This window comes from Pseudomonas taiwanensis, from assembly GCF_013393345.1.
GTDB lineage: Bacteria > Pseudomonadota > Gammaproteobacteria > Pseudomonadales > Pseudomonadaceae > Metapseudomonas > Metapseudomonas resinovorans_C.
In genome coordinates this window covers 316,643-374,313 of the sequence record NZ_QJRF01000077.1, presented here as the reverse complement: position 1 = coordinate 374,313, position 57,671 = coordinate 316,643, and the positions used below count along the sequence as shown (strand labels likewise).

Here is a 57,671-nt window from a genome sequence, read left to right as displayed (position 1 = left end):
CTCGCAGATTCCTGAGCCGGTGTCCTTCTCCACGATCCTCGACGACCGCACCGCAAACCTGGTGCCGGTGGACGAACTCAGCGAGATGCTCGATGCGGTGGACGCCTATACCCAGACGGTCGGCATCTACCCCGAGAGCATCAAGGACCAGTTGAAGGATGTGCTGCCTCTCTACGGTGCGCAGCGCATTGTCTCCCTGGGCTACGCGGCGGCGATGAAGTTCGCTGCCCCGCAGGACTCCATTGAGCCGATGCGGCGCATGGGCAAGTGGATTTCCAATCAGATCGCCTCGCCGGAAACCAGCCCGGCGCCCTGGCTGCGTCCTTCAATCTGACACCACGCGCCCTGCTTCGGCAGGGCGCCTCCCGACATTCGAGGAATCACCCATGACTTGCTGTATCGGCTACGGGGCCCAAGAGGCCCATGCGCAACTGAAGCCTCTGAATATCGAGCGCCGTGCCTTGCGCGACGACGACGTCGCCATCGATATCGCCTACTGCGGCGTCTGCCACTCGGACATGCACTACGTGCACAACGACTGGAACACCACCCGCTTCCCCTGCGTGCCTGGCCACGAGATCGTTGGCCAGGTCACGGCAGTCGGCCCGGCGGTGACCCGCTACAAGATCGGCGACCGGGTGGCGGTCGGCTGCCTGGTGGACAGTTGCCAGCACTGCGCGGCCTGCGAGTCCGACGAGGAGCCCCATTGCACCCACGGCATGACGACCACTTACAACGGGCTGGATCGCATCAGCGGCGAGGTCACCCTTGGCGGCTATTCCCAGAACATTGTGGTGCGTGAGCAATTCGTGCTGCGCATGCCCGAGGCACTGGACCCGCGCTTCGCCGGGCCGCTGCTGTGCGCCGGTATCACCGTCTGGACACCCCTGCGCGAGTTTGGCGCTGCGGCCGGCACCCGTCTGGCGGTGGTCGGCCTGGGCGGGTTGGGCCACATGGCCGTCAAGCTGGGCGTCGCGCTGGGCGCCGAGGTCACCGTCATCACCACGTCGCCGGGCAAGGCGGACGATGCCCGCGCACTGGGTGCGCACCATGTGCTGCTTTCCAGCGATGCGCAGGCGATGAAGGGCGCGGCGAGCCGCTTCGACCTCATCCTCGACACCATCCCGCGCACGCACAACGTCAACCCTTACCTGATGCTCTTGGGTCGCCACGGCAAGCTGGTGCTGGTGGGCGCCCTGGAGCCACTGGAACCGATCCACGGCGCGCTGCTGGCCATCAACAACCGCTCCATTTCTGGTTCGCTGATCGGTGGCCTGGCCCAGACCCAGGAGTTGCTGGATTTCTGCGCCGAGCACCAGGTGCTGCCGCAGTGCGAAATGATCGACATCCAGGACATCAACACCGCCTTCGAGCGCATGGAACGCAATGATGTGAAGTACCGCTTCGTGATCGACATGGCGTCGTTGAAGAGCGCCTGACAGTCAGAAGTGGCAAGGCCCCTGACAGGGTTTGTCGGGGCTCTCCGCGTGAAGCCGGGCTTGCGCCCCACCCCAAAGGGGAGGGGCCAGTCGCGCCGGGACAGGGCATAACTTGCCCTTGATCGCTCATGACGGAGAAAAACAACAATGCGTTCATTACGTCTGGCGCTGGCCTGCGGCGCCTTCGCTACTTCCTGCCTGATGGCTGCGGTCGCGCCATCGGCTTCCCATGCCGCTACCCCGCAGCAACCGGCAATTTCCGATCAGCAGGTGGGCGACGCCTACATCTACCTGCTCGGACGTCTGCTGGTGCTGCGCCAGCAGCAACTGGACTTCCAGCAAGGCATGCGCTGGAACCAGCTGGTACATCGCAAGCCGGGTGCGGTGGATTGGCCCAATCCCAATCTGGACGTGGCCTATTCCGAGGCCTGGGTAGCGGTGGATGAAGGCAGTTGCACCCTGGTCAGCGTGCCGAAGATTTCCGATCGCTATTACACGGTGCAGTTCCTCAATGGCTGGGGCGAGACCCTGGCCAACATCAATGAGCGCACCTTCGCGCAGCATCCGAGTGGCGACTTCGCGGTCTGCCTGAAGGGCGCGAGCGTCGCGCTGCCGGCGGGTGTCCAGCGCGTGGACCTGCCGGTCCGCACCGCACGGGTGCTGTCGCGTGTGGAACTCGGCGCCGACCCGCAGCAGGCAGAGCGCCTGCAGCAGCAATTCAGTATGCGCGCCAGCGGTTCGCCGCAGCTTCCCGAGGTGCCCCAGGTACCGCTGTTCGCGCCGCCGCAGCTGCCCGGCGTCGAGGCGTTCGACAGCGCTGAGGTGGCGCTGCAGGAGCCCGACCTGAATCCCGGTATGGAGGCGCTGCAGGCTCGCGTGCATGCGCTGGCCGCACTGACCAGTGATCCGGCGCAGCGGACACGCCTCGACGCGGTCATCAGGAAACAGGCTTTCGCCGCCCTGGCCAAGGCGGCACCCACCCTCGGCCCCGGTACGGTTCTCAACGGCTGGGTACGGCCGGCGGTATCGGGCAACTACGGCAGCGACTACCTGACCCGCACCTTGGTGAACATGGGCGGTATCTGGGCCAACAACCAGCAGGAGGTCAACTATTTCCGTGGGGGCCTGGACAGTAACGGCGAAGTCCTCGAGGGCAGCCGCAGCTATTCCCTGACCTTCCCCCGCGAGCAGTTGCCCTCTGGCTTCGCCCGCTATTTCTGGTCGATCACGGCCACCGATGCGAAGACCTTCAAGGTGCTGCCCAACGTCCAAGCGCGCTTCCTGCTCAACAACCAGTCGGCCCTGCGTCACAACCAGGACGGCTCGCTGACGCTCTACTTCGGTCCGCAGCCGCCCGAAGGCGCAGCCGACGCAAACTGGCTGCCGACCCTTGCAGGGCAGAACTACCGCCTGGTGTTCCGCTACTACGGCGCCAAGGGCGCGGTGGCCGGCGGTGGCTACTTCCCGCCAGCGCTGGTGAGACTCTGATGATGAGGACAGGAGCCATGTACGAATTGAAGGTAATACTGGCGGCCATCGCCCTGCTCGTGGCCTGCCTGCCGGATGCCCATAGCGAAGCGCTGCCGGGCGAGCCGGTACAGGTAACCGTGGACAACTTCATCCGTGCGGAGACGGACCGCTACTTCGGCCTCACCGTAGCGCGTGGTGGATTGGGCAAGTTCTCGCATTGGCGCAACCTGATCCCGGTGGATCGTCCCACCGTGATCCGGCCGAACCGCGACACGCTCTATTCCACCGCCGTGTTCGACCTGGACGCGGGCCCCGTCAACGTGACCATGCCGGATGCCGGCGACCGCTTCATGTCACTGGCGATGATCGACGAGAACCACCAGGTCATCGGCGTCCATTACGGTGCCGGAAAGTACAGCCTCGACAAGGCGAAGGTGGGCACCCGCTACGTCCTGGTCGGCGTGCGCACGCTGTTCGATCCGACCGATCCACAAGACCTGACGAAGGTGGCTGCACTGCAGGACGCCATCGGTGTATCGCAGCTCAGGGGACCGGGCCGTTTCGAAGTGCCCAACTGGGATGAAGCGAGTCGCGAGCGGGTGCGCAAGGCGTTGCTGGCGCTGGGCGCGACCATTCCGAATTCCCATGGCATGTTCGGCAAAGACGGTGAGGTTGACCCGGTTCGCCACTTGATCGGGAGTGCCATGGCCTGGGGCGGCAACCCGGAGAAGGACGCCTATTACCAGGTGGTTACGCCCGCGCAGAATGACGGCCAGACGAACTACCGGCTGGAGGTGGGCAAGGTTCCGGTGGGGGCCTTCTGGTCCATCAGCGTCTACAACGAGGCGGGGCACTTCCAGAAAAACGACCTGGAGGCGTACAGCCTGAGCAACCTGACAGCGAAGAAAGGCGAGGGCGGTGCCATTTCCGTGCGCTTCGGCGGTTGCACGCCGCAGGTGGAGAACTGCCTGCCGATCATGCCCGGCTGGAACTACATGGTGCGTTTCTACCTGCCCGGCAAGGCCATCCTGGATGGCAGTTGGAAGCTGCCTGAGGCGCAGCCTGCGTCCTGAAAGCGGGAAACAGGAAACGGCGGCCAATGGGCCGCCGTTTTTCTTTCTGGCCCTGTGCCCAGACTGAACATCGGCACGGACAGCCCCCTCTCCCTTTGGGGTGAAGAGGCACGCTTTTGGAAGCACCGCTTCCAGTGCCGATGAACGCCTGAGCGCGAAGCGATCAGGCCGGGGCGCAGAGCGGGGTTGGGGTGAGGGCTGCCATCGGCTGGCACGGTGCCCCTTCCATTTCGCGAATAAATTCGCTCCTACAAAGGCGGGCAGGACTGCGTCCTGCTTGGCGAATGAATTCGCCCCCACAGGACCGTGCCGAAGGTGAGCCCGAGCGTCACCCTCGCCACTTCGCGAATGAGCTTCTGCACGCCCACTCCTAAGTGGGGGGGACCGTCTGCAGTGATGCATCTAAGGTGCCTTGGCATTTCCCACCTTCCCGGACAATTCGCGAGGCGTCCCATGCGCACCCTGGCGTTCAATACGACCAAATCCATTCTCATCGAGTGCGGTGCTTCGCGCCGCCTTGCAGCCTCTGTACGTGGCATGGGCTGCCAATCGGTACTTATCGTCACCGACCCTGGTGTCCTGAAAGCGGGTCTGCTGGACTCGGTGCTGCCCGAACTGGAGCGCGACGGGCTTCGTGTGGCGGTGTTTTCCGATGTCCAGGCCGACCCGCCCGAATCGGTGATCCTCGCAGCGGTGGAGGCTGCCAAGGCCAGCTCAGCGGACTGTGTGATCGGCTTCGGCGGTGGCAGCTCGCTGGATGCCGCCAAGCTGACTGCTTTGCTTGCCCGCAGCGGTGAATCCCTGGCCGGGTCCTATGGCATCAACGTGGCCAAGGGGCCGCGCCTGCCGCTGATCCTGGTGCCGACCACGGCGGGCACGGGCTCCGAGGTTACAGCGGTGTCGGTGGTGACCACCGGCGCCGGCGAAAAGAACGTGGTGATTTCGCCGCTGCTCCTGCCGGACCTGGCCGTGCTGGATGCCGAGCTGACCCTCGGGCTGCCGGCCGCCGTCACCGCCGCCACCGGTATCGATGCGATGGTGCATGCCATCGAGTCCTACACCAGCCGGCATCTGAAGAACCCGATTTCCGATTGCCTGGCCCGCGAGGCCCTGCGCCTGCTTGCGACCAACGTGCATGAGGCCTGCCGCAACGGTGCCAATCTGGAGGCGCGGGAAAACATGTTGCTGGGCGCCTGCCTCGCCGGCATGGCATTCGCCAATGCACCGGTGGCGGCGGTCCATGCGCTGGCCTACCCGCTGGGCGCGCGCTTCCACATTCCCCACGGGCTGTCGAACTCGCTGGTGCTGGAGCCGGTGATCCGCTTCAACCTGGGAGCGGCCGCGCCGCTGTATGCGGAGCTGGCGGATATCGTCCTGCCCGGTCTCGGCGGCGATACGTCGGCGAAGGCCAATGCCCTGGCCGACTACCTGGGTGGCCTGGCGGGTGAGCTGAGCTTGCCCACACGCCTGCGGGAACTGGGCATCGGCCAAGCCGATATCGATGACCTGACCCGCGATGCCACCCGGCAGACTCGCCTGCTCGGCAACAACCCCAGGGAGCTGGGCATCGATGACATCCGCGCCATTTACGAGAAGGTTTTATGAGTCACGCACGTCCTACCCGCAGCCAGTTTTCCCACTTCACCAGCATGCCCAGCCGTTGGGGCGACCATGACTCCTATGGTCACGTGAACAATGTGGTCTACCACTCCTATTACGAGTCGGCCGTCAGCCTTTTCCTGGTGGAGCAGGGGACGCTGGACATCGCCAGCAGCCCGGTCATCGGGCTGATTGTGGAGAACTGCTGCACCTACTTCTCGTCGATCAGCTTCCCGGACCGCATCACCATCGGCATGCGCATCGCGAAACTGGGCAACAGCAGCGCCCGCTACGAGCTGGCGCTGTTCCGTAACGATGAGGAGGAAGCCTCTGCGGCGGGGTACATCGTGTATGTCTATGTCGATCGGTCCAGCAACCAGTCGACCGCCATTCCTGAGCATGTGCGAGCGGCGTTGATGAAGTTGGTGGATTAGTTCGGAACGGTCCCGTGGCGTCATGCCATACGCGCCTCCGTGCCTGCTGATACAACCCTCTCCCCCGGCCCCTCTCCCGCAGGCGGGAGAGGGGTGACTCTCGGCTGGCCCTCGACACAATCCTGTGGGGGCGATTTCAATCGCCAAGCAGGACGCAGTCCTGCCCGTTTTTTTGTAGGAGCGAATTTATTCGCGAAAAGGATTGGCACCGTGCCAGCCGGACGCTGCCCTCACCCCCGGCCCCTCTCCCGCAGGCGGGAGAGGGGTGACTCTCGGCTGGCCCTCGACGCAATCCTGTGGGGGCGATTTCAATCGCCAAGCAGGACGCAGTCCTGCCCGCTTCTGTAGGAGCGAATTCATTCGCGAAATGGCTTGGCACGGAGCCAGCCGGACGCTGCCCTCTCCCCCGGCCCCTCTCCCGCATGCGGGAGAGGGGTGACTCGCGCCGGCGAGGTCATAACAGACCTGATGCCACCAGCGGCCTGAAATTTGGAACGGAGGCGCGTATCAGGGCGACTTCTTCTGCCCCTGCAGGAAATCCTGCACCAGGTTCGAGCGATCAAACGACTTGGCGGCCTGCACCGGCGGATATTCGGCCAGGGTCTTCAGGTGCGCGCCGATCAGCTCGCCCATCGGCCCGGAAATCCACGAAGACTTCTGGATAAGGTGGCCGTAGGAATCCTTGCTGTCGTAGCTCTCGAACGGGTCGCTGCGCAGGTTGAACATCAGCGGCGCGAAGCGTGGCACTACTTGCGCGTAGTAATCCTCCTTGGTGGAGAAGTGCATTTTCCACGGCCCCATGCGCACGGCAGTCAGCTTGCTTTCGATGTAGTACAGCAGGCTGCTGCGCTTGCTCTCCGGCGACTTACCCGTCCAGTAGTCGCGGTTGTCGATGCCGTCGATGTACTGCTTCTTCTCCTGCTTCATCCGCTCGACGACATCCGGCACGCCGGCGGCGGCCGCGAAGCTGGTGAACATGTCCTGGTGCGCCTGAATACCGTTGAGGGTCTGCCCCGGCTTTACCACACCCGGCCAGCGCAGCATCGACGGTACGCGCACGCCGCCCTCGTAGGTGGTCATCTTCTCGCCACGGAAAGGCGTCGTCGCGCCGTGGGGCCACGAGGAGTGCTCCGGACCGTTGTCGGTGGAGTACCAGACGATGGTGTTGTCCTCCAGGCCGTTCTCCTTGAGGAAGGCGAGCACCTGACCAATGTCGTGGTCGTGCTGGAGCATGCCGCTGCCCTGGGTGTCGTCCTCGTGGGTGTACTTCGCGGCTGCGTGGCGCCATTGCTCATTGAGGTGCGTGTACAGGTGCATGCGGCTGGTGTTGAGCCAGACGAAGAAGGGTTTGTCTTCCTTCTGCGCCTTGCGCATGAAATCCAGCGCCATGGGAATCACTTCGGCGCCGTCGAAGTCCTCCATGCGCTGGGTCGTCAGCGGCCCGGTGTCTTCGATGGTCTGCTTGCCGACCGGCCCGAAGCGCGGGTCCACGGTCGGGTCGTCCTTGTCGCTGGCGAAGGTATGCAGCACGCCACGGGTCTGGAATTTCTTCGCAAACGCTTCCGGGCCGCCGGGGTAGGCGTTCGCGAAGTTCTGGTAGTCGGTGTACTCCCGCTGTTCCTCGGTGTTGAGGTGGTAGAGGTTGCCGAAGAACTCGTCGAAACCGTGCACCGTCGGCAGGTTGGGATTGTTGTCGCCCAGGTGGTTCTTGCCGAATTGGCCGGTGCGGTATCCGACGGATTTCAGCACTTCGGCCAGGCTCGGTGAAGCGGCCTGCAGGCCGAGCTTGTCGCCCGGCAGACCCACCGTGGTCAGGCCCGAACGGATCGGGTACTGGCCGGTGATGAAGGCCGCGCGTCCGGCGGTGCAGGAGGGCTGGCCGTAGTGATCGGTGAAGCGGACGCCCTGCATGCCGATACTGTCGATGCTGGGCGTGGTGTAGCCCATGGTGCCCATGCCGTAGGCGCTGACGTTCTGCCAGCCGATGTCGTCGCCCCAGATCACCAGGATGTTGGGTTTTTCCGGCTTGGCCTGCGCGAGGGGTGCGGCGAGCAGGGCGCAGGCCAGGCCCGCCAGGGCCAGCATTCGACCGATGCGTTCGTTCATGGAGGGTCTCCTTGTCGTTGTACGTTGCGGAACCCTGGCACCCTAGGTGCGCAGGGTCTGGAGCCGGTTTCAGGACGCGACGTGGATGCTCTCCAGTGCGTGACGCAATTCCGCTGGCAGGGGCACCGGACGGCGCGTCACCCGGTCGACGTAGACGTGCAGGAAGTGGCCCTGGGCGGATGCCACCTCGTTGTCATTGGCGAACAGGCCGACCTCATAGCGCACGCTGGAATTGCCCAGGTGCGCCACACGCAAGCCGGCGCGCACGATGTCGGGGAAAGCGATGGACGAGAAGTAGCTGCAGCCGGTTTCCACCACCAGGCCGACGGTGGGGCTCTCGACGAAGTCCAGCACTTTCTGCTCCAGCAGCCAGGCGTTCACCACGGTGTCGAACCAGCTGTAGTAGACGACGTTATTGACGTGGGCGTAGACGTCGTTGTCCATCCAGCGCGTGGTGATGTCGCGGAAGTAGCGATAGGCGTTGCGGTTCTCGGGAATGGGTTTGCCCATGACTCAGGCCTCCTGCTTCATGCGGCGCACGCGGATGTCCGCCTGCTCCTTGTGTCCGGACATGTGCTCGTAGCCGCACAGGCGCGAGCAGTATTCGCCCACCAGCACGCTCGCTTCATCGGTCAGCACGCGTTGGTAGGTGTGGGTCTTGATGAACTTGCCGACCCACAGCCCGCCCGTGTAACGACCCGCGCCCATGGTGGGCAGGGTGTGGTTGGTGCCGATCACCTTGTCGCCGTAGCTGACGTTGGTGCGGTGGCCGAGGAACAGCGCGCCGTAGCAAGTCATGCGGTCGTGGTACCAGGCCGGGTCCTTCGTCATCACCTGCACATGCTCGGAGCACAGGCGCTCGGCCACTTCCAGGGCTTCTTCGTCGGTGTCGCACAGGTAGATCTCACCGTAGTCGCGCCAGGCCGCGCTGGCGACCGGCGCGGTGTCCAGGCGGGCAAGCACTCGCTCGATGGCGGCCGGCAGTTCTTCGGCAATCGTTCTGCTGGTGGTCACGCAGTAGGCGGGGGAGGTGGGGCCGTGCTCGGCCTGACCCAGCAGGTCGACGGCCACCAGTTCGGCATCCACCGTGTCGTCGCAGATCACCATCGTCTCGGTGGGGCCGGCGAACAGGTCTATGCCAACGCGTCCGAAGAGCTGCCGCTTGGCCTCGGCCACGTAGGCATTGCCGGGGCCGACGATCATGTCGACGCCCTTGATGCTTTCGGTGCCGATGGCCATGGCCGCTACCGCCTGCACGCCGCCGAGGCAGTAGATTTCATCGGCACCGGCCAGGTGCATGGCCGCCACGATCTCGGGGCAGGGCTGGCCTTCGAAGGGGGGCGCGCTGGCGATCACGCGCTTGACGCCGGCCACCTTGGCGGTGAGCACGCTCATGTGCGCGCTGGCGATCAGCGGGTACTTGCCGCCGGGGATGTAGCAGCCCACCGAGTTGACCGGAATATTGCGATGGCCGAGCACCACGCCCGGCAACGTCTCCACCTCGACGTCGTGCATCGAGTCCTTCTGCACCTGGGCGAAGTTGCGGATTTGCGCCTGGGCGAAGCGGATGTCGTCGAGGGTCTGCTGCGGCAGGCTGGCGATGCAGGCGTCGATCTGCTCCTGGCTGAGCCTGAAGCTTTCCGGCGCCCACTGGTCGAATTTCGCCGAGTACTCGCGCACAGCGGTGTCGCCGCGTTGCTCGATGTCGGCGAGGATGCCTTCTACGGTGCTACGCACCTGCGCCTGGTTGCTGGCCTTGGCCTGGGCCGACTGGCCTTTCTTGAGTTGTTGGATCATGGGACTACCTGTTGTTGTGGATAGCCGCCCGCGCGGCAGGCGGGTGATTGGGGGCTTTCTAGGTGGTGGAGCGCAGCACCAGTCGCCCCGGAATTTCGCGCAGCGACTCGGCGACGCTGCCGCCCGGGCGGCCTTCGTCGAGCAGCCGGATGGCGCAATCGATCATGTCGCGCAGCGGCTGGTGCACGGTGGTCAGGGCGTTCTCCGGGTAGGCGGCAGCGCGGATATCGTCGAAGCCGACCACGGCCACATCCTCGGGAACGCGTAGGGTGGTGTTCATGCGGAGGTGGCTGAGCACGCCAAGGGCCATCAGGTCGTTGGCGCAGAACACCGCATCGATGGCGGGCTGGCCGGCTGCGAACAGCCGGGCCACCGCGTCGCGCGCACCTTCGTAGCTGTATCCGCCCTGCACGCAGGCGACCAGGCGCTGGCCTTGTGCGGCCAGGCCGCGTTCAAAGCCGAGCAGGCGGTCGGTGGTGGTGGAGATGCTCGGGTCGCCAGAGACGAAGGCACAGGCGCGGCGCCCGCTATTCACCAGGTACTCGGCGACCGCCGCCCCCATGCGCTGGTTGTCGCAGCACACCGACCAGACCGTCGGGTCGTCGACGCGGCGATTCATGAACACCAGCGGCACGCCCTGGCGTCCGCACAGCTCTGACATGTGCGAAGACAGGCGCGCGGCGGTCACCACGATGGCGTCGACCTGATACTGCAGCAGCTGTGGCATCAGCTCGTCCGCGTCGCCGCCCGGCGGTACCACGAAGAGCAGGAGTTGCCGGCCGCTTTGCCGCAGTTGCAGGGAGAACTCTTCCAGTGCAGCGGGGTAGAAGGGGTTGGCCATGTCGCCTATCACCAGCGCGACGATGCCGGTACGCCGTCGGTTCAGCGAACGTGCGATGGCATTGGGTCGATAGCCCGCTTCGTCGGCCATGGCGAGGATGCGCTGGCGAACGTCAGCTGAGATGCGTGACTGCGGGTCGAAGGAGCGGGTCACCGTGGACGTGGCCACCCCGATGCGTTTCGCCAGGTCCCTGGCCGTGATTCGCCCTCCTGCTGGAGCGGAGCGCTGGACGGGGGATTCCGGAGGGGAGGTATTGCGCGCCATCGGCTTGCCTCAGCTGTAGTGCAATCGTTTGCACAGGTGAGTTGAATGCTACCGGCGCGGTGTGAGGGTGAACCCGCCCCAATGGAGGGGGGCGTTCGAGAATGGGCCAAGGGATTCGGTCGTAGGGTGGGGCACGCTTCATTGACCCACCAGCGGAGGTGGGTGGTGCAGCAGATGGTGGAGGTAGGAGCCAGCTTGCTGGCGAAGCTCTTGAGCGGACCCTTCGCGAGCAAGAACTGGGCGTCCCCCTCGCTCCTACACGATCGCCGTGCGTTGGGTGGTTCCTCCGGGGCGAGGCCGCTACTCGCCGGACAACGGAATGGCGAGGGTCAGCCAGAGGTTCCAACCCTCCGCGCGATTGCGCGCGTCGAACTCGTGGTAGCCCTTGAGATTGGTGTACCAGAGGTCCTTGCCCACCTTGAAGAAGTGGCCGACCTGCGGGCCAACGGCGCTGACCTGGGACTTGAAGTCGCCCAGCACCGCGCCGCTGCCGGAGTCGCCGGTGATCTGGTGATAGACGTAGCCGACGAGGCCCAGATGGGTGCTGTCGGTGACGAAGTGCGATGCGCTCCAGTCCAGGTGGGCGTCGATGCCGTTCTGGTAGTCGAGATCACTGTTCTCCCAGTTGTAGGTGAGGCCGGTCACCACGGAGAACTCGTTGCGCTTGTCGAAGTAGGTGTAGCCGCCGCCAGCATCCAGCGCGGCATGGCCAAGGCCGATGTTGACCAGACGATCAGGGTCGTAGGCGCCAACCGGCAGGTTGCCCATCCCGTACACCATGAAATTGTGCACGCCATGGTTCCACTTCAACGTTCCCAGGCCGTAGAGGTCGCTGGCACCCTTCAGGCTGTCGCTCACCTGGGTGGAGAGTGTGCGGCCGCGCGGGCCGGTAAGGGTGGATTCGACATCGACTTCCGAACGCGCCACGGCTGCCAGCACGGTGATGGCAGCCTGGCCGCCCAGGACCGGGTCGGCGAAGGTGTAGGTCGGCCCGCCGAACAGCAGGTCGGCCTTGGCATCCACGCCGGCGGCGATCCGGCCGCGTCCACCCCGAGGCAGGGGCTCGCTTGCGCCGATGTCCGCATCGACGTGCAAATAGATCAGCGGGAAGCTCCAGCCCGGCGCGGTGGGTACTGCTGCCAGGGCGCCGAACTGGCCGGGAAGCCAGAAACTGATCCCGCCTTCATCTGCCAATGCCAAGGCGGATGGAAGCCCTGCGAGCAAGGCCAAGAGTATTGCGGCCGATGGCTTGTGCAATTTGCTTTTCCTCGCTCGCTTTCCTGGTTGTGCCAACAATGGTAGGCGCTCTGGTCAGTGAGGCCAGTAAAGCGAATCCTGCACGGCGGCTCGTCCCCTCCTATTGGGTGGGGAGGATCGATTTCGGCCGACCAGAGGATAGCCTCTTCCCGACCAAGGTCCGGCCAAAAGAAAGCCCCCGGCCATTACTGGCCGGAGGCGGGGCAGGGCGTCAGCGAACGCCGGCGTTGCGCAGGGCGGCCGGGGTGAAGTCGTTCATGCGGGTCTGCTTGCCGTACATTGGCGCATGGCTGGCTTCGTTGGTCATCGCCAGGACGTTGTAGCGGCCGGCGATCAGGTCGTAGATGCCCATCATGGCGTAGCCCGTGGCACCGCGCTCGTAGTCCTGGACCGTGTAGCCTTCGCCGACGCGCCAGAGCTGGCCGCGACCGTCGTAGTGGTCCACCTCGGCGAGCTGCCAGGTGTCCTCGTCGAAGTACATATCACGGGTGGCATAGATGTGGCGCTCGCCCGGTTTCAGCGTGGCCTTCACGTGCCAGACACGGTGCAACTCGTAGCGGGTCAGGTCCTGGTTGATGTGGCCGGGCTTGATGATGTCGGTGTACTTCACCTCGGGCGACCAGAGCTTGTAGTTGTTGTAGGGGATGTAGATCTCCTTCTTGCCGATCAGCTTCCAGTCATAGCGGTCCGGCGCGCCGTTCATCAGGTCGGTGTTGTCGGCGGTGCGCATGCCGTCGGCACCCGAGCCGGGACCGTCGTAGGCGATCTGCGGTGCACGGCGCACACGGCGCTGGCCGGCGTTGTAGACCCAGGCCAGGCGCGGTTCCTTCACCTGGTCGATGGTTTCATGGATCAGCACCACGTTGCCCGCCAGGCGGGAAGGCGCGGTGATCTGCTGTTTGTAGAAATAGAGGAGGTTGGCGGCCTGTTGCGGGTCGATGCCCTCCATGTTCTGCGGGTAACTCAGCTCGTCATCGTATTCGACGATGGAGTAGCTGCCGTTGACCTGAGGGGCGGCCTGGGCGGCCTGGCGCAGCATGTTGCCGCCGCGATAGCGGTTGGTGTGGTTCCAGTACACCTCCACGCCGCTCTTCGGAATCGGGAAGGGGTAGTAACGGATTTCGGCAAAGTTGCGCAGGCCGTTGCCGCCATCGGTCAGCTCGGTGGTGACTGCACTTTTCTTGGCGACCGCGTAGATGTCGTCCGGTGCAGCCGCCGTACGCTCGCTCTTGTAAACCGGGATGCGGTAGCTGTCGGCGTAGCGCTTGAACATCGCCATCTGGCCGGGGGTGAGCTTGTCCTTGTACTGCTCGGCGTTGGCTGCGGTGATGGTGAACAGCGGCTTCTCGTCCTTGAACGGATTGCCGAGGAAGCCCTTGGCGTCGACGGGCGCGGCGCCGGGTTTGAGACCGCCGGTCCAGGCCGGAATGCTGCCGTCGGCATTGCCTTCCTTCTGGGCGCCCAGCGGCGTCAGTGTGCTGCCGAGTTGATCCGCTTCCTGGGGCGAGACCGCAGCGATCACGCTGGTGGCCAGCAGCGACAGGGTCAGTGCGCCGGTGCGCAACATAGAAATGGTGTTCATGCTTTTGTTCCTCTGCCAGTCTTGCGTCAGAAGTTCAGGCCAAAGCTGAGCGCGACGTAGTCGCGGTCGACGTTGGTGTTGAAGTCGCCACCGAAGAAGTCGGTGTAACTCAGGCTCGCGGTGTAGGTGTTCAGGTAGTCGGCGTCGAGGCCGACGCTGATGGCCTTGGAACCTTCCTCGAAGTTCGGCCCGAAGCCGTCCACGTCATGGGACCAGGCCAGGTTGGGGGAGAGGTTGATACCGGCGATCACGTTCGGGTAATCGAGCTTGGCGCGCACGCGGTAGCCCCAGGAGCTGCTGGTGTAGAAGCCGTGGCTGTTGCATTCCTGAGCGGGGTTGCTGGCCGCCGGCGTGCCTATGCCGGTACCTCGGCAGGCGGCCAGCCCGGCTGCGCCCGGCAGGATGCCGGAGCCGTAGGCGGGGCTGCGACCGAAGCGCAGGTCGGTGCCGTCGCTGTCTCCCAGGCCGTTGATGTGGTTGTAACCGACCTCGCCCACCAGGGTCAGGCGGCTGGCGCCCATGACCTGATCGAAGAACTGGGTGGCGGTCAGCTGCGCCTGGACCACCGGCATGCGCTTGTAGCCATTGATGTCGGTGCCGGCGACCGCCGCCGAAGCGGGCGGAATGAAACCGGTGGTGATCAGCGGCGAGGTGGCGGTATTGAGGGTGCCGTTGAGCAGGTCGGCGGTATTGAGCTGCAGCGGCATGTTCGGCCGGTAGCTGACTTCGCCGCCGAGGGACACGCCTTCCAGGTTGGTCTGGAAGCTCAGGCCATAAAGGCGAATGTCTTCCGGGTAATCGACGAAATAGCGCGCATTGCGCGGTACGTTCAGGGCGCTCGGCGGGTTACCCGCACCGGTGGTGCGCACGGTGCTGAGGTAGGGGCTGCGGCTGTGGTAGTTCATGGCGTAGGCGCCGAACTCGGTGTCGTTCAGCTCCGGCACGAACCAGCGCAGGGCGAGACCGTACTGGCCGCTATCACCCGGCTCGTTGTCGGGTACGCGCGGGATGAAGATGTTGGTATTGGCATCCGGGGCGCCCAGGTTGTCAGAGACACCGGGAGCCAGGTCGAGGCCGGATACCACCAGGCGGTCGTTGCAGCCCTTGGGTACGCCGTCGTTGCCGAAGAAGGTGCCGCAGTTGTCGAGCACCGAGTTGTCCCATTCCAGCTGGTAGAAAGCCTCGGCGGTGATGTTCTCGGTCAGGCCCTGGGAGACGTACAGCATGTTCACCGGGATCAGGCCTTCCTTGATCTCGGCGCCCGGACGACGCAGCGCAGCGACGTCGATGGGGTTGATGCTGTTGATGGAGTTGCCGATGAAGGTACTTTCGCCCCAGCTCACCACCTGCTTGCCGAAGCGCACGTTGCCGGCCAGGTCGCCCAGGTTGTAGTTGTGGTAGACGAAGGCATCGAGGAACTCGGCGCCGGAAGACTTGGCGAAATCGTCGCGGCCGCTGTCGTCGATGTCGTAGAACAGGCGGTGCTCGTCTTTCAGCTCGAAGTCGTACCAGTACTTGCCACGTACGAACACACCGCTGTCGCCGTATTTCAGCTCCAGGTCATGCACACCCTTGAAGATCTTCGAGAAGGTCTCGCCCTTCTTGAAGTTCAGGCGGTTGTCGTCGACGGTGCGCGAGGAAGACTCGCCGCGCTTGCCCATGGAGTTGAAGTTGGAAATCAGCGATGGGTCGGCGCCGCGAACGGCCCAGCTGGCGCCGATCGACAGGGACGAGTCGAACTGGCCCTTGATCTCCCCGATATTGAAATCAATGGCGCAAGCCTGGGTGCTTGCTCCTATGGCGACGGCTGCAGCCAGCAGACTTGGCTGAAAAACTCCGCGCTTTGTTTTTCTTGTCATGCGGTTCACCAGATTCGGATGAAGTGGAGGCGTCATCCTAGGGGGCGGAACCGGGGTGATGAATTGCCTGATCAGGTAGTTTCGCGCATTACCCGAAAGCGTAATCCGGCCGCTTTCGACCTGCTGTTCAACGGGCGGCAGGGGGGATTCCGGTGATTGTCGGACAAGGCATGTTGCAGAAGGTAACAATCGGCCTGCGCACCACGTGCCACGCGGTCTCCAGGGGAGGGAGCCAGGTGGGGTAGGGCGAAAATACCTCGAATGACGGATGGGTGAGACGTGCTCCGCGCGCGAATATGCGAGCCCTGATCTACCAGTTCGTCCGGTTTCGTTTTTTCCGGCGTGGATTGATCCATCACTCAACTTCGGGAGGTTCCGTGACCCAGCCCCTTTCCATGATGGTTCAGGACGAAAGCATGGCTCCGGATGGCTCCGAAAACAGTTCCAAGGGTCTGCCCAGGCCGCCTTCGGCGCATCTGCCGCGGGAGCGCTTGCAGGCGGTGTTGTTGGCCCGCCCCCAGCGTCTGCGTCTGCTCTGTGCGCCGGCGGGATATGGCAAGACGGTGCTGCTGAACGAGTGCCTGCGCCTGCGGCCAGCGGGAGTCCGTTGCTTGTGGCTGGACTTTGCCGGACAGCCCCTGACCCTGGCGGACTTCTGCCAGCGCCTGGCTGCGGGTCTCGGCCTCGACCCCTTGGTCAATCGCGATGCCGACGCATTGCTGGCGATGCTGGAGCACGGCGAGGAAACCTGGTGGTTAGCGTTCGATGACTTCCCGGCTGACGCCTGTGCGCAGGTGAATGCCTGGATAGACCGGCTGCTGCGCTCGCAAGCGCCGGTACAGCTCTGGGTCGGTTGCCGGCAGAGGCCGCAATGGAAACTGGCGCGCTTGCTCCTGGACGGCGAATTGCTCGAGCTGGGCGCCGGGCAGCTGGCGTTCTGCCGCGAGGAACTCGACGAGGTGGTGGAACGCATCGATCCACTGGCGACCGAAAGCACCCTGGTCGAACTGTGGCGCCAGACCCAGGGCTGGTGCGCCGGGGTCCGCCTGCTGCTGAACATCCCCGGACGAAACGATCGGCCCGGCGGCCTGTGGATGCGCGAGTACCTGGGAGGCGAGCTGCTGGCGCGCCTGTCCGATGATGAGCGCACGCTGTTGCTGGGCGCTGCCCATCTGCCGCGCGTGTCGGTGGAGTTGTGCAGCCACCTCTGGCCGGAGCTGGATGCTGGATTCGTCCTGCGGCGCCTGCTGCAATCCGAATCCTTCTTCCTGCCGGTGGGCAAGGATGCGCAGTGGTACCGGTTGTTGCCGGCGGTGGCGGTGGCCCTGCAGGGCGAACTCGGCGCAAGCGAGCTCAATCGGCTGCGCCTGGATGCCTGCCGTCTGTTGTGCGCAGAAGGCTTCACCGACGAAGCCATCGAACTGGCGCTCAGCGCCAACCAGGCGGAAGTCGCGGCCTGCCTGATGGAGCGGCTGACGCTGGACTGGATGATCAGCGAAAGGCATCTGCACACCTGGCTCGACTGGCGTGCGCGCCTGCCGTCGCGACTGCTGGAGAGCACGCCGAACCTGATCTACCTGAATGCGCGTGCGCTGCTCAGTAGCTGGCGGCTGGACGAGGCGCAGGCCTGCATCGCACATCTGGCCTCGATCTCGCCGCAGCCAAAAGCACGCGTCAACGTGCGCATTCTCGCCAACTGGCAAGCTCTGCAGGGCACCCTCCACGGCCTCACCGGCAATGCGACGCAGGCCCGCGAGCATTGCGAGTCGGCGCTGCAACACCTGGAGCTGCGCGACTGGCAGTCGTCCTTCCTCTGCTACTCGACCCTGGCGCGGGTCTCCATGGCCGATGGCGAGCCGGAACAGGCGCGCAAGCTGCTGGAAAGCTCCCTGGAGTTGGCGCGGCGCCAGGGCTGCCTGGCCAGCGAGGTGCTGATCAATGCCGATCGCATTCGCCAGTTGATCCTTGGTGGCGAGCTGGAGCTGGCCGAATCCCTGCTCCAGGAGTGCTTCGCCCTGGTGGTGGCCGACGGTGGCACTCACGACCTGCTGTTGGGCCGCCTGTTGTTGCTGCGCGGTGAGCTGTACCTGCTGCGGGGGGATCTGGACATCAGTGAAAGTGCACTGCTTTCTGGCCTGGAGCGGGGACGGGAAAGTGCCGATCCCTATCTGCTGCACGCCCTCATCGGATTGTCGGAAGTGGCGGCCTGTCGAGGCGATCTCGATCAGGCACGACTGCATCTGCGTGGCGCAGAACGGCACATGCAGCGTGCCCGCGTCAGTGACTCCTGCTACCGGGGGGTGATCGAGTACCAGCACCTTCGGCTGCTGGCGCGGGAAGGCGCGTGGGAAGCCATGCTGCCGCGCGCCCAGCTGGCATGCACCGATACCCGTGGGCTACCTCCGCTGCACGCGCCGTCCTTGCCGCAGCGGATGCAGATGATGCTGGCGCTCGCGGAGCTGGGCTGCGGCAGACTGGATGACGCCACAGAACGGCTGCAGTCGCTCCTGATCACCTGCGAGCGCTTGTGCTTCCGAGGCCTGATGCCTGAGCTGCGGGTGGCACTTGCACGCCTAGAGCGAAAGCAGGGTGTCGCCAATCCGGGACAGCTACCGGCGCTGGCGTCTACCAGCCTGCTGGTGGCGTGGAAGCACCAGGACGCCTCGCCGACGCGGCTCAAGACTGGCAATCGCGACGAACTGACGTTGCGGGAGTTCTCGGTATTGCAACTGGTGGCCCAGGGGCTCTCCAACCAGGAAATCAGCGAGCGGCTGTTCATCTCGCTGAACACCGTCAAGGCTCATACCGTGAACATCAATCACAAGCTCGGGGTCAAGCGCCGCACCCAGGCGGTGATGCGGGCCAAGTCCATGGGCATGCTGGCCTGAGCCGCTAGTCCAGCAGGCCGCGCGCGCGGGCGATGGCGATCGCCTCGGTGCGGCCCTGGGCGCCGAGCTTGGCGCTGATATTGCGCAGGTGGGTCTTCACCGTGTGCTCCGACAGATGCATCTGGTCGGCGATGGCCCGATTGCGATTGCCGGCTGCCAGCAGGCGGATCACCTGCAGCTCGCGGGTGGTCAGCTGCTGCTCGGGATCACCTGGCTCGTTGTGCTCGCTCGCGGCTCCCTGCGCGCCGATGCGTTGCAGCAGGTCGGCAAGGAACTCCGGCTTGATATCCAGGCTGCTGCACAAGGCCTGGAACGCCACGGCCCAGCGCTCCAGCAGTTTCACCAGCATCGGCCCTTCTTCGAGGAAGGTGCGCAGGAAACCTTCGTGACTGGCCAGGCGCAGGGCCGGGGTCAAGGTGTCCAACGCCTGTTTCTGCCGGCCCAGGCCGGCCAGCGCCATGGCGTGCAGCAGTCGCAACTTGAGGGCCCGGCGGCGTTGCTGGCGGCTGTCTGCTACCTCAATGGCACTGCGCAGTTCGGCAGCGGCCCGCTGATGCTCGCCACGGGCAATGGCCAGGCGCTGCCGAGCGATGAACGGTGTGTCCGAATCACAGGCGAAGGTGAGGTGTTCGGGACGTTCCCATTTGCCGGACAGTGCGACGGACGTCATCGCCTGGGCGGCGATATCCAGGCGACCTTCCAGGGTGGCGACACGCGCCCGCTCCAGCCAGGCACTGCAAAGAATCCGCATGGACCCGCTGCGGCGCCCCAATTGCTCCAGATCTGCCAGATGGCGCAGCCAGGCTTCCCGATTGCCGTTGTGCAGGGAGATACGCGCGAGCAATACACGGTGTGCGATCAGGGCGTCAGGACCGCCGAGATCGAGGACGTTCTGCGGAATCTCGCTGACGATGTTCCAGGCTTCTGTCAGCGCGTCCTCCTCATAGAGCATCAGGGCGTGGAGAACATTCAGCGTCGCTTTCCCGCCTACCCATTTCCCCTTCAGCCCAGGGGGCTGGCTGGCACTTGAGGCTCTCAGGCGGGCCAACGCGCTGGTGCGGTGGCCGAGCGTGAGTTCGAGTGAACAGTCGATGTACACCGCGATGCCATCCACCAGCGCCGAACGTTCCTGGGGCGCCTGTTGGGTAATTCGATTCAGAACTTCCTGGGCTTCGTCATAGCGGCCCGTGGTAATCAAGCTGAACGCCAGGGGAGTGGCCACGATGCCGTATTGCAGCATGTCGTCGGGCGAAACGTGTTCGAGTTGGGCCTGGGCAGCCATGATCGTGGCATCGACCTGGTCGGTGAAGGACAGCAGCAGACAGCGGATCGTTTCGCTCTCCCTGCTGGAGGGGGTGCGCTCTACCACTTGCATGGCGTCCCGGTAACGATGATCCAGCGCCAGGAGCCAGGCGTGGGCCAGGATCAATCGTGGCCGGTCATCCAGCGACTCGACGGGAATCTGTTCGAACCAGCGCAATAGCAGGCGTAGCCGACCTGCATCCACCAGATCGTCAAGGTGCTTTTCCAGTTGCACCACCGCTTCGTGAATAGCGCCTGCGCACAGCAGATGTTCGATGGCAGACTCCGGACGCAGCTGCGCCAGAAACCAGTGGGCCGCCGCCCGGTGCAATGCTTCTGCCTGGCCGGGGAGCTGGCGTGCCAGGGCGCCCCGCAGGAACCCGGAAAAAAGGCGGTGATAACGGAACCACTGGTGCTGCTCGTCCGTGGGCTGGATGAACAGGTTGGCGCGGAGCAGTTGTTCGATTAGCTGACGGCTGTCCTGCCGGCCGGTGATGGAGTCGCAAAGGGGCGCAGAGAACCGATCGAGGATACTGGTCTGAAGCAGGAACAAGCGAACCTCATCGCTTTGACTCGCGAGTATGTCTTCGGCCAGGTACTCGGCCAGCTCCTGGCTGCTGCCCGAGAAGGCACCGACGACCTCGCCAGTGCTGCGGCCACGCAAGGAGAGGGTGGCCAGGAACAGGCCGGTGACCCATCCCTCCGTGCTCTCCTGGAGCCTGGCGATGTCGGCGTCGCCAAGTGACAGCTCGCAGCGCCCGCGAATGAAGGCGACCGTTTCCTCCCGGCTGAAGCGAAGCGCGTCGGTGTCGATTTCCAGGACCTGGCCCTGGATACGCATCCGGCCGAGTCCGAGCTCGGGATTGATCCGCGACGCAATGGCCAGGCGACCGTGGGAGGGCAGGGCTGACAGCAGCTGCTGGATGAAGGCGAGCGCCTGGGGCGAATCGAGGGACTCGAAGTCGTCCAGCAGGATGGCGAATGGGCGCTTGAATCCGCCCACCTGCCGCAGCAGGGCCTGGCTGTCGCCCAGCTCCTGCTGGTCTCCTGGCTGGTTATCGAGCGCCTCGAATGCGGTCTGGAGGTGGGCGGCCAGGCGCCTGGGATCGTTGTCGGCGCGGTCGAGGTTGATCCAGATCACGTGCCGCCCGCTCTCGATGCATCGCTCACGGTATTGCCGCAACAAGGTGGTCTTGCCAAAACCCGCGGCTGCTCTAACCAGGATCAGGCGCGTGTCGTCGTTCCGCTCCATTCGTTGCAGCAAGGCGTCGCGGGTCAGCAGGCCCGAGGACGTTCCCTGGGGCACGAACTTTTCCGCACGAATATCGAGGCGCGCGGCCTCCATCTCCTTGACGCTCTCCGACAGCTTGGTGCCAGTCGGTACGAGGCTGAGACGGGTAATCAGGTCCGGGCGATTGGGCATGCTGCTCTCTGCTCTTGGGGCCGCCTGTTCCGGGCGGCCGCGCGTTGTTCTTGTCTCGCGCATATTGCCACGGCCACCGCCGGTGAAAAGTCCTGGCGTGCCCCGATTAACAGAAAGCGGGGGGCGAACTTCACTCGTTCGAGCGATAGGTGGGGGTGACCCCGCTGGCTAGCCTGTTGCCGATCGCGCGCCGTGACGGCGCGCCGACGACAAAGCCAATAACAATCAGAGAGACGAGACATGGCGGGACCACTGGCTGGGGTGAAGGTAGTCGAAATGAACGCGATCGGGCCTGCGCCCTTCGCCACCATGTTGCTGGCGGATATGGGGGCGGAAGTGATCCGCATCGACCGTCAGCAGGCGGGCTTCCTCAACGGCGATGACAGTGTGATCAGCCGGGGTCGCCGCAGCCTGGTAATCGACCCGCGCAAGCCAGGCGCCACCGAGGTGCTGCTGCAACTGATCGAGGGCGCCGACATTCTCGTCGAGGGCTTCCGTCCCGGCGTCATGGAGCGCCTGGGCCTCGGGCCCGATGTGTGCCTGGCGCGCAATCCGAAGCTGGTCTACGGCCGCATGACCGGCTGGGGGCAGACCGGCCCGTTGGCGCCGAGTGCCGGCCACGACCTCAACTACCTCGCCATCACCGGTGCGCTGCATGCCATGGGGCATGCGGACCGCGAGCCGACGCCGCCTTTGCACCTGGCCGGTGATATGGGCGGTGGCGCGATGTTCCTCGCCTTCGGCGTGGTCTGCGCGCTGCTGGAAGCGCGTCGCTCGGGGCAGGGCCAGGTGGTGGACGCCGCCATCAGCGACGGCGCAGCCCTGCTCAGCACCATGTACTACGAGTTCAAGCAGAGCGGCGAATGGCGCGGGCGCGGTGAAAACATCTTCGATGGCGGTGCACCTTTCTACGGCTGCTACACCTGCGCCGACGGTCGCTTCATTTCCATCGGTTCCATCGAGCCGCAGTTCTACAAGCAACTGATGGAGCTCTGCCAGATCGACGATCCGCTGTTCAAGGCGCAGTGGGACCGGGAGCAGTGGCCCAAGCAGCGCGAAAAACTGGAAGCGCTGTTCCTCACCCGTAGCCGCGATGAGTGGTGCCAACTGCTCGAAGGCACCGATGTCTGTTTCGCCCCCGTGCTCGACTTCAGCGAGGCGCCTGCCCACCCCCACCACCAGGCGCGCGGCACCTTCACGGAGAGCGGCGGGGTGGTTCACCCGGCACCGGCGCCCCGTCTGAGCCGCACCCCCGCCGAGATTGGCCGGGTGGTCCGCAATGGTGAACACAGCGTGGAAATCCTCCGCGAACTCGGCCTGGACGAGGCACGTATCGCCGCACTGCGCGAGTCGGGCGCTATCGCCTGAGGAAAAGGGGTGGGGCATCCCCACTCCAAACCCACCCCTTTCCACCCCCGGTGAGCGGGGTACAGCAGGAAAGCGTTGCGCAACCATGACTCCAAGGCACCCCCGGACAGACCGGCAAGCCCAGTCCAGTTAACCGATCGTGGAGAAAGAAATGTCCCAGAAAACCTTCGTTGCCGGCGTCGGCATGATCCAGTTCGCCAAGCCCGGTGCCAGCGGCAGCTATATCGAGATGGGCGCCCAGGCCGTGCGCCAGGCGCTGCAGGATGCTGGCATCGGCTACGAGCTGGTACAGCAGGCCTACGCGGGCTACGTCTACGGCGACTCCACCTGCGGCCAGTCGGCCCTGTACGAAGTCGGCATGACCGGCATCCCGGTGATCAACGTCAACAACAACTGCGCCAGCGGTTCCACTGCGCTGTACCTGGCTCGCCAGGCCGTGGAAAGCGGCGCAGTCGATTGCGCCCTGGCTTTCGGCTTCGAGCAAATGCAGCCGGGCGCGCTGAAGAACTTCTGGACCGACCGTCCGCTGACCATGGGCAAGGGTTTCGATGCCTCCGCCGTGGCCTTCCCGGAAGGCGTCGGCATGCCGGGCGCACTGATGTTCTTCGGCGGCGCCGGTCGTGAGCACATGCAGAAGTACGGCACCAAGATGGAAACCTTCGCCGCCATCCGCGCCAAGGCCAGCCGTCATGCCGCCAACAACCCGCTCGCCGTCTTCAAGAAAGTCGTCACCACCGAAGAAGTGATGGCTGACCAGGTGGTCTGGGAAGGCGTCATGACCCGCCTGATGGCGTGCCCGCCGACCTGCGGTGGTGCTGCTGCGATCATCGTTTCCGAGCGCTTCGCCAAGAAGCACGGCCTGCGTACCGACGTGAGCATCCTGGCCCAGGCCATGACCACCGATACCCCGGATGCCTTCGATCCGCCGTCGATGATCGACATCGTCGGTACCGGCATGACCCGTTCGGCTGCCTGGCAGGTCTACGAGAAAGCCGGCGTCGGTCCGGAAGACATCCGTGTCTGCGAGCTGCACGACTGCTTCGCCCACAACGAACTGCTGACCTACGAAGGCCTGGGTTTCTGCCCGGTCGGCGGTGGCGAGAAGTTCGTGATGGACGGCGACAACACCTACGGCGGCCAGGTCGTGGTCAACCCGTCTGGTGGCCTGCTCTCCAAGGGTCACCCGCTGGGTGCCACCGGTCTGGCCCAGTGCTACGAGCTGACCCACCAGCTGCGCGGTACCGCCGAAGCCCGCCAGGTGGAAGGCCTGCAGCATGCCCTGCAGCACAACCTGGGCCTGGGTGGCGCAGGCGTCGTGACCCTCTACGGTCGCGGCTGATCGATCTGCGGCGCGCGCCTTCGGGCGCGCCCCTTGTCAACGAACAGGAATCTATAGAAATGGCAGACAAGAGTCTGATCGGTCGTTCCCTCGGCATCACCACCTCCGAGGTGGAAAAGGGCCGCCTGCGTTTCTTCGCCAAGGCCATTGGCGAGACCGATCCCATCTACACCGAGGAAGCAGCGGCGAAGGCTGCGGGCTACAAGGCCCTGCCGGTACCGCCCACCTTCCTCCTGTGCCTGGAAAGCGAAGGCCGCAATCCGCAGGCCATCGTCGAAGACATCATGGGCTTCGACCTCGGCCGCATCCTCCACGCCGAGCAGGAATTCGTGTACCACCGCATGGCCTTCGCCGGCGATGTGCTGACCTTCGACACGCGGATTGCCGATGTCTACGAGAAGAAGGGCGGTGCCCTGCAGTTCGTGGTCCAGGAAACCCGCATCACCAACCAGGACGGCGAACACATCGCCGATCTGCGTTCGTCGCTCGTGCAGCGCTGAGGAACAGGCCATGAACACTTCGAAATTCAGCGATGCCCAGGTCGGCGACGTGCTGCCGCTGCTCAAGCTGCGTCCGGTCGATCGCACCATGCTGGCCCTGTACGCCGGCGCGTCCGGTGACCACAACCAGATCCACATCGACATCGACTTCGCCCGCAAGGCGCGCATGCCCGATGTATTCGCCCACGGGATGCTGTCCGCCGCCTATCTCGGCCGTCTGCTGACCGGCTGGGTGCCGCAGCAGCAGATCCGCAAGTTCTCGATGCGCTTTGTCGGCATTACCCAGATTGGCCACATCCCGCACCTGACCGGCCGCATCGCCGAGAAGTTCGAGGCCGATGGCGAAAAGCGCGTCCGCCTGGAGATCCAGTGCGCCAACCAGTACGGCGAACCCAAGCTGGTTGGCGAAGCCGTCGTGGCCCTGGCCTGACGACCATTCACCACAGATAAAGCAACAAGAATCAAAGGTACGAACAATGAAAAAGCTCGAAGGTAAAGTCGCCCTGGTCACCGGTTCCGGCCGTGGCATCGGCCGCAGCGTCGCCCTGAAACTGGCCGCCGATGGCGCCCGCGTGGTGGTCAACGACCTGGACGCCGGCCCGGCCGAAGAAGTGGTCGCGGAAATCCGCGCCGCCGGTGGCGACGCCGTCGCCTGCGTCGGCAGCGTGACCGCCGTCGATTTCGCCGACCGCTTCGTCAAGACCGCGGTGGACAGCTACGGCGGCATCGACATCATCGTCAACAACGCTGGCTACACCTGGGACAACGTGATCCAGAAGATGAGCGACGAGCAGTGGTACGCCATCATCGACTGCCACCTGACCGCGCCGTTCCGCATCCTCCGCGCCGCCCAGCCGATCATCAGCGCCCTGGCCAAGCAAGAGCTGGCCGAAGGCCGTGTGGTCAACCGCAAGGTGGTCAACATTTCCTCCATCGCCGCTGGCGGCAACGCGGGCCAGGCCAACTACTCGGCCGCCAAGGCCGGCATCCTCGGCATGACCAAGTCCCTGTCCAAGGAGTGGGGCCGCTACAACGTCAACGTCAACGCCGTCGCCTTCGGCCACATCGACACCCGCATGACCCAGGCCCTGGCCGGTGATGCCAGCAAGACCGTCAATATCGAAGGTCGCGAGATCAAGGTGGGCATCCAGCCGGCCGCCATCGCCGCCAGCAACCAGCTGTGCCCGCTCGGTCGCCCGGGCACCCCGGACGAAGCCGCCGGCTCGGTCTATCTGTTCTGCATCCCCGAATCCAACTTCGTCTCCGGTCAGGTCCTGATCTGCGGCGGCGGTTTCGGCAACGTCTGAGCCAGGAATCCATCATGCGTGTAGAGAACTACGTTTCCCCCTGGGAAGACGCCGACCTGGTCGCCTTCCGTGACAGCATCCGTCGTTTCGTTCGCGAGCAACTGCTGCCCCATGAAGACAAATGGCGCGAGCAGAAACGTTCGGACCGCAGCGCCTGGCTGGCCTGCGGCGAGATGGGCATGATCCTGCCGGACATGCCCTCCGAGTACGGCGGCGCCGATGGCACCCCGGCGCATTACGCCGTGGCCATGGAAGAGCTGACCTATGCCGGCTCCATGAGCATCGCCCTCAGCATCAACCACATCGTCGGCCACTACATCCTGGCCAGCGGTACCGAAGCGCAGAAGCGCCAGTGGCTGCCGAAGATCGCGTCCGGCGAGTGCATCACGTCCATCGCCATGACCGAGCCGGGCACCGGTTCCGACCTGCAGGGCGTGCGCACCCGCGCCGTGAAGCAGGGCGACAACTACGTCATCAACGGCTCGAAGACCTTCATCAGCAACGGCCAGAACAGCGACATGGTCGTGGTGATTGCCAAGACCGACATCGAGGCCAAGGGATCGCGCGGCATCTCGCTGTTCATCGTCGACACCGCCACGCCCGGCTTCCAGCGCGGCAAGTGCCTGGACAAGGTCGGCCTGCCCGGCCAGGACACCTCCGAGATGTTCTTCCAGGATTGCGTCGTTCCGGCGGACTGCCTGCTCGGCGGCGTCGAGGGCCAGGGCTTCATCCAGCTGATGCAACAGCTGCCCTACGAGCGTGCGGAAATCGGTATCCAGGCTGCTGCCGCCCTGGAGCGCGCATTGGCGCTGACAGTGGAATACACCAAGGAGCGCAAGGCGTTCGGCAAGTCGATCCTCGAATTCCAGAACACCCGCTTCACCCTGGCCGAGGTGAAAGCCACCGTGCTGGCTGCGCGCCTGTTCGCCGACCTCATCGTGCAGCGCTGGGTGGACGGCACCCTGGACACCACCCTGGCGTCCATGGGCAAGTTCTGGCTGACCGACCGTCAGTGCGAAGTGGTCGATACCTGCCTGCAGTTCTTCGGCGGCTTCGGCTACATGAACGAGTACCCCATCGCGCGCATGTTCTCCGACTCCCGCGTGGCACGTATCTACGGCGGCGCCAACGAGATCCAGCGCGAGCTGGTGGGACGTTCTCTCTAAGGGGGGAGGGTGGTGCGGCGCTCATCCGCGAGAGCGACGCACTGCCGCCAGGGATGGCCCTGATTCCAGAATGCCGTGCCGCTTTTGCGGCGCGGTTTCGTCGATAAGCCAAGTGAGGCAGCGGAAATGCTCGAAACAACGCCGGAGAGACCCGGACGCCGCCTGTTGCATACCCGCCGGGTCGACTGCACGGGCTACCTGCGCGAAGACGGCCTGTTCGAATTCGAGGGCTGGTTGCTGGACACCAAGACCCACGATATCCAGCTGTCCGCCAAGGCCGTTGCGGCCGGCGAGCCGGTGCATGATCTGGGTTTGCGCCTGACCCTCGACCGGAGCCTGCAGATCTGCGCCGTCGAGGTGCTCAGCCGCACTGTGCCAAACCCGGCCTGCACCCAGGTCAACGCTGCCTATGCTGGATTGGTAGGACTGAAGATCGGACCCGGATTCAAGCGCAAGGTTATCGAGCGGGTAGGCGGTGTCAGGGGGTGCACCCATCTCACCGAGCTGCTCGGTCCGCTGGCAACCACCGTGCTGCAAACCCTCTCGCTGATCCCTGCAGAAAACGACGCCTCGCCGGAGGAGCAGGTAAGGACTCGCGCCGAAGCCCAGCGCTGGGTGATCGGCACCTGCCACGTCTATCGCCCGGACGGCGAACTGGTCCGCAAGCTCTGGCCGGAAATCGCCAGTGCACCCGCCCCGGATGCCGGGGCTGACTGATTTTCACGATAACAACAAGATTGGAGGCCCCGATGTACATCACCCAAGGCTTGCATCGCCATGTCCAGCAACGCCCCGACGCGGTCGCGATCCGCGAACTGGGCCGTAGCCTGACCTTTTCCCAGCTCGCCGACCGGGTCGCCCGCCTGGCGGGTGCCCTGAAGCAGCTGGGCCTGGCCAGCGGCGACTGCATCGCCATGCTCTCGCGCAACTCGCAGCGCTACATCGAATACAGCCTGGGCGTGCCCTGGGCGGACGGTGTGCTCAATCCGGTGAACACCCGCTGGAGCGTGGCGGAGATCGTCTATTCCCTGGACGACTCCGGCTCGACCATGCTCATCGTCGACGACACCTTCAAGGACGTCGGCGCGGTCATTGCCGATCAGGCCAGGACCATCCGTCATCTCATCTATGCCGGCGACGGCGAGACCCCGGCGGGCATGCTGTCCTACGAAGCCCTGCTGGCGGAGGCGGAGGCGGTAGAGGACGTGCGTCGCGGCGGCGATGCACTGCTGGGCATTTTCTACACCGGCGGCACCACCGGTTTCCCCAAGGGCGTGATGATCAGCCACAGCAATCTGGCGTTCGCTGCGCTTTGTGCCCAGGTGAAGGGTTTCTTCGGCCGCAACGCGGTGTTCATGCACGCGATGCCGATGTTCCACCTCGCCGACTTCTCGGCCATGTACGGACTGATGGTCTCCGGCGGCACCCACGTCATCCTGCCGGCCTTTACCGGTGAGGCGGCGCTGGACACCATTCTCACCGAGCGGGTCACCGACCTGATGCTGGCGCCGACCATGATCCAGATGATGCTGGATGCCCGCCAGGCGAACCCGGCCAAGGCCAAACTGGAACTGGGTACCATCCGGCACATCGTCTATGGCGCTTCGCCCATATCCCCGGCTCTGCTGGATCGCGCCTGTGAAGCCTTCCCGGCAGCCGGGTTCTTCCAGGGCTACGGCATGACCGAGCTCACCACCGGCGGCACCATGCTGGATGCCGAATACCACTGCGCCGAGCACCAGGCCAGCGGCAAGATGTACTCCGCCGGGCGAGCGGTGACCTGCGTAGAGGTGAAGATCGTCGACGAGCTGGGGCGAGAAGTGCCGCGCGGCACGGTCGGCGAGATCACCGTACGTGGACCCAACGTCATGCTCGGCTACTGGAACCGTCCGGAAGCCACCGCAGAAGTCCTCAAGGACGGCTGGATGCACACCGGCGATGGCGGCTACATGGACAGCGAGGGCTTCGTCTACATCGTTGACCGCCTCAAGGACATGATCGTCAGCGGCGGCGAGAACATCTATTCGGCCGAAGTGGAAAACGCCATTGCCAGCCATCCGGGCGTCGCCCAGTGCGCCGCCATCGGTATTCCCTCGGACAAGTGGGGCGAAACCGTGCATGCGGTGATCGTGCTGAAGCCGGGCGCAACGGCCAGCGAGGAAGAAGTCGTCGCCCATTGCCGTGAGCGGATCGCTGGTTACAAGTGCCCGCGCAGCGTCGAGTTCCGCACGGCGATGCCGCTGTCCGGCGTCGGCAAGATACTCAAGAACGAGCTGCGCAAGCCCTTCTGGGAAAACCGCGCACGCAACGTCGGCTAACCGGATCGAGCCGCCCCTGTGGGGGCGGCTCAAGGAAGCATTCCAATATGAGCAAGCAACCCGTTCTCATGGCTGCGGCCCTTTTTTCCGCCTTCCTGGCGCTGCCGGCCAATGCCCAGGACCTGTCCGCTGAAGAGGCCCGCGCTATCGCGCGGGACGCTTATGTCTACGGCTACCCGCTGGTGGATCACTATCGCATTCAGTACGCCTACTTCGTGGACCGCGAGAGCCCGGAATACAAGGCGCCCTGGAACCAGTTGAACAACACTGCGCGGGTCTATACGCCGGCCGACAAGGCGATCCAGACGCCCAATTCCGATACTCCCTATTCGCAACTGGGAGCCGACCTGCGCGCCGAGCCGCTGGTCCTCTCCATGCCGGCGGTCGCCAAGGATCGTTACTACTCGGTGCAGTTCGTCGACGCCTACACGCATAACTTCGCCTATGTCGGCAGCCGGGCGACGGGCAACGAGGCAGGCAACTTCCTGCTGGCCGGACCTGACTGGAAAGGCGCGACACCACCGGGCATCAAGTCGGTCATCCGTTCGGAAACCCAGTTCGCCTTCCTGCTCTATCGCACCCAGCTGTTCGGCCCCGAGGACCTGGACGAGGTCAAGAAGGTCCAGGCCGGCTACAAGGTGCAGCCGCTGTCCACCTTCCTTGGGCAACCGGCACCTGCGGCCGCGCCCGAGGTCGACTTCATCAGGCCGCTCAGCGTCGAAGATGAACGCAAGTCCGTCGAGTTCTTCGAGGTACTGAACTTCGTGCTGCGTTTCTGCCCCACCCATCCTTCCGAGAAGGCATTGATGGAGCGGTTCGCCAAGTTGGGGATCGGTCCGGGTGGAAGCTTCGATGCGGCTTCGCTTTCCCCTGAACTGCGCCAGGCTGTCCAGGCGGGTATTGGCGATGCCTGGAGCCAATCCTATGCCGGGTTCGAACGCCTGCGCGACGCCAGGAAAGTAGGCAGCGCCGATGTCTTCGGCACGCGCGAGCACCTGGCCGGCAATTACCTCTACCGCATGGGAGGGGCCGTCGGTGGCATCTACGGCAATTCGGCGGAGGAAGCTCTTTATCCAAGCTATTTCCTCGACTCCACCGGCCAGAAACTGGACGCCGCCAAGCACCGCTATGCACTTCGCTTCTCGGCCGGCCAGTTGCCCCCGGTCAAGGCCTTCTGGTCGCTGACGGCCTACAGCCTGCCGTCCCGGCTGCTGGTGGAAAACCCGCTGAATCGTTACCTGATCAATTCACCGATGCTGCCCAGCCTCAAGCGCGATGCCGATGGGGGCGTGACGCTCTATGTGCAGCACGAGCGCCCGAGTGCCGACCGGGAAAGCAACTGGTTGCCGGTGCCGGCAGGGCCGTTCTTCCTGGCGATGCGCTTGTACTGGCCCGAGCCGGCCGCCAGCAATGGCACTTGGAAACGCCCTGAACTGGTACGCGTCGACTGACGCCACCACCCATTCATGCAGAGGAAAACCCGATGAATCAGCCACTCAACCTGGCCGCCGCGTTGCTCCTGGGGATCATGGGCGTCTCGACGGCCCAGGCGGAAGACAGCGTGACCGTTACGGTCGATAACTTCGCTCAGGCCGAATCCGACATGTACTTCACCCGGATGGTGAATAAAGGCGGCTTTGGCAAACTCAACCACAATCGAGCGCTGGCGCCCATCGACCAACAGACGGTTGTGCGCATCAACCGCGACACCCTGTATTCGTCGGGTGTGTTCGACCTCGACGCTGGGCCGGTGACTGTCACCCTGCCCGACGCAGGCACGCGCTTCATGTCGCTGCAGGTGATCAGCGAGGAGCACTATGTCCCCAACGTTTTCTATGGCGCCGGGACGTACACCGTGACGCGCGAAAGCGTCGGCACGCGCTATGCGGCGGTAGGGATCCGCACCCTGGTCGATCCGAATGATCCGAACGATGTCCAGCAGGTAAGCGCACTGCAGGACCAGATCCAGGTGCAGCAGGCGAGCAGCGGAAAGTTCGAGGTGCCGAAGTGGGACCCCGAGAGCCAAAAGCGTGTACGCGATGCCCTGGTTGCGCTCAACGCGACCCTTCCAAGCTTGAAAAATGCATTCGGCACCAAGGGGCAGGTCGAGCCGGTGCGTCACCTGATCGGTGCCGCTGCGGCCTGGGGTGGCAACCCCGACAAGGACGCCACCTACCTCAACGTCACGCCTGCCGCCAATGACGGTAAGACCGTCTACCGGCTCACTGTGCGCGATGTACCGGTCAAGGACTTCTGGTCGATCAGCCTCTACAACGCCAAGGGCTATTTCGAAGCCAATCCCTACAACGCCTACACCCTGAACAGCATCACCGCGAAGAAGGCGGCCGACGGTTCGGTGACCGTGCAGTTCGGCGGTTGTGACGGCAAGGTCGTCAACTGCCTGCCCGTGATGCCTGGCTGGAACTACATGGTTCGCCTCTACCGCCCCGGCGCCGAGGTGCTGGATGGAACCTGGAGCTTCCCCGAAGCCCGTCCGCTGAACTGACACCGTTGACCCGCGACTCCGGCCGCGGCACCTGCTCCCGCCGGGAACAGGACAAAGCTTAATCCGTGGCACCGGTCGGGCCACCACTCGAATGGAGTGGCTGGCCCCACTCGCCACGGCTCGTTTCGATTCCGAGTTCCTTTGCCATGATTGCATCCGCCCCGTTGATCACTACCCGGTTCGCGCCACCACGCATCAGCCCCCAGACCGTTTCCCGCGAGCAATTGCTGGACAAGCTGCAACGCGGACGCCATAGCCGCCTGCTGCTGGTGACCGGTGGTGCCGGATTCGGCAAGACCACATTGATTGCCCAGTGGCGCCAGCAGCTGATAAAGGAAGGGGCGCGGATAGCCTGGCTGTCCCTGACGCCCGATGACGGCACGCTGGAGTCGTTCTGCGCCAGTCTGCTGGGGGCGTTGCGGCAGGCCGGGTTGCCGCTGGATGAGGACTTGCTGCTGCTGGCGGGTGCCGAAAGCACAGGTCTGCAGACGATATCCGGGTTGCTGGTCAACGCCCTGGCCAGGACCAGCGGCTCGCTCTACCTGATGCTCGACGACTTCCACCATGCCGTCGATCCGCGCATCGCCACACTGATGCAATCGCTGGTGGATAACCTGCCCCAGGAGGTGCATCTGCTCCTGGCATCGCGTACTACGCCGTCGCTTCTCCTCGGACGCCTGCGGGGGCTGGGCGAGCTGTGCGAGGTGGACTGCAAGGAGTTGCCGTTCGATTTCCGCGAGACGGTGGCCTTCGTCAAGACACACCTGGATCAGGGGGTGGAACTGGACGCCGTGCACGTGATCCACGAACTGACCCGCGGCTGGCCCATCGGCTTGCAACTGATGTCCATCGCGCTCAAGGCCAACTCGAAAAAGCCCATGCATGGCGCTGTCCTGATGCACAACAGCTCGGGGCTGGTGGAGTACCTGTCGGAAGACGTGATGGCGAACCTGCCAGCGGAGCTGTTCGATTTCCTGCTGAAGATCTCCATCCTGCGCCGCTTCAACGCGGAGGTGGCCGCCTACTTGACGGACTCGCCGCAGGCGGCCGCGATGATCGCCGCCATCGAGGAGCGCAACCTGTTCATCCAGCCGGTGGACCTGGCGGGGCAACACCAGTGGTACCGCCTGCATCCGCTGTTCGTGGAGTTCCTGGGCAAGCGCCTGCAGGAGAGCGGTGTGGATGTCCCGCGCCTCCATCGTCGCGCTGCCCAGTGGTTCGAGCAGGCCGGGCTGGTTCAGGACGCGTTGCGTCACGGTCTGCTCTGCGAGGACTTCGACGTGATCGTCGGCCTGCTGGAGCGCGTTCAGCCCGATACGCGCCGTGTGAGTCATCTCAGCCAGTTCATGCGTTGGCTGGAGCCGATTCCGCTGAATGTGCTGGCCGCACATCCCAGCCTGTTGCTGCAGGGCATCTGGGGCGCGGTGCTGACGGTTCTCACCAGCAAAGCGGAAACGTGGCTTGGTGTGGTGGAACGAGAGTCGCTGGGCGTGGGGCGGGCATCCCAGCTGGTGCTGCTCAAGGCTTCACTGGCCATGCACCGTGACGACGATACGACCTGCATGGCGCTGCTGGAGTCCATCGAGCACGAGCCGCTCGAGACACCCTTTCTGGAGCAGGTACGGATTGGCCTGACCCTCAGCGGCCTTGCCACGGCGGGGCGTCACGGCGAAGCCCGCAGTCTGTACCGGCAGCCCGCGGCACGCTGTCTGCGCAGCGACGACGAGATGGCCCTGATTGGCGTCATAGCCATGGCCTCGGCAAACTTCCTGGAGGGCAAGGTGCTTGAGGCGGAGCGCCTCTGCGCGCCGATCCTGGAACGAGCCGAAGCGTTGCATGGCCGGCGCTCGGTGAGTGCCTGCACTGCCGCCGTGGTGATGGCTGAGGCTTGCTACGAACTCGATCGCATCGAGGACGTTCATCAAGCCCTGGCGAACCGCCTGGATATCCTGCGCTTCTCCGCGCCGGTCTTCATGATCGGCGCCGCGCTCTGCCAGGCGCGCCTGAAGAGCTTGCGGGAATCTCCCCGAGCCGCGCTGGAATACCTGGCGGAGAAGGAAGATCACTTCCGTAGCCTGGGGCTCGATCGCGGTGTCGGCAGCATGCTCGCCGAGCAATTGCGCCTCGTGCTCGCGTGCGGCGATTGGAGCCACGCCGAGACCTTGTTGGCCAAGCTCGACGACCTGGCCCGCAGCCATCGTGGCGCGACGCCGTGCGACGCGGAAATCATGACCCTGGCTGCCCTGGCCAAGGCGCGGCTTTCCCTGGCGAGGTATCAGCCGGAGGCGGCCATGCAGGCGCTGGACATTGCCCATCGCTATGCCAGCGAGTTCGACAGGGGCCGCTGGCGCGTCCAGGTGGACCTGTTGCGTGCCTTTGCCCTGGAGGCACTGGAGCGCCGCACCGAGGCACGGGAAAGACTCCACGCGGCACTCGCCTGTGGCTACCGCCTGGGGTTGGTTAGAACCTTCCTGGACGAGGGGGAACGCTTCCAGTCGATGCTCGGCCAGCTTGAACTGGACGAGGATTCGGTGTTGGGCGGTTACTGCCGGAGCCTGGACCGAAAAGGTCCGGTGGCCCGGCCCGAGCCGTGCGCTGCCCGGCCGTCCAGTGCCCAGGCAAACCAGATGATGACCCGGCGCGAGCTGGAGATTCTCGATCTGCTGGAACAGTCGATGTCCAACAAGCGGATTGCGCTGGCATTGAACCTGAGTTTGCAGACGGTGAAATGGAACCTGAAGAACATCTTCGCCAAGCTCGGCGTGTCCAGCCGTTACGACGCCATTATTGCGATGCGTAGGCGGCGGGAAGAGGGTTCCTGACTCGCCAGCGACGCGTGAAGTTGCCGCCCCATCTCTGTTTCAGGCCACTGATTGCTTCAGGATGACTCGACCCTCGCCGGCGCGAGTCACCCCTCTACCTCTGGGAGAGGGGTTGGGGGTGAGGGTGATTGCAGGCCAGCTCGGTGCCTAACCATTTCGCGAATGAATTCGCTCCCACAAGAGCGGGCAGGACTGCGTCCTGCTTAGCGATTGAAATCGCCCCCACAGGGGATGTGCCCCACAGGGAGATGCGGAGGTGAGCCGAGAGTCACCCCTCTCCCGCCTGCGGGAGAGGGGCCGGGGGTGAGGGTGGCACCCGGCCGGCTCGGTGCCTAACCATTTCGCGAATGAATTCGCTCCTACAAGAGCGGGCAGGACTGCGTCCTGCTTGGCGAATGAATTCGCCCCTACAGGGGATGTGCCCCACAGGGAGATGCGGAGGTGAGCCGAGAGTCACCCCTCTCCCGCCTGCGGGAGAGGGGCCGGGGGTGAGGGTGATTGCAGGCCGGCTCGGAGCCTAACCATTTCGCGAATGAATTCGCTCCTACAAGAGCGGGCAGGACTGCGTCCTGCTTAGCGATTGAAATCGCCCCCACAGGGGATGTGCCCCACAGGGAGATGCGGAGGTGAGCCGAGAGTCACCCCTCTACCTCTGGGAGAGGGGCTGGGGGTGAGGGTTGTAGCCGGCCAGCTCGGTGTGAAGTGGTTGAAGTGGTCAAGTAAAACTGGACACCGGTTTAGGTTTATCCGACCAGGGCTTCCCGCTGGGCCGGTGTCTGGTAGTGGTTGTAACTGTGTGGTCGCTGATGGTTGTAGTAGTCGGTCAAGTAGCGCAGCACATCGGCCTCCGCCTGAGCCTGATCGACGTAGCCCGTGGCAGGGATCCACTCCGACTTGAGGCTCCGAAAGAAGCGTTCCATCGGCGCGTTATCCCAGCAGTTGCCCCGACGACTCATGCTCTGGCGGATACGGTAGCGCCAGAGCAATTGCCGAAACGCCCGGCTGCTGTAATGACTGCCCTGATCGGAATGAAACAGCAGCTCCGGCGGACATCCCCTCGCCTCATAGGCGATGCGCAAGGCTCGGCTGGTCAGTTGCGAGTCTGGGTGCTCGGACATGGCCCACCCCACAATCCGTCGTGCATACAGGTCCATCACGACCGCCAGGTAAACCCAGCGGGCGCCGGCCCAGATGTAAGTCACATCCCCACACCACACCTGGTTGGGACGGCTGGTGCTGAACCGGCGAGCCAGCTCGTTCGAGGCGATGGCGTTCTCGTCCTCCGCGACGCGGTAGCGATGCTTGCGGCGCTGTGAACTGAATACGTGGGCCTCTTTCATCAGCCGTCCGGCCAGAAAACGACCGACCGGAAAACCTTCGCGGCACAAGGCCGCTGCCAGGGTTCGGGCGCCGGCCGCCCGCCGGCTCTGGGTATGTAGTTCCACGAGGCGTTGGCGTAACCGCGCACGCTGCGGGGTGACACGATTACGGCGCCGGCAGGCGTCGTAGACACTGCTGCGGTTCACCCCGAACAACCGGCAGAGTTGCGTCCGCGGATAATGCTCGCCCACTACCTCGACCAACCTGGCTAGTCGAGGGCGTCCGACATCAAGAGAGCCGTAGCCTTTTTTAGAATCTCTTTCTCCCGCTCCAACCGCCGGACCTGGGCTTCCAATTCCTGGATGCGCCGTTGCTCGGGCGTCAGGGCCTTGCTGTGCTCAGGCGTCTTACCGCTGCGCTCCAGACTCAGTTGCTCGACCCAGCGCCGCAGTGCGGTTGGCCCCACCCCCATGGCCTTGCAGGCCGCCGGCACCGAATAGCCCTGGTCCACGACCAGGCTGGCGGCTTCAAGTTTGAACTCGGGACTGAAGAATCTTCTGCTCATGAACACCTCTGCTGTGGGCGAATCTTAACGCCCTATCGGGGTGTCCAGAATCATTAGGCCACTTCATCCTGCTTAGCGATTGAAATCGCCCCCACAGGGGATGTGCCCCACAGGGAGATGCGGAGGTGAGCCGAGAGTCACCCCTCTCCCGCCTGCGGGAGAGGGGCCGGGGGAGAGGGTGATTGCAGGCCGGCTCGGTGCCTAACCATTTCGCGAATGAATTCGCTCCTACAAGAGCGGGCAGGACTGCGTCCTGCTTGGCGATTGAAATCGCCCCCACAGGATTGCGCCGGAGGTGGGCCGAGCGTCACCCCTCTCCACTTCAGGGAGAGGGGCCGGGGGAGAGGGCTGCATCAGGCTGGCACAAAAGCCTGCCAGCACCCTGGAGCCCCTACAGACTCCCCACCAGTTGCCCGCCATCCACCGCCAGCACGGACCCGGACATGTAGGCCCCCGCTTCGCTGGCCAGCAGCAGGAACGGACCATCCAGCTCTTCCAGCCGGCCGAGGCGACGCATGGGCACAGCCGCGCGGATGTAGGCCTGGCCTTTCTCGCTGTCGAAGTAGCCGTCGGTCATCTCGGTTGCGAAGTAACCCGGCGCGATGGCGTTGACGCGAATGTTGTAGCGCGCCAGTTCCAGCGCCAGGGACTTGGTCAACTGAACCACACCGGCCTTTGCCGTGCAGTAGTGGCTGTAGCCGGTGCCGACGCGCAGGCCGAGCATGGAGGCAATGTTGACGATGCTCCCCGGTCGCTCCGCGCGTGCCAGGCGTTGCGCCGCGCATTGGGCGACGCGCCAGACGCCGTCGAGGTTGGTCGCGAGCATGGCGCGCCATTCTTCCTCGCTGATGTCCAGCACGCGCAGGCCGCTGCCGATGCCAGCGTTGTTGAGCACCACATCCACCGGTCCGAAAGCCACTTCGGCGGCGTCGAAGGCGGCTTCGACGCTGGCGCGGTCGGTGACGTCCATGGCGACCGGCAGCGCCTGGCCGCCGTCACGACGGATGGCATCGGCCAGTTGTTGCAGGCGCTCGACGCGACGCGCTGCCAGGACCACGCGCGCACCGGCACGGCCGGCTACGCGAGCAAGGTGGGCGCCGATACCACTGGAGGCGCCGGTGACCAGCACGGTGCGGCTGGCCAGGGAGAAGGGGGCGAAGACACTCATCAGAACACCTCGAACAGGCCAGCGGCACCCATGCCACCGCCGACGCACATGGTTACCACGACGTACTTCACGCCGCGACGCTTGCCCTCCAGCAGGGCGTGGCCGACCATCCGCGCGCCGCTCATGCCGTAGGGGTGGCCAATGGCGATGGCGCCGCCATTGACGTTGTAGCGCTCGTTGTCGATGCCCAGCTTGTCGCGGCAGTAGATCGCCTGGCAGGCGAAGGCTTCGTTGAGTTCCCAGAGGCCGATGTCGTCGACCTTCAGGCCGTGCTGCTTGAGCAGGCGAGGCACGGCCAGTACTGGGCCGATGCCCATCTCTTCCGGCGCGAGGCCCACGACGGCCATGCCGCGATACGCGCCCAGGGGTTCCAGGTTGCGTTGCTCGGCCAGGCGGCCGTCCATCAGCACGCAGGCGCTGGCACCGTCGGACAGCTGGCTGGCGTTGCCGGCGGTGATGCAGCCGCCGGCGATAACCGGCTTGAGGCGGGCCAGGTCTTCGAGGACGGTCTGCGGACGGTTGCCTTCGTCCTGGGCGAGGGTCACGTCTTCGAAGCTGATGGCGCCACTGGCCTTGTCGACCACCTGGCGGGTGACGGTCACCGGGACGATCTCGCCCTCGAAAAGCCCTGCCTGCTGGGCAGCCGCCGTGCGCTGTTGGGACTGAAGCGAGTAGGCGTCCTGCGCCTCGCGGCTGATGCCGTAGCGCTCGGCCACCAGTTCGGCGGTCTGCAGCATGGGCATGTAGGCATGGGGCACATGGTTGATGACCTGGGTGTCGTGGTACTCGCCCACCCATTCCATATGGCGGTTCTGCACCAGGCTGATGTGCTCCTGGCCGGCGCCGATGGTCACGGCCATGCCGTCGACCACGATCTGCTTGGCGGCGGTGGCGATGGCCATCAGGCCCGAAGCGCATTGACGGTCGAGGGTCTGGCCGCTGACGGTAATCGGCAGGCCGGCGGCCAGCACGCTCATGCGGCCGAGGTTCCAGCCGGCGGTGCCAGCGGGCATGCCAGTGCCCATCACGAGGTCTTCGATTTCCGCTGCTTCGATACCGGCGCGCTCAACGGCGGCGCGAATGGCGAAGGCGGACATGCTGGGTGCGGTGGTCGCGTTGAAGGCACCGCGAAACGCCTTGCCGATGGGCGTGCGTGCGGTGGAGAGAATGACGGCTTCTTTCATGGTCGTGTCCAGTTGGGAGTAGGGGCGGGCACCGATAGGAATCGGCCGCCCGCCGGTTGCAATCAGATGCGCTCGATGCGGGTCTTGCCGGCGGCCACCAGGCGCTCCAGCAGCGGCGCCGGCTGGAACCACATCTCGCCGTATTCGCCGAGGGACTGGCGGTACTGGTCGATGCCGGCCAGCACCTTGTCCAGGCCAAGCTGTTCGGCGTAATGCATCGGGCCGCCCAGGTGGGCCGGGAAGCCGTAGCCGTTGATCCATACGAGGTCGATGTCGCTGGCCCGCAGGGCGATGCCTTCGTCCAGCAACTGGATGCCCTCGCTGATCAGCATGTACAGGCAGCGGTCGTGGATTTCCTGCTCGCTGATGGGGCGGCGGGGGACGTGGAGCTCGCCGGCCAGACGTTCGGCCAGCGCGACGACTTCGTAGTCGTCCTGGCGATTGCGGCCTTCATAGGCGTAGAAGCCGCGACCGGTCTTCTGGCCGTAGCGGCCCAGGGCATAGAGCTCGTCGCCGAGGCGGCAGTAGCTGTCGTCATGGGCGATGGCCGCGCGGTTGGAGTCACGGACCAGGAAGTTCACGTCCACGCCGGCCAGGTCGAGCATGCTGAACACGCCCATGTTCAGGTCGAGGCCGGTGAGCACGCCGTCCACCTGTGCCGGGGTTGCGCCTTCCAGCACCAGGCGATGGGCTTCGCGGGCGTAGGGTTCGAGCATGCGGTTGCCGATGAAGCCGAAGCACACACCGGAGACCACGGGCATCTTGCCGATGGTGCGGCCCATCTTCAGGGTGGTGGCCAGCACGTCTGGCGCGGTTTCCCGTCCACGCACGACTTCCAGCAGGCGCATGACGTTCGCCGGGCTGAAGAAGTGCAGGCCGATGACATCCTGCGGGCGCGAGGTCACGGCGGCGATCTGATCGACGTCCAGGGACGAGGTGTTGGTGGCGAGGATCGCGCCGGGCTTGCACACCTGGTCCAGGGTGCGGAAGACCTCCTGCTTGATCTCCATCTTTTCGAACACCGCTTCGATCACCAGGTCGGCGTCGGCCAGGTCGGCATAGTCGAGCGTGCCGCCGAGCAGGGTCATGCGCTGCTCCAGGCGGGCCTGGGTCAGCTTGCCGCGCTTGACGCTGATCTCGTAGTTGTTGCGGATCTGCGCCAGACCGCGATCCAGGGCCTCGCCCTGGCGTTCCAGCAGGATCACGGGAATGCCGGCGTTGGCGAAGTTCATGGCAATGCCGCCGCCCATGGTGCCGGCACCGATCACCGCGACCTTGCGGATCGGGCGGAGCGGGATGTCGCTATCGATACCGGGAATCCGTCCGGCCTCGCGCTCGGCGAAGAACACATGGCGCAGCGCTTGGGACTGGACCGAAGCCTCGGCCTGCTTGAACAGCGCCACTTCGCGGGCCAGGCCTTCCTCCAGCGGCAGCAGGCAGGCGGCTTCCACGGCGGACAGCACCAGGCGGGGCGCCAGGCGACTCTTCCAGCGCGGCTCGTTGTCCTGGCGGAAACGCACGAGGAAGTCCTCGGGCAGGCCTTCGGCGGGTGCCGGGAAGGGGACGGCAGGCCGCGCGGGTGCCTGACTGGAAACCAGCTCACGGGCATAGGCGCGGGCTTCGTCGAGCAAGGTGTCGGCACTTGCCGACAGCCTGTCGAGGATGCCCAGGTTACGGGCGCTTTCGGCGCCGACCGGGGTGCCCGAGAGCATCATGTCGAGTGCCGCCTCGGCACCGATCAGGCGCGGCAGGCGCTGGGTGCCACCGGCACCGGGAAGCAGGCCGAGGTTGATTTCCGGCAGCCCGACGCGGGTGGCCGGTTCGCCAATGCGGTAGCCGCAGGCCAGCGCCAGTTCCAGGCCACCGCCGAGGGCGAGTTTGCCGATGGCGGCCACCAGCGGCTTGTCCAGTTGCGTGAGGCGCAGGAGCAGGGTGGGCAGATCGGGCGCGGCGAAGGACGCATCACTGCCGAATTCGCTGATGTCGGCACCGGCGCTGAACAGACCGTTGGCGCCATGGAGGACGAGCGCCTTCACCGAAGGATCGGCAGCGGCGTGCTCGCAGGCTTCGAGAACAGCGGCGCGCAGGGGTTGGCCAAGGGCATTGACCGGCGGGCGGGCGAGGCCGATCAGGGCCAGGTTGTCTTCAACCTGATAGGTAACCAGGGCGTTCATGGTGGCTCCTTGTAAAGGGTTGGAAGTCGGAGGGCGGGTCAGAACCACGGGTCCTGCATGTCGAAGCTGCTGCGGTTGCCGGCGATCAACAGGCGCGCCTGGGCTTCGACGGTTGCCAGCTCCCAGTCGATGAAGTAGCGAGCCGCCTGGAGCTTGCCGAGGTAGAAGTCCGCCTCGCTGCCGACCGCGCCGGCGTCGAGGGCACGGCTCGCGACCAGCGCCATGCGCAGCCACAGCCAGCCCACCAGCACGCGGCCGAACAGGTCGAGGTAGGGGGTGGCGTTGGCCAGGCCGAGGTTGGTGTCGGCGGCCACCTGGTCGAGCAGGCTTTCGGTGACTTCCTGCAGGCGGTCCAGGGCGCCGGCCAGCACGAAGGCGAGCGGCGCGCAGCGGTCGTCGTGACCGGCTTCCTTCAAGGTGTCACGCACGCGCGACAGGAACAGGCGATAGCCGGCGCCACCGTTCTGCTGCAGCTTGCGACCGAGCAGATCGAGACCGTGGATGCCCTCGGTTCCTTCGTGGATGGGGTTCAGGCGGTTGTCCCGGTAGTACTGCTCCAGCGGGTACTCGCGGATGTAACCGGAACCGCCGAGCACCTGGATGCCGATGTCCGAGGCCATGACGCAGTACTTCGACGGGTAGGACTTGACCATGGGAATCAGCAGGTCCAGCAGTTCCCCGGCTTCGCGTCGCTGGGTGTCTTCGGGTGCGGTGTGGGCATCTTCGAACAGGCTGCTGGCGTACAGGCACAGCGCGAGGCTGCCTTCGGCGTAGACCTTCTGCTGCAGGAGCATGCGACGCACGTCGGCGTGCTCGACGATACGCACCTGCGGCGCCAGCGGGTCCTTGGCGCCCGGCAGGCGGCCCTGCGGCCGTTCGCGGGCGTAGTCCAGGGCGTGATTGAAGCTCTGGTAGGCCAGCGCCGAGGCGCCGAGGGCCACGCCGATGCGCGCTTCGTTCATCATCTGGAACATGTACGACAGGCCCTTGTTGGCCTCGCCCACCAGGTAGCCGACTGCGCCGTCCTTCTCACCGAAGCTGAGCACGGTGGAGGTGGTGTTGCGGTAGCCGTGCTTGTGCAGCAGGCCGGCCAGGGCCACGTCGTTGCGCGCACCCAGGCTGCCGTCTTCGTTGACCAGGAACTTCGGCACGAGGAACAGGGAAATGCCACGGGTGCCTGCCGGCGCGCCTTCTATGCGGGCCAGCACCATGTGAACGATGTTGTCGGTCAGCGAGTGGTCGCCGCCGGAGATGAACATCTTCTGGCCGTGAATGCGGTAGCTGCCATCGCCGGCCGGGCGGGCGCTGGTGCGCAGGTCGCCAAGGGCGGAACCCTGGCCGGGCTCGGTCAGGGCCATGGTGCCGCTGAAGCGACCATCGAGCATCGGCGGCAGGAAGCGTTCGCGCAGTGCATCGCCGGCGAAGCTCTTGACCAGGTTGGCAGCGCCGATGGTCAGGAACGAGTAGGCCACCGTGGCGATGTTGGCGGCGTTGAAGTAGGCCATGCTGGCCCGCAGGATGACCTCCGGCAGCTGCAGGCCACCGTCCTCGGCATCGTGATGGGCGGCGAGAAAACCGGCCTGGGCGAAGGCGTCCCAGGCGACCTTGGTTTCCGGAATGAGCGTCACCTTTTCGCCGTCGAAGGTCGGCTCATTGGCGTCGCCCTTCTGGTTGTGCGGAGCGAAGTATTCGGCGGCGACGCCGCGCGCTGTTTCCAGCGTGGCGTCGAATACGGCGCGATCATGATCCGCATAGCGGGGGCGCTGCAGCAGGGCTTCGGTATCGAGCAGCTCATAGAGCTGGAAGCTCAGTTCGCGTTCGTTCAGGAGCGAATCGGTCATCTCGTTCTCTTGTACTTTCTGGCCGACGGGCGGCCGGGGGAGTGGGCTTTGCCAGTAAATCGAATTGCCGACGAGGTCGCCCCCACCCTTATGGAGTGGGAGCGGACGAGGTCCACGAATGCGCGGCTGATTCGCCTGCGCCTACCCGCTTGGAGGGGGCACGAGTGCCTGTAGCCGCCCTAAGGTGGCGAGAAGGGTTCTGACCGATCGGCGCCCGCATAGCCAACCGCATCCAGGGGTATATCCATGATTCCGCGCACCCTCTTCGATCATGAGCATGAAGAGTTCCGTAGTACCGTCCGCCGTTTCCTGGCGGAGGAGTGCACGCCGTTCCATGAGCAGTGGGAGGAAGATCACCTCGTCCCCCGCGAGATCTGGAAGCGCGCCGGCGAGCTGGGCATGCTCAATGCCACGACGCCGGAGGCCTATGGCGGCCTGGGCCTGGACCGGCGCTTCTCGATGATCGCGGTGGAAGAGGTGGCCCGCGCTGGTTTATCCGGCTTGAACGGCTTCAACGTTCACGACATCTGCGCCGGCTACCTGATCAACTTCGGCACCGAGGCACAGAAACACGAGTGGCTGCTGAAAATGGCCAATGGCGAAGCCATCGCCGCCGTGGCCATGACCGAGCCCGATACCGGCTCCGACCTGCAGGCGGTCAAGACCCGCGCGGTGCTGGACGGCGACGAGTACGTCATCAACGGCGCCAAGACCTTCATCTCCAACGGCACCAACAGCGACATCATCGTGGTGGTCGCCAAGACCGGGAACAGCGGCAAGGGCTCGCGGGATATCTCGCTGATCCTGGTGGAGGCTGACCGCCCTGGCGTCAGCAAGTCCAAGCCGTTGCGCAAGGTCGGCCTGCACGCCCAGGACACCACCATGGTGTTCTTCGAGGACGTCCGCGTGCCCAAGGCCAATATCCTCGGCGGCGAGCCCGGTCAGGGCTTCTACCAACTGATGAAAGAACTGGCCTGGGAGCGCCTGAGCATCGGCATCCTGGCCATCGCGGCGAGCCAGGCGGTGCTGGAACAGACCGTCGACTACACCCGCGAGCGCAAGGTGTTCGGCAAACCGATCATCGAGTTCCAGAACTCGCGCTTCAAGCTGGCCGACCTCAAGACCGAGATCGTCCTCGGGCAGACCTATGTTGACCGCTGCATGGAGCTGCTGCAGGACCACGAATTGACCCCGGAAGCGGCAGCTGCCGCCAAGCTCTGGTGCACCGAGCTGTATTCGAAGGTCGTCGACCAGTGCGTGCAGTTGCATGGCGGCAACGGTTACATGCTCGAATACCCGGTCGCCCGGCATTACCTCGACAGCCGCGTCAACCGCATCTACGGCGGCGCCAACGACATCATGCGCGAGCTGGTGGCGCGTACCCTCTGATCCGCTCCGGCGGTCCCGTCCTGGTACCGCCGTTCCACCCCCTCGGTTCGAGGGGGCGGCCCCCTCGCTTTCCCCGCCACCATCTGTTGCAGAAAAGGTCGCCCAAATGCCCGGAAACAAGGCGGCTACTGACCTGAGGCTAAGCTTCAGGTAAAAACCGGCTTACCACCTGGCCGTACCTACCCTGATTCCAACCCGCGCATGCCTGTCCGCTGCGTTTTGGTAGGCCATTTGCGAATCGGAGACCCGGTCTGGACATGCACACAGACAAACTGCTCGTATCGACGAAGTTCGCACCACCACGCATCGGCACCCAGACCATCCAGCGCCAGCGTCTGCTGGAGGAGTTGCAGCGGATGGCGCACTGCCGCGTCGGCCTGGTCACCGGCAGTCCGGGCTTCGGCAAGACCACCCTGCTGGCGCAGTGGCGGCAGGAGATGATGCGTTCCGGGGCGGACGTGGCCTGGCTGTCGCTGAGCACCGACGACAAGCATCTGGCGATTTTCTTCGCTTACCTGCGCGGTGCCCTGCAGCGCCTGGGGATTCCGCTGGACAGCGGCATTCCCCCGGAAGGCACGCGGCCGGAATTCATCGATGGCGTGGTGGCGGCCATCGTCGAAGGCGCCGCCAGCATCAACAAAGAGCTGTTCCTGGTCATAGACGACTACCAGCATGTGGTGGACCCGCGCTCCCACCAGCTCGTGCAGAAGCTGCTGGACCACAGCCCCGACAACCTGCATTTCGTGATTTCGTCCCGTGTCGGTCCGCCGCTCAGCTTCAGCCGGCTGCGGCTCAGCGGCCAGCTGGTGGAGCTGGATTGCGCCACGCTGCCATTCGATCTGGCGGAAACCCACGCCTTCCTCGAACAGGGCCTGGCCGCGCTGAAGCTCAGCCCGGAGGAGTTGCACCAGATCCACCAGCTCACCAGCGGTTGGCCGGCCACCCTGCAGCTGGTGGTCATCCTGCTGCGCAGCGACCCCGCGGCGCGGGACACCCTGCGTGAGATGGGCTGGCGTTCCGACGACCTGCAGAGCTATCTGGCCGAGAACGTCATGGCGCATTTGCCCGCCGATCTGGCGTCATTCATGGAGGACGTGAGCATCCTGCGGCGCTTCAATGCCTCGTTGGCGGAAGCGGTGACCGGATGTGCATCGGCGCAGGCCATGCTCAAGCGGCTGGATGAAGAGAACCTGCTGATTTTTCGCGTGGAAGCCGATGACCGCCAACCCTGGTATCGCTTCCATGCGCTGTTTGGCGACTTCCTCGCGACACGGCTGCAGCGTCGCGATCGCGAGAGCCAGGACCAGTTGCACCGTCGCGCCGCGCGCTGGTTCGCCGAGCGCAAGCTGCTGGCCGAGGCAGTGCGTCATGCAACCCAGGCGGGGGACCTGGACTTTGCCGCGCAATTGGTCGAAGGGGCGGCTCCTGCCACCTGGAGCCTCGATCAGTTGAGCCCGCTGCTGCGCCTGTTGGACCAGTTGCCGCAGGACATTCTGTTTTCCCGGCCGCGGCTGTTCTTCCTCGGCTGCCTGGCCTACGCGCTGACCGCCCGTCCGGCCAAGGCCGAAGCCTGGATGGAGCAATTCAAGCGCAGTGGCGCGGCCCAGCAGGCCGACGAGGCTTATCGCCTGCCGCTGGTGCAGGCGGCGATCGAGGTCCAGCGCGATCGCAGCGAGCCGATCATCGGCCTGCTGGAAGACTTCCAGGCCCTGCCGGACGACTACACGGTGACCCGCTATGGCGCTCCGGCACTGCTGGCCATCGCCTATTCGGCGGCGGGAAGGCACGAGGACGCGCTGCGCTGCCTGGACGAAAACCCCATTCCTGAAGCCGAACGGGATGCGGAAATGGCCCTGGTGGCCGAAGGGGCGAGAACCACCTGTTATCTGCAGGAAGGCCGTATCCGTGAGGCGGAGCGCGTCGGTTCGGCGCAACTGGCCCGCTCCGTGGCCGTCCACGGTCACCGGTCCGCCAGCGCCTACCTGGGGGCGGCGACCCTGGCCGAGGTCTATCGCGAACTGGATCGAACCGACGAGGCGCGGGAAATCCTTGCCAATCGCAGCGGCCTGCTGCAGTGGACCATGCCCGACACCATGCTGCATGCCACGCTCTGCCGCGCCCGCCTGGACCTGCTACAGGATTCCGCAGCGGTGGCCATGGCCTTCCTCGAACGTCAGGAGCGCCACTTCCGCAGCATTGGCCAGGACCGCGCGCTGGCGCAGTGCCTCACCGAGCAGTCGCGCATCGCCCTGTTGGAGAATGACCGTACCTACGCCGCCGAGCGGGTCGCCAAGCTGGAGCCGTTGGCGCTGCAATACCGGGATGCCCAGGGTTTTCAGGCTGAAGTCCCGGCGCTGGCGGCGCTGGCACGTGCGCGCCTGCTGCTGGCCACCAATTACCCGGACAAGGCCCTGGCGGAGCTGGAAATCCTTCGCGAGTACGCCACCCGTTTCCGCCGCGGCCAACTGCTCGTCACCGGCCAATTGCTGATGGCCATCGCCCACTCCGATCTGCTGCAACCGGAGCGAGCTGAAGAACACCTGCTCGAAGCGCTGACGCTGGGCAGCCAGCTGGGACTGGTGCGCACTTTCCTCGATGAAGGCGAGGTGCTGCGCAAGTTGCTGGCGGCCCTGGCGAGCAAGCCGATGGCCGAAGAGCAGGGCGCTTATCTGACACAGCTGCTGGAACGCTTCGGACCAGGCCGCGTGGGCCATGCCAACGAATCCGCCACCAGCAGCGCACCGTCGATGCTGACGCCGCGTGAAGTGGCGATCCTGGAACTGATCAGCCAGGCGATGTCGAACAAGCGTGTGGCGCTGACGTTGAACATTTCACTGGAAACGGTGAAATGGAATCTGAAGAACATCTACGTGAAGCTGGGCGTCTCCAGCCGCTATGACGCAGTGTCCTGGGCGCGCAAGCACGGGCTGATCGAGTAAACGCACGCGGCAGTCCACCCTGCGTCTGACGCGAAATCGCCAGCAGGGCGGAGACGTGGAGCGTTGCGTGGACGCGCCATGCGCTCCGTCCGCTGGCAATTCGCCGGGCGAGTCTATGCCGCGTACTCATTTCGCAAACCACCCCATGCGAGGGGGAGCAGGCTACTGACTGGGTAGGAGCGAGCTTGCTCGCGAAAGATCGTGCCCGGGCTGTTCGCGAGCAAGCTCGCTCCTACAGAAAGGCCGACTTCGTCTTACTTGAACAGCCCAGCGTTCGCGGCGAGCACTTCGTCAGCGCACTGCGCGTCCAGGTGGCCGCCCGGAGCGCCGGCTACGCCGATGGCGCCGATGACCGCATCACCAGCCTTGACCGGTACACCGCCGCCTAGCAGCAGGAAGCCGGGGATGTCGGTCAGGTTGGCGGCGGCCGGGTTCTTCTGGGCGTTTTCCATGATGGTCAGGGTCGGTGCCTTGGCCGAGGCGGACGTGAATGCCTTGGCCTGACTGGCTTCGATGGTGTGCGGGCCAGCGTTGTCGGCACGGGCGAAGGCCTTCAGCAGGCCGGCGCGGTCCACCACCGCAGCGCTGACGTTGTAGCCCTTGGCCTGGCAGGCGGCGACCGTGGCGCTGGCCAGCTTCTGCGCGTCGGCGGTGGAAATGTTGCTTTCGCTCAGCACGGCGGCGTGGGTGGTGCCGGCGAAAGTCAGGGCGGAGAACAGTGCGGCAATGGCGTGACGATTCATGGTGATGTCCTTCAGGTGGATGAGGTGTCGAGATGCGAGCAGTCTGGCCAGAACGCTTGCGCCGCGGTATGCGCCCGACTACCTGCGCCGCTCCGTAGTTCTACGGATAGTGGCTCTCCCACATTGCATCCCGGTCGGTCCGAAATGGTGGGCAGGGCGTCTCTCCCTGTGGGGGCGAATTCATTCGCTAAGGGCGGCGTAGCTGCCCCATGCAGGCATCAGTGGCGAACCTGCGGTCCGCTTGGCGATTGAAATCGCCCCCACATCGCAGCGGGGCAGTTCGAAAGGTTGGGCAGGGCGGTGCCTCGCAGGCCCCCGTATCCCCCCCTCCCTGAGGGGGCTGACCCCGAATACCTCCTCCTATGATCGATCCAGAGCCGCCCGAAGGGGTGGCGGAACGATTGAGCCGAGGAGACCCCCCCCATGATTCCGCGTACCCTGTTTGATCACGAGCACGAGGAGTTTCGCAGCACCGTGCGACGCTTCCTGGCGGAGGAGTGCGCTCCCCATCTGGAGCAGTGGGAAGAGGATCACCGGGTACCCCGTGAAATCTGGAAGCGCGCCGGCGAGCTGGGCATGCTCAATGCCACCACCCCGGAAGCCTATGGCGGCCTGGGCCTTGACCGTCGTTTCTCGATGGTCGCAACCGAAGAGATCTACCGCGCAGGCCAGGCATCCGGCCTGATCGGCTTTGGCGTGCACGACATCGTCGCCGGCTACCTGGTGAACTTCGGCAACGAAGCGCAGAAGCAGGCCTGGCTGCCGAAGATGGCGGCGGGCGAAGCCATTGGCGCCGTAGCCATGACCGAGCCGGATACCGGTTCCGACCTGCAGGCGGTGAAGACCCGCGCGGTGCTGGACGGTGACGAGTACGTCATCAATGGCGCCAAGACGTTCATCTCCAATGGCACCAACTGCGACATCGTCGTCGTGGTCGCCAAGACCGGCAGTTCCGGCAAGGGCGCCCAGGACATCTCGCTGATCCTGGTGGAAGCTGACCGTGTGGGCTTCAGCAAATCCAAGCCGTTGCGCAAGGTCGGACTGCACGCCCAGGACACCACCATGCTGTTCTTCGAGGACGTCCGCGTACCGCGCGAGAACCTGCTGGGCGGGGTGGAAGGGAAGGGCTTCATCCAGTTGATGAAGGAGCTGGCCTGGGAGCGCCTGTCCATCGCCATCAGCAGCGTCGCCGGCGCCCAGGCAGTGCTGGAAAGCACCTTGGAGTACACCAAGGGCCGCACCGTTTTCGGCAAGCCGATCTTCGCCTTCCAGAACACCCGCTTCAAATTGGCCGACCTGAAGATGCAGCTGGCGGTGTCGCAGAACTACGTCGACCGCTGCATGGAACAGTGCCTGGCGCGGACCCTCAGCCCCGAGGCGGCAGCCTCCGCCAAGCTGTGGTGTTCCGACCTCTACACCAAGGTAGTGGACGAGTGCGTCCAACTGCACGGCGGCAACGGCTACATGCTCGAGTACCCGGTTGCCCGCCACTACCTCGACCACCGCGTGCTGCGCATCGCCGGCGGCGCCAACGACATCATGAAGGATCTGGTCGGGCGCACGCTCTGATCCGGGTCGCAGAGGAATACGCAATGGAATATCTGATCCCCCGTACCCTGTTCAGCTCCGAGCACGAAGAGTTCCGCCGCGCCTGCCGCCGGTTCATGGAGGAAGAGGTCGCGCCCTTCCATGCCCAGTGGGAGAAGGACAAGTGCGTCCCCCGCGAGGTCTGGCGCAAGGCCGGTGACCTGGGAATGCTGCTGCCTTCCATGCCCGAGGAATACGGTGGTCCTGGCGCCGACCGGCTGTTCGACATGATCTTCGCCGAGGAATTCATGCGGGTGGGCGCCACCGGCCTGATCGGCTTCGGCGTACACGGCCTGGTGGCGTTCTACATCCTCAACTACGGCACCGAGGCGCAGAAGCAGGCCTGGCTGCCGAGAATGATCGCCGGCGAGGCGGTGGGCGCCATCGCCATGACCGAGCCCAACACCGGCTCCGACCTGCAGGCAGTCAGGACCCGCGCCGTGCGCGAGGGCGACGAGTTCGTGCTCAACGGTTCCAAGACCTTCATTTCCAACGGCGCCTCGTGCGACCTGGCGCTGGTGGTGTGCAAGACCGGCAACAGCGGCAGCGCCAAGGACATCTCACTGGTCATCGTGGAGAAGGAGCGCGAGGGCTTCGCCCGTTCCCAACCATTGGAAAAGATCGGCCTGCACGCCCAGGACACCAGCATGCTGTTCTTCGACGATTGCCGCGTGCCGTCCGAGAACGTCCTCGGCGGTGTGGAAGGACAGGGCTTCTACCAACTCATGCACGACCTGGCCTGGGAACGCATCATCGGTGCCGTGGGCTTCCAGGCCCAGGCCGAGGCAGCCCTGGAGCACACGGTCGAGTACACCCGCACGCGCATCGTCTTCGGCAAGCCGGTGCTGGATTTCCAGAACTCGCGCTTCACCCTGGCGCAACTGAAGACCGAAGTGCAGATCGGCCGCTCGTGGATCGACAGCTGCATGGAGCTGCTGCTGCGCGGCGAGCTGAGCGCCGAAACGGCGGCGGTGGCCAAGTACTGGACCGCCGAGCTGAGCAGCCGGGTGGTCGATGCCTGCCTGCAACTGCATGGCGGCAACGGCTACATGACCGAGTACCCCATCGCCCGGCTCTACCTCGATACCCGAGGCAACCGCATCTGGGGCGGCACCAACGAAATCATGAAGGAAATCATCGCCCGCACCCTGTGAGGCGAGCCTGAGCCAACCTGCGGTCGCAATCCGCGTCGGTTCGTCCATCAGGGCGGCCGGGCGCTGGAGCCCTGCGTCGCGATAACAACTATCTCTTCAGGAGAGGAGCCCTAACGTGTCTCAAGAAATTCGCTTCGACGGCAAAGTCGCCATCGTTACTGGCGCCGGCAACGGCCTGGGCCGTGCCCACGCGCTGCTGCTGGGTTCCCGTGGTGCCAAGGTCGTGGTCAATGACCTGGGCGTGACCACCGCTGGCGTAGGCAGCTCGTCCGCCGCGGCCGACGCCGTGGTCGCCGAAATCCAGGCCATGGGCGGCGAGGCGGTGGCCGACTACAACTCGGTGACCGAGGGCGAGAAGATCGTCGCCACCGCCCTGGAGGCGTTCGGCACCGTCGACATCCTGATCAACAACGCCGGCATCCTGCGCGACACCTCGTTCCACAAGATGACCGAAGAGCAGTGGGACCTGATCCAGGACGTGCACGTGAAGGGCGCCTTCCGCCTGACCCACGCCGTCTGGCCGATCATGCGCGACAAGGGCTACGGCCGCATCGTCATGACCGCCTCCGGCGCCGGCATCTTCGGCAACTTCGGCCAGTGCAACTACGCCACCGCCAAGTCCGGCCTGATCGGCTTCACCAACGCGCTGGCCATCGAAGGCGCGAGCAAGAACATCCGCGTCAACACCATCGCCCCGATCGCGGCCTCGCGCATGGTGATCGCCAGCGGCATCTTCCCGGAAGAGCTGCATGACAAGCTGAAGGTGGAAGACGTCGCCCCGCTGGTGGGCTGGCTGTGCAGCGAGGAATGCCAGGACACCGGCGGCCTGTTCGAGGTCGGTGGCGGCTTCCACGCCAAGTACCGTTGGGAGCGTTCCTACGGCCGCTTCCTGCACACCGACTCGCTGAGCCCGGAACTGGTACGCGAGAACTGGGAGCGCATCACCCGCTTCGACGACAAGAGCGTGCACCACGCCAATGGCGGCGAAGGCTTCAAGGAGCTGTTCGAGCGCATGGCTGGCAACGCCATTGGCGGTAACCAGTACGTCGACATGGAAGTGGCCGCCAACGCCGTCGCCACCCTGGAAACCGAGTACACCCAGACTGACGCCGCGCTCTACGCGCTGGCCGTGGGCGCCGCCAAGGACCCGCTGGATCGTACCGAGCTGCTCTATATCAATGAGTTCAAGGGTGAAGAGTTCCGCGTACTGCCGACCATGGCGGTGCTGCCGGCGACCCAGGTGTTCCTCAAGGCGATCCTCGCCGGTAAGCCGACCCTCGAAGGTCTGGAGCTGCCGTTCGCCAAGGGCCTGCACGGCGAGCAGTACACCGAGATGTACCGTCCGATGCCGCCAAAGGCCAAGCTCAAGCACACCATGCGCCTGAAAGAAGCGCTGGACAAAGGCAAGAGCTCGGTCAGCGTGCTGGAAATCCACACCACCGACGAGAACGGCACCCCGCTGTACTACAACGAGTTCACCAGCTTCTACACCGGCACTCCGGGTGCTGGCCTGAAGCGCGTGCCGAGCGTGGCGGCTACCCCGCTGCCCGAACGCGCGCCGGACGCGGTGATCGCCGAGCAGACCGAGGTCAACCAGGCCCTGCTGTACCGCCTGTGCGGTGACTGGAACCCGATGCACGTCGATCCCGACTACGCCGCCAAGGCCGGTTACGAGAAGCCGTTCCTGCATGGTCTGTGCACTTTCGGCTATGCCGGTCGCCATGTGATCAAGGCGTTCTGCAACAACGACTCGCGCCTGTTCAAGAGCATCCGCGTGCGTTTCGCAGCCATCGTGATGCCGGGCGATACCCTGGAAACCCGCATGTGGCGCGAGTCGCCGACTCGCGTTGTGTTCGAGACCCGCGCCGTCGAGCGTGACGTAGTCGTGCTCAAGGGCGGCTCCGTCGAGATCTTCGAGCAAGTGCCGGCCTGACCCTTTGGCCACCTGCCGCTTCCGAGCCCCGGAAGTGGCAGCTTTTCTATTTCAGGAGAGCACGATGCAACGTTGCGTCAATGTGATTGGCGTAGGCATGTCCCCCTTCGGCCCGGCTTCGCTGAGCGTCAATCCGACCGGTCTGGTCGGCGAGACGATACGGCAGGCGCTGGCGGACGCAGGATTGTCCGCGCGGGACATCGGAACCGTCTTCGCCGCCTCGGGACTGATGGATGGCGGGACCCTGCAACGGGCTCTCGAACAGACAGGACTGGGGCGTGTGCCGCTCCAGCATTTGCCGAAAGGCGAAGAGGGCAGCGGCGTCCTGTTCTACCAGGCCTGCCAGGCCATCGAACTGGGCCTTGCCGAATGCGTGCTGGTGCTGGGCGTACAGGGTGCGCCGGCACCGCTACCGGATCTCGGCGCCGTCTTCGAGCGCCTCGGTGCGGCGGCGCGGGCGTACATGACGCGCTACCAGGCGCGACGGGAAACCTTCGCCATGGTAGCGGTCAAGGCACGCCAGCATGCCGCGCTCAACCCCCTGGCGGTGTCAAGCCAACCGTTGACGCTCGAGGAGGTGCTGGAAGCCAGTGTCATCGCCGACCCACTGACCCATTCCCAGTTCGCCTGGCCCTCTTCCGGCGTGGCCGCGGTGCTGCTGTGCTCCGCTGACTTCGCCCGCCGCCACGGCAACGGCCAGGCGGTGCAAGTCATCGCCCAGGCATGCGTTTCACCGGTCCAGGTGACCCGCTTCGATCCGGCCTCGGTGTTCCCTTGTGCGGGCTATGAGGTCAACGTTGTCGCTGCGCGGGAACTCTATGAGCAGGCGGGCAGGGGACCGCAGGAAGTGGGGGTGTGCGAACTTCACGACAGCAGTACCCTCAGCGAACTGCTGCTGTATGAGGCACTTGGTTTCTGCCCCGAGGGAAGCGCCGAGAAGCTGGTCGAGGATGGCGACAACACCTATGGCGGCAACCTGGTGGTGAATCCCTCCGGGGGACTGCTTTCGCTGGGCCAGGCACCGGCGGTGAGCGGACTGGCGCAATGCATCGAGCTGGTGCATCACCTGCGTGGCAACGCCGGCCGGCGCCAGGTTGCCGATGCGCACATTGCCCTGCAGCACCAAAGCGGGCAGGACGGCACGGTGGTGACCACCCTCTATCAGCGCGAGTGAACCGACGCGGCGCTGCTTTCGCCGCCGACAGAACAATTTCAATGGGTGGTACACCACCCTTCAGACGCAGGACATGCCATGAACAAGAACAATGAGCACCCTACGCTGTTGCACCGCTTCCTCCACTGGGAGAGCAGCACGCCCGACGCCATCTACCTGACCCAACCCCTGCCGGACGGCAGCGTGGTGGACTACAGCTGGCGCGAGGTGGGCGACCAGGCCCGGCGCATGGCGGCCTACCTGGTTTCCCTTGACCTGCCGCCGCGATCCTCCATCGGGATCTTCGGCAAGAACACCGCCCACTGGATCATCGCCGACCTGGCGATCTGGATGGCCGGGCACATCAGCGTCCCGCTGTACTCGACCGCCAACGCCGATACCGTGCGTTACGTGCTGGAGCATGCCGAGGTGCGCGTGCTGTTCGTTGGCCGCCTCGATGGCGATGCCGCGGGCTGGAACGCCATTCGTGCCGGGGTGCCCGTCGGCCTGCCGCTGATCGACCTGCCGATGTCTGCCTGCGGCGAGGGTGAGTCCTGGGAGCGCATCGTCGCCGCCTTCACGCCACTGCAGCGGGTGCTGCTGCCGGAGCCGGGCGAGATGGCCACCATCATCTACACCTCCGGCAGCACCGGGAATCCCAAGGGGGTCATGCACAGCTTCGATGCCATGTACAACGCTCCAGCGGTGACCGGCTGCATGTACGACAAGGGCCGGGGGCCGCAATCGAGCGACCGCCTGCTGTCCTACCTGCCGCTCGCCCATACCGCCGAACGTGCGGTGGTTGAGGCCGTGTCGCTGTTCAGCGGTTGCCGGGTGTTCTTCAACCTCGGCCTGGAAACCTTCAGCGAAGACCTGCGCCGCGCGCGGCCGACCATCTTCCTGTCCATGCCGCGTCTGTGGGGCAAGTTCTACCAGGGGATCAACGAGCGGATTCCGGCTGCTGTGCAGGCCGCGGCCTTCGCCGATCCGGTCGAGGGTGAGCTGATGAAGGCGCAGATCCTCTCCGCCCTGGGTCTGGACCAGGTGCACACCGGCCTGTCCGGCTCGGCGCCGCTGCCGGTCAAGGTCATGGAGTGGTACCGCCAGCTGGGCTTGGAGCTGCTCGAAGGCTACGGCATGTCGGAAAACTTCGGCACCTCGCATTTCAGCCTGCCGGGGCAGGTGCGCGTCGGTTACGTCGGCGCCGCGATCCCGGGCGTCGAGTGCCGCATCGGCGACAACAACGAAATCCTGGTGAAGAGCCCGGCGCAGATGCTGGGTTACTACAAGCAGGACGAACTGACCGCCGAGAGCTACACCGCCGATGGCCTGTTCCGCACCGGCGACCGTGGCGAACTGGACGAGCAAGGGCGCCTGCGCATTACCGGGCGGGTCAAGGAACTGTTCAAGACCGCCAAGGGCAAGTACGTCGCGCCTGTGCCCATCGAGGCCAAGCTTGGCAACCATGCGCGCGTCGAGGCGTCCTGCGTGACGGGCGTCGGCCTGCCGCAGCCCGTGGCGCTGCTCAACGTATCACCGGATACCCGTGCCACCCTGGCCAGCGCCGAGGGGCGCGACACAGTGGCCACCGAACTGGAGGTATTCCTCGCGGAGGTGAATGCCCAGTTCGAGCCGCACGAACAGCTGGCGTGCCTGGTGGTGGTGCGTGAACCCTGGAGCATCGCCAACGGCCTGCTCACGCCAACCCTGAAGATTCGCCGCAACCTGATCGAGGACCGCTACCAGGACAAGGTGGAAGTCTGGGGCGAGAGCGGTTGCAAGGTGATTTTCGAATAAGGCTCGGGCAAGGAAGAAGGCCGATCCGGATTCCGGGTCGGCCTTTTTTGTAGGTGCGGAAATTTAAGGAAAGGTAGCCCGGTGCACCGGTCCAATTCGTAGGATGTGGTTGAGCGAAGCGATACCCATCGGACCTGGTTGATGGGTATCGCAGGCTCCACCCATCCTACGTGGGCCGTGCCATTGGCTTGATAGGACGTGCGGAATCCATCATTTGCGGGCGGCGGTGCGCTTTTTCGGCGCGTGCTTTTCCACGGCCTCGAGGCTGGCTGCCGCCAGCGCCTGCATCTCCTCATACGAGTCCTTCAGGCACTGCGCGAGGAAGTCCGGGTCGGGCACCACGTTGGGTGAGCTGGTCAGCGAGACGAACATCTTTCCGCAGTAGCTGGTGGGGTTCCAGATCAGCGAGAGGCCGTCCACCAGCGGGCCGACGCCGCACCAGTAGACCAGCTTGGCGCCGAGCATGTAGAGCGGCACGTTGGGGCCGGGCACGTTGGTCACCAGGCAGTTGTGCAGGATCACCGGCCCCTTGCCGCCAATGCCCATCATGGTGGCCAGCCGACCGGCGAGGCCGAGGGTGGCGGGCGGTGCGAATTTCTGCAGGTTGGTCAGGTCCTCCGCGCCGATCCCGTTCTGGATGGCCTTGGACTCCGAGGTGGCGGTGAACACCGCTTCCAGTCGCTCGAGCGGGTCCTCGATGTCGGTGCGCAAGGGGAAGGTAACCATCGAGATCGTATTGCCGCTGGCCGCGGCTTCCCCGCCCTGGCGGGTATTGACCGGCGCGAGGGTGACCAGGGACTTGTCAGGCAGTTCGTCCTTCGCCTCCAGATAGCGGCGCATCGCTCCGCCGATGATGGTCAGGACCGCATCGTTGACCGTCGCCCCTGGTACCAGGGCCTTGATCTGTTTCACCGTGGCGAGGTCGAGGGTGACCGAGTTCCACACGCGCGCGGCAGTGACATTGGTGTTGAAGCGCGTGCGAGGTGCGCCACCCCCGGTGGTGAGTACCGAACGGGCCATCGAACGCAGGCCGGCTACCGCCAGTTTGGGCAGCACACGCGCCAGGGGCAGGGCCATCCGCGCCGAGGCGGAGATGTTGTCGGTGAGCATGCGGCTGACCGTGTCCAGCGGTCCCCAGATCGGCCGTCGCGGGCTTGCCGAGGGTCTGTCGGGAACCACCGCGACGGGCTTGCCCTGGGCGCCGGCGATGTCGTGCAGGGCCCAGGTCAGCTCCGCCGCGGCGGTGCCGTCCATGGCGGCATGGTGGGACTTGGTGAGGATGGCGAAGCTGCCCTTGGGAATGCCCTCGATATTGTCCAGCCCTTCGATGACGTACATCTCCCAGGGCGCGCGGGCCAGGTCCACCGAGCGGGCGTGGATGCGCGACACGAGGATGCAGAATTGTCGCCAGTCGCCCGGTTTGGGCAGGGCGAAATGACGGACGTGAAAGTCGATGTCGAACAGGTCGTCTTCCACCCAATACGGATAGCCCAGCCCGTAGGGCACCTGGACGATCTTGCGGCGGAACACCGGCGAAACGTCGAGGCGATCGGAGATATGACGGACGATCTCGCGGAACCCGAGGCGCTGTCCTTCCACGGTGGACTGGTCATAGATGTAGATCATGGTGCAGTGAGAGGCCGCGTGGGGCCTGTCGACTTTCAGGAACAGCGCGTCTTGCCCGCTGAGTTTGCTCATCGTTGGGGTACCCGCAAGGTGGTGATAGAGGTTGATCCAGCGGCTGGATCAATCGACCTGGCGAGGGAGGGCCTCTCCCAGGTAAGCCATGTTCCTCGTTCGCAGGTGCAACCCGTCCCCCTACATTCGGGGGGAGAGGCGCGTCGGGCACGCCTTTAAGCTGTTGCAACCATAAGACGCCCAGGTGCCGATCGGCAGGGCGATGGGCTGGACTTTGCCGGGAGAATCCGCGTGTTGAACGAAGAGAGGCGTGCAGGCGAGAGGGTGGCGGACCGTACGCGCAGCCCCTGGTGGGAAAGGCTGCCGGAGGATTTCTGGCTGCATGCGGATGGGACAGCACTGGACTCCGTGCACCCTCTGAAGGTC

41 protein-coding genes (2 of these 41 running past the window's edge) are annotated in these 57,671 nt (G+C 65.0%); 26 read left to right on the top strand and 15 right to left on the bottom strand.

Annotated features, from left to right (window positions below):
- From DM872_RS30275 to DM872_RS30250, 6 genes are all read left to right on the top strand, one after another.
- Positions 1 to 334 carry the end of an acyl-CoA reductase gene (locus tag DM872_RS30275; RefSeq protein WP_179062833.1) on the top strand. The gene continues 1,124 nt to the left of window position 1, outside the view, so the window shows 334 of its 1,458 coding nt (coding positions 1,125–1,458); its start codon lies off the left edge, out of view; the stop codon is at positions 332 to 334.
- Between the two features lie 52 nt (positions 335 to 386).
- Positions 387 to 1,439, top strand: coding sequence for an NAD(P)-dependent alcohol dehydrogenase (locus DM872_RS30270; protein WP_179062832.1), 1,053 nt, complete (start codon positions 387 to 389; stop codon positions 1,437 to 1,439).
- A 147-nt stretch (positions 1,440 to 1,586) separates the two neighbouring features.
- On the top strand, positions 1,587 to 2,927 hold the full coding sequence (locus tag DM872_RS30265; RefSeq protein WP_179062831.1) for a DUF1214 domain-containing protein: 1,341 nt from the start codon (positions 1,587 to 1,589) through the stop codon (positions 2,925 to 2,927).
- A 17-nt stretch (positions 2,928 to 2,944) separates the two neighbouring features.
- On the top strand, positions 2,945 to 3,982 hold the full coding sequence (locus tag DM872_RS30260; protein ID WP_179062830.1) for a DUF1254 domain-containing protein: 1,038 nt from the start codon (positions 2,945 to 2,947) through the stop codon (positions 3,980 to 3,982).
- 453 nt (positions 3,983 to 4,435) lie between these two features.
- Positions 4,436 to 5,587: an iron-containing alcohol dehydrogenase gene (locus tag DM872_RS30255; protein WP_179062829.1), complete on the top strand. Its 1,152-nt coding sequence runs from the start codon at positions 4,436 to 4,438 to the stop codon at positions 5,585 to 5,587.
- A complete protein-coding gene (locus DM872_RS30250) occupies positions 5,584 to 6,015 on the top strand; it encodes an acyl-CoA thioesterase (protein WP_179062828.1) in 432 nt (143 codons plus the stop codon). Before DM872_RS30255 ends, DM872_RS30250 begins: the two co-directional genes overlap by 4 nt.
- 507 nt (positions 6,016 to 6,522) lie before the next feature.
- Here DM872_RS30250 and DM872_RS30245 read toward each other — a convergent pair.
- The 7 genes from DM872_RS30245 to DM872_RS30215 form a co-directional block, all read right to left on the bottom strand.
- Entirely contained in the window at positions 6,523 to 8,121 is a 1,599-nt protein-coding gene (locus DM872_RS30245; protein WP_179062827.1) for an arylsulfatase, read from the bottom strand.
- 69 nt (positions 8,122 to 8,190) lie between these two features.
- On the bottom strand, positions 8,191 to 8,631 hold the full coding sequence (locus tag DM872_RS30240) for an acyl-CoA thioesterase (protein WP_179062826.1): 441 nt from the start codon (positions 8,629 to 8,631) through the stop codon (positions 8,191 to 8,193).
- Positions 8,632 to 8,634: 3 nt separating this feature from the next.
- Positions 8,635 to 9,918: a histidinol dehydrogenase gene (gene hisD, locus DM872_RS30235; protein ID WP_179062825.1), complete on the bottom strand. Its 1,284-nt coding sequence runs from the start codon at positions 9,916 to 9,918 to the stop codon at positions 8,635 to 8,637.
- Positions 9,919 to 9,976: 58 nt separating this feature from the next.
- Positions 9,977 to 11,023 (bottom strand): LacI family DNA-binding transcriptional regulator, encoded by a 1,047-nt coding sequence (locus tag DM872_RS30230; RefSeq protein ID WP_179062824.1) that lies wholly within the window; start codon positions 11,021 to 11,023, stop codon positions 9,977 to 9,979.
- A 300-nt stretch (positions 11,024 to 11,323) separates the two neighbouring features.
- Positions 11,324 to 12,280, bottom strand: a complete 957-nt coding sequence (locus DM872_RS30225) for a SphA family protein (protein ID WP_256873507.1) — start codon at positions 12,278 to 12,280, stop codon at positions 11,324 to 11,326.
- Between the two features lie 211 nt (positions 12,281 to 12,491).
- A complete protein-coding gene (locus DM872_RS30220; protein ID WP_179062823.1) occupies positions 12,492 to 13,862 on the bottom strand; it encodes a DUF1329 domain-containing protein in 1,371 nt (456 codons plus the stop codon).
- 26 nt (positions 13,863 to 13,888) lie between these two features.
- Entirely contained in the window at positions 13,889 to 15,721 is a 1,833-nt protein-coding gene (locus DM872_RS30215; RefSeq protein WP_179062822.1) for a DUF1302 domain-containing protein, read from the bottom strand.
- A gap of 377 nt (positions 15,722 to 16,098) precedes the next feature.
- Between DM872_RS30215 and DM872_RS30210 the strand changes: the two genes are divergently transcribed.
- Complete coding sequence (locus DM872_RS30210; RefSeq protein WP_179062821.1) at positions 16,099 to 18,609, top strand: LuxR C-terminal-related transcriptional regulator; 2,511 nt, start codon at positions 16,099 to 16,101, stop codon at positions 18,607 to 18,609.
- Between the two features lie 4 nt (positions 18,610 to 18,613).
- On the opposite strand, the gene DM872_RS30205 is transcribed toward DM872_RS30210, so the two are convergent.
- Positions 18,614 to 21,334, bottom strand: coding sequence for a LuxR C-terminal-related transcriptional regulator (locus DM872_RS30205; RefSeq protein ID WP_179062820.1), 2,721 nt, complete (start codon positions 21,332 to 21,334; stop codon positions 18,614 to 18,616).
- Positions 21,335 to 21,574: 240 nt separating this feature from the next.
- Between DM872_RS30205 and DM872_RS30200 the strand changes: the two genes are divergently transcribed.
- The 11 genes from DM872_RS30200 to DM872_RS30150 all read left to right on the top strand — a co-directional run bounded on the left by DM872_RS30200 (position 21,575) and on the right by DM872_RS30150 (position 34,660).
- Complete coding sequence (locus DM872_RS30200) at positions 21,575 to 22,702, top strand: CaiB/BaiF CoA transferase family protein (RefSeq protein ID WP_179062819.1); 1,128 nt, start codon at positions 21,575 to 21,577, stop codon at positions 22,700 to 22,702.
- Positions 22,703 to 22,853: 151 nt separating this feature from the next.
- Positions 22,854 to 24,041: a lipid-transfer protein gene (locus tag DM872_RS30195; RefSeq protein ID WP_179062818.1), complete on the top strand. Its 1,188-nt coding sequence runs from the start codon at positions 22,854 to 22,856 to the stop codon at positions 24,039 to 24,041.
- 59 nt (positions 24,042 to 24,100) lie between these two features.
- On the top strand, positions 24,101 to 24,541 hold the full coding sequence (locus tag DM872_RS30190; RefSeq protein WP_179062817.1) for a MaoC family dehydratase N-terminal domain-containing protein: 441 nt from the start codon (positions 24,101 to 24,103) through the stop codon (positions 24,539 to 24,541).
- Positions 24,542 to 24,551: 10 nt separating this feature from the next.
- A complete protein-coding gene (locus DM872_RS30185; protein WP_179062816.1) occupies positions 24,552 to 24,971 on the top strand; it encodes a MaoC family dehydratase in 420 nt (139 codons plus the stop codon).
- A gap of 46 nt (positions 24,972 to 25,017) precedes the next feature.
- Complete coding sequence (locus DM872_RS30180) at positions 25,018 to 25,848, top strand: SDR family NAD(P)-dependent oxidoreductase (protein ID WP_179062815.1); 831 nt, start codon at positions 25,018 to 25,020, stop codon at positions 25,846 to 25,848.
- A 14-nt stretch (positions 25,849 to 25,862) separates the two neighbouring features.
- Positions 25,863 to 27,014, top strand: a complete 1,152-nt coding sequence (locus DM872_RS30175; RefSeq protein WP_179062814.1) for an acyl-CoA dehydrogenase family protein — start codon at positions 25,863 to 25,865, stop codon at positions 27,012 to 27,014.
- Between the two features lie 126 nt (positions 27,015 to 27,140).
- Positions 27,141 to 27,731, top strand: coding sequence for a DUF2889 domain-containing protein (locus tag DM872_RS30170; RefSeq protein WP_179062813.1), 591 nt, complete (start codon positions 27,141 to 27,143; stop codon positions 27,729 to 27,731).
- Between the two features lie 32 nt (positions 27,732 to 27,763).
- Complete coding sequence (locus tag DM872_RS30165) at positions 27,764 to 29,332, top strand: long-chain-fatty-acid--CoA ligase (RefSeq protein WP_179062812.1); 1,569 nt, start codon at positions 27,764 to 27,766, stop codon at positions 29,330 to 29,332.
- 47 nt (positions 29,333 to 29,379) lie between these two features.
- Positions 29,380 to 30,783: a DUF1254 domain-containing protein gene (locus tag DM872_RS30160; RefSeq protein WP_179062811.1), complete on the top strand. Its 1,404-nt coding sequence runs from the start codon at positions 29,380 to 29,382 to the stop codon at positions 30,781 to 30,783.
- A gap of 32 nt (positions 30,784 to 30,815) precedes the next feature.
- On the top strand, positions 30,816 to 31,838 hold the full coding sequence (locus tag DM872_RS30155) for a DUF1254 domain-containing protein (RefSeq protein ID WP_179062810.1): 1,023 nt from the start codon (positions 30,816 to 30,818) through the stop codon (positions 31,836 to 31,838).
- 146 nt (positions 31,839 to 31,984) lie between these two features.
- Positions 31,985 to 34,660 carry a LuxR C-terminal-related transcriptional regulator gene (locus DM872_RS30150; RefSeq protein ID WP_179062809.1) on the top strand — a complete coding sequence of 892 codons (2,676 nt, stop codon included), beginning with the start codon at positions 31,985 to 31,987 and terminating at the stop codon, positions 34,658 to 34,660.
- A 743-nt stretch (positions 34,661 to 35,403) separates the two neighbouring features.
- Here DM872_RS30150 and DM872_RS30145 read toward each other — a convergent pair.
- The 5 genes from DM872_RS30145 to DM872_RS30125 form a co-directional block, all read right to left on the bottom strand.
- Positions 35,404 to 36,545, bottom strand: a protein-coding gene (locus DM872_RS30145; protein WP_373273755.1) for an IS3 family transposase whose coding sequence is annotated in 2 segments (ribosomal slippage) — positions 35,404 to 36,284 and positions 36,284 to 36,545 — 1,143 coding nt in all. Because the reading frame shifts where the segments join, the coding sequence is not laid out codon by codon here.
- A 391-nt stretch (positions 36,546 to 36,936) separates the two neighbouring features.
- Positions 36,937 to 37,713 (bottom strand): SDR family NAD(P)-dependent oxidoreductase, encoded by a 777-nt coding sequence (locus tag DM872_RS30140; RefSeq protein WP_179062807.1) that lies wholly within the window; start codon positions 37,711 to 37,713, stop codon positions 36,937 to 36,939.
- On the bottom strand, positions 37,713 to 38,897 hold the full coding sequence (locus tag DM872_RS30135) for an acetyl-CoA C-acyltransferase (RefSeq protein ID WP_179062806.1): 1,185 nt from the start codon (positions 38,895 to 38,897) through the stop codon (positions 37,713 to 37,715). The genes DM872_RS30140 and DM872_RS30135 overlap by 1 nt, the downstream gene beginning before the upstream one ends.
- A 62-nt stretch (positions 38,898 to 38,959) precedes the next feature.
- Entirely contained in the window at positions 38,960 to 41,071 is a 2,112-nt protein-coding gene (locus DM872_RS30130) for a 3-hydroxyacyl-CoA dehydrogenase NAD-binding domain-containing protein (RefSeq protein WP_179062805.1), read from the bottom strand.
- Positions 41,072 to 41,109: 38 nt separating this feature from the next.
- Positions 41,110 to 42,912 (bottom strand): acyl-CoA dehydrogenase, encoded by a 1,803-nt coding sequence (locus tag DM872_RS30125; protein ID WP_179062804.1) that lies wholly within the window; start codon positions 42,910 to 42,912, stop codon positions 41,110 to 41,112.
- A 246-nt stretch (positions 42,913 to 43,158) separates the two neighbouring features.
- Between DM872_RS30125 and DM872_RS30120 the strand changes: the two genes are divergently transcribed.
- Positions 43,159 to 44,301, top strand: coding sequence for an acyl-CoA dehydrogenase family protein (locus DM872_RS30120; protein ID WP_179062803.1), 1,143 nt, complete (start codon positions 43,159 to 43,161; stop codon positions 44,299 to 44,301).
- Between the two features lie 257 nt (positions 44,302 to 44,558).
- Positions 44,559 to 47,240 carry a LuxR C-terminal-related transcriptional regulator gene (locus DM872_RS30115; RefSeq protein ID WP_179062802.1) on the top strand — a complete coding sequence of 894 codons (2,682 nt, stop codon included), beginning with the start codon at positions 44,559 to 44,561 and terminating at the stop codon, positions 47,238 to 47,240.
- A gap of 254 nt (positions 47,241 to 47,494) precedes the next feature.
- Here DM872_RS30115 and DM872_RS30110 read toward each other — a convergent pair whose 3' ends face one another.
- Positions 47,495 to 47,983, bottom strand: coding sequence for a GlcG/HbpS family heme-binding protein (locus DM872_RS30110; protein ID WP_179062801.1), 489 nt, complete (start codon positions 47,981 to 47,983; stop codon positions 47,495 to 47,497).
- Between the two features lie 423 nt (positions 47,984 to 48,406).
- On the opposite strand from DM872_RS30110, the gene DM872_RS30105 reads away from it, so the two are divergent.
- From DM872_RS30105 to DM872_RS30085, 5 genes are all read left to right on the top strand, one after another.
- Entirely contained in the window at positions 48,407 to 49,552 is a 1,146-nt protein-coding gene (locus DM872_RS30105; protein ID WP_179062800.1) for an acyl-CoA dehydrogenase family protein, read from the top strand.
- Positions 49,553 to 49,584: 32 nt separating this feature from the next.
- Positions 49,585 to 50,724, top strand: coding sequence for an acyl-CoA dehydrogenase family protein (locus DM872_RS30100; protein WP_256873516.1), 1,140 nt, complete (start codon positions 49,585 to 49,587; stop codon positions 50,722 to 50,724).
- A 115-nt stretch (positions 50,725 to 50,839) separates the two neighbouring features.
- Complete coding sequence (locus DM872_RS31030) at positions 50,840 to 52,657, top strand: SDR family oxidoreductase (RefSeq protein ID WP_179062798.1); 1,818 nt, start codon at positions 50,840 to 50,842, stop codon at positions 52,655 to 52,657.
- Between the two features lie 64 nt (positions 52,658 to 52,721).
- Positions 52,722 to 53,831, top strand: coding sequence for a thiolase C-terminal domain-containing protein (locus DM872_RS30090; RefSeq protein ID WP_179062797.1), 1,110 nt, complete (start codon positions 52,722 to 52,724; stop codon positions 53,829 to 53,831).
- Between the two features lie 78 nt (positions 53,832 to 53,909).
- Positions 53,910 to 55,607: an AMP-binding protein gene (locus DM872_RS30085; RefSeq protein WP_179062796.1), complete on the top strand. Its 1,698-nt coding sequence runs from the start codon at positions 53,910 to 53,912 to the stop codon at positions 55,605 to 55,607.
- A gap of 210 nt (positions 55,608 to 55,817) precedes the next feature.
- On the opposite strand, the gene DM872_RS30080 is transcribed toward DM872_RS30085, so the two are convergent.
- On the bottom strand, positions 55,818 to 57,305 hold the full coding sequence (locus DM872_RS30080) for a wax ester/triacylglycerol synthase family O-acyltransferase (protein ID WP_179062795.1): 1,488 nt from the start codon (positions 57,303 to 57,305) through the stop codon (positions 55,818 to 55,820).
- A gap of 231 nt (positions 57,306 to 57,536) precedes the next feature.
- Between DM872_RS30080 and DM872_RS30075 the strand changes: the two genes are divergently transcribed.
- Positions 57,537 to 57,671 carry the 5' portion of an alpha/beta hydrolase family protein gene (locus DM872_RS30075; RefSeq protein WP_179062794.1) on the top strand. The gene runs 1,050 nt beyond the window's last position, so only the first 135 of its 1,185 coding nucleotides appear in the window; its start codon is at positions 57,537 to 57,539; its stop codon lies off the right edge, out of view.

Bases quoted from the DNA above. Each gene is read 5' to 3' on its own strand.
- DM872_RS30270 (WP_179062832.1), top strand. From the start codon at position 387: ATGACTTGCTGTATCGGCTACGGGGCCCAAGAGGCCCATGCGCAACTG.
- DM872_RS30265 (WP_179062831.1), top strand. From the start codon at position 1,587: ATGCGTTCATTACGTCTGGCGCTGGCCTGCGGCGCCTTCGCTACTTCC.
- DM872_RS30260 (WP_179062830.1), top strand. From the start codon at position 2,945: ATGTACGAATTGAAGGTAATACTGGCGGCCATCGCCCTGCTCGTGGCC.
- DM872_RS30255 (WP_179062829.1), top strand. From the start codon at position 4,436: ATGCGCACCCTGGCGTTCAATACGACCAAATCCATTCTCATCGAGTGC.
- DM872_RS30250 (WP_179062828.1), top strand. From the start codon at position 5,584: ATGAGTCACGCACGTCCTACCCGCAGCCAGTTTTCCCACTTCACCAGC.
- DM872_RS30245 (WP_179062827.1), bottom strand. From the start codon at position 8,121: ATGAACGAACGCATCGGTCGAATGCTGGCCCTGGCGGGCCTGGCCTGC.
- DM872_RS30240 (WP_179062826.1), bottom strand. From the start codon at position 8,631: ATGGGCAAACCCATTCCCGAGAACCGCAACGCCTATCGCTACTTCCGC.
- hisD (WP_179062825.1), bottom strand. From the start codon at position 9,918: ATGATCCAACAACTCAAGAAAGGCCAGTCGGCCCAGGCCAAGGCCAGC.
- DM872_RS30230 (WP_179062824.1), bottom strand. From the start codon at position 11,023: ATGGCGCGCAATACCTCCCCTCCGGAATCCCCCGTCCAGCGCTCCGCT.
- DM872_RS30220 (WP_179062823.1), bottom strand. From the start codon at position 13,862: ATGAACACCATTTCTATGTTGCGCACCGGCGCACTGACCCTGTCGCTG.
- DM872_RS30215 (WP_179062822.1), bottom strand. From the start codon at position 15,721: ATGACAAGAAAAACAAAGCGCGGAGTTTTTCAGCCAAGTCTGCTGGCT.
- DM872_RS30205 (WP_179062820.1), bottom strand. From the start codon at position 21,334: ATGCCCAATCGCCCGGACCTGATTACCCGTCTCAGCCTCGTACCGACT.
- DM872_RS30200 (WP_179062819.1), top strand. From the start codon at position 21,575: ATGGCGGGACCACTGGCTGGGGTGAAGGTAGTCGAAATGAACGCGATC.
- DM872_RS30195 (WP_179062818.1), top strand. From the start codon at position 22,854: ATGTCCCAGAAAACCTTCGTTGCCGGCGTCGGCATGATCCAGTTCGCC.
- DM872_RS30190 (WP_179062817.1), top strand. From the start codon at position 24,101: ATGGCAGACAAGAGTCTGATCGGTCGTTCCCTCGGCATCACCACCTCC.
- DM872_RS30185 (WP_179062816.1), top strand. From the start codon at position 24,552: ATGAACACTTCGAAATTCAGCGATGCCCAGGTCGGCGACGTGCTGCCG.
- DM872_RS30180 (WP_179062815.1), top strand. From the start codon at position 25,018: ATGAAAAAGCTCGAAGGTAAAGTCGCCCTGGTCACCGGTTCCGGCCGT.
- DM872_RS30175 (WP_179062814.1), top strand. From the start codon at position 25,863: ATGCGTGTAGAGAACTACGTTTCCCCCTGGGAAGACGCCGACCTGGTC.
- DM872_RS30170 (WP_179062813.1), top strand. From the start codon at position 27,141: ATGCTCGAAACAACGCCGGAGAGACCCGGACGCCGCCTGTTGCATACC.
- DM872_RS30165 (WP_179062812.1), top strand. From the start codon at position 27,764: ATGTACATCACCCAAGGCTTGCATCGCCATGTCCAGCAACGCCCCGAC.
- DM872_RS30160 (WP_179062811.1), top strand. From the start codon at position 29,380: ATGAGCAAGCAACCCGTTCTCATGGCTGCGGCCCTTTTTTCCGCCTTC.
- DM872_RS30155 (WP_179062810.1), top strand. From the start codon at position 30,816: ATGAATCAGCCACTCAACCTGGCCGCCGCGTTGCTCCTGGGGATCATG.
- DM872_RS30150 (WP_179062809.1), top strand. From the start codon at position 31,985: ATGATTGCATCCGCCCCGTTGATCACTACCCGGTTCGCGCCACCACGC.
- DM872_RS30140 (WP_179062807.1), bottom strand. From the start codon at position 37,713: ATGAGTGTCTTCGCCCCCTTCTCCCTGGCCAGCCGCACCGTGCTGGTC.
- DM872_RS30135 (WP_179062806.1), bottom strand. From the start codon at position 38,897: ATGAAAGAAGCCGTCATTCTCTCCACCGCACGCACGCCCATCGGCAAG.
- DM872_RS30130 (WP_179062805.1), bottom strand. From the start codon at position 41,071: ATGAACGCCCTGGTTACCTATCAGGTTGAAGACAACCTGGCCCTGATC.
- DM872_RS30125 (WP_179062804.1), bottom strand. From the start codon at position 42,912: ATGACCGATTCGCTCCTGAACGAACGCGAACTGAGCTTCCAGCTCTAT.
- DM872_RS30120 (WP_179062803.1), top strand. From the start codon at position 43,159: ATGATTCCGCGCACCCTCTTCGATCATGAGCATGAAGAGTTCCGTAGT.
- DM872_RS30115 (WP_179062802.1), top strand. From the start codon at position 44,559: ATGCACACAGACAAACTGCTCGTATCGACGAAGTTCGCACCACCACGC.
- DM872_RS30110 (WP_179062801.1), bottom strand. From the start codon at position 47,983: ATGAATCGTCACGCCATTGCCGCACTGTTCTCCGCCCTGACTTTCGCC.
- DM872_RS30105 (WP_179062800.1), top strand. From the start codon at position 48,407: ATGATTCCGCGTACCCTGTTTGATCACGAGCACGAGGAGTTTCGCAGC.
- DM872_RS30090 (WP_179062797.1), top strand. From the start codon at position 52,722: ATGCAACGTTGCGTCAATGTGATTGGCGTAGGCATGTCCCCCTTCGGC.
- DM872_RS30085 (WP_179062796.1), top strand. From the start codon at position 53,910: ATGAACAAGAACAATGAGCACCCTACGCTGTTGCACCGCTTCCTCCAC.
- DM872_RS30080 (WP_179062795.1), bottom strand. From the start codon at position 57,305: ATGAGCAAACTCAGCGGGCAAGACGCGCTGTTCCTGAAAGTCGACAGG.